Source organism: Chromobacterium vaccinii (assembly GCF_000971335.1).
Classification (GTDB): domain Bacteria; phylum Pseudomonadota; class Gammaproteobacteria; order Burkholderiales; family Chromobacteriaceae; genus Chromobacterium; species Chromobacterium vaccinii.
In genome coordinates, this window is record NZ_JZJL01000029.1 from 1 (window position 1) to 57671 (window position 57671).

Sequence of the window (57671 nt, forward strand, 5' to 3'; positions counted from 1 at the left end):
CTTCAAGGGCAATCTCAGCCGGCAGCTGTCGCAGCGCCAGTTGGACAGCGGCAGCCTCAAGTTCCAGCGCGGCGAGCTGGAGGCTAATTGGCAACGTCGCCAGGCCGACAGCGCGGGGAGTCTGGACAGCCAGTTGCGGCTATCGCTGGGCGCGCCCGCTCGGCAAAGCTTCAGCGTGCGCGGCCTGGACCTGGACAGCCTGACCGGCGGCCAGCCGGAGACCCTGGTGTTCGCGCTGGATGGGCAGAACGCGCCGGCCGCGGTGCGGGTGGGCGACGGCATCAGCCGCGACGCCGCGCTGCGCAGGCTGAACCAGGCGCTCGGTCCGCTGGGCGCGCGCTGCGAGCTGGACGATCATGGCCGGCTGGGCTTCAGCTGCAGCGAGCAGGATTGGGCGCGCCTGCGCGACAGCCTGACCGTGCGCGGCGGCGGCATGCGCTTTCCCGGCGGCATGCCGCAACCGTTGCCGGCCCAGGCCGAGCCGGCTGCGCTGGACGCGGGGCAGTGGCAGCTGGACGACCATGCCCAGGTGCGGCAGACCCTGCAAGGCGTGGTGCGCTCCATCGCCCAGCTGCAGCAAACCCGCGCGGCCATCGGCAGCGCGATTGCCGAAGCCAGGCAATCGATAGGGCAGCTGGCCCGCACCGATGAGCAAAGCTGGGCCAGTGGCTTCGTCAGCGATTTCAACGCCCGGCTCAATCAGACCGCCGACTTCAACCATTTGCAGCAACTGGTGCCGGCGCTGCTGGGCATCAGCCGCTATCGCGTGATTTCGCTGCTTTCGCTTCGTTGACGGACCACAGCGGGTCCGTCTTGACGGCTGTCCCTGCGGGGCAGCCTTTTTTCGTGCCGGCTACACACCCGCTTAACATGTCCATGGCATGATGCGCCCTTTTCTAAAGGATGCTGCAATGTCCAAACGCTGGTGGCCGCTGGCCCTGATCATGGCGTCCTCGCTGGCCCGCGCCGATTTCTCCATTTCCGGTTTCGAGCTGGTGCACACCGCGCCGCAGCATGCCGGCCTGGACACGCCGGATTTGCGCGACCCGGCCACGGCGTGGGGACAGTTGTTCGATTCGGCCAAGCGGGAGATCGCGCTGGAGCAGTTCTATGTGGCGGGACAGCCCGGCAGCCTGATGGACGGCGTCATCGAGCGGCTGGACGCCGCCGGGCGGCGCGGCGTGAAGATCCGCTTCCTGATGGAAAAGAAAGGCATGTTCGCCAGCGACCCGGCGACGATAGAGCGGCTCAAGCGCATTCCCAATCTGGAGTACCGCCAGCTCGACTACAACCAGCTGACCGGCAACGGCATCATCCACGCCAAATTCATCGTGGCGGACGGACAGTCCGCTTATGTCGGCAGCCAGAATTTCGACTGGCGCTCGCTGCAGCACATCCATGAGACCGGCCTCAAGGTTGACGACGCGGCGATGGCCGGCCGCATGCAGGCCATTTTCGAACAGGACTGGGCGGCGCAGGCGACGCTGGCTGCCGGCGGCAAGGTCAAGCCCTTGCGCGAGGTGGAGCAGGCGGCGGACCTGTCCCAGCCGGCGGTGCTGCTGGCCAGCCCCAACGCCTACAATCCGGACGGCGTCGGCGATTCCGAACAGGCGTTGCCGCGCTTGATGGCCGAGGCGAAGGACGAGGTGCGCATCCAGTTGCTGGATTACGCGCCGCTCAGCTTCGGCAAGCCGCGCAGCTACTACCCGGTATTCGACAATGCCATCCGCGGCGCGCTGGCGCGCGGCGTCAGGGTCAAGCTGATGGTGTCGGACTGGAATCTGGAAAAGCCGGGCGTGGACTATCTGAAAAGCCTGGCTGTGCTGCCAGGCATGGAGGTTCGCGTGGTGACCATTCCGCGGGATGGCGCGTGCATCCCCTTCGCCCGCGTCATTCACAGCAAGACCATGGAAATAGACGGCAGGATAGCCTGGGTCGGCACCAGCAACTGGAGCGGCGGCTATATGGACAAGTCGCGCAATCTGGAAGTGGCGCTGCGCAGCGAGTCCATGGCCAGGCGCATCGCCGAACTGCACGAACAGACCTGGTCCTCTCCCTACGCCGCGCCGCTGGACGTCTCACGTTCATACCAGGCGCCGGACAAAGCCTGCCGCCAGGCGGGCTGACGCCCAGGCCCGGGTCATGCCGGGCCTGAGCGAAATACGTCAACATCCCATTCTTATTACCAGTTCCACGCGCGCGGCGGCCTTTCTCTGACTGATTATGCATAAAGCATAATGCGGACCGGGCAGATCGTTCTGTCCGGCCGCCTGACAAGAGGAGAGCCAAACCATGTGTGGAATTGCCGGATGGGTGAGTTTCGAGCGCGATCTGCGGGAGCAGCGCGCGGTCGCGGAGACGATGACGCGGACAATGGCCCGGCGCGGGCCGGACGACGAGGGGCTATGGCTGGACCGCCATGCGGCGCTGGGTCACCGCCGCCTGTCCATCATCGATCTGGAGGGCGGCCGCCAGCCGATGACCGCCGATGAGGACGGCAAGACGCTGGCGTGCCTGGTCTACACCGGCGAGGTGTACAACTTCCAGGAGCTGCGCCGCGAGCTGCAGAGCCTGGGCCACGCTTTCCGCACCCGCAGCGATACTGAAGTGGTGCTGCGCGCCTATCTGCAATGGGGCGAGGCGATGCTGGAGCGGCTGAACGGCATGTACGCGTTCGCGCTGTGGGACGCGCGCGAGCAGCGGCTGCTGCTGGTTCGCGACCGGATGGGCGTCAAGCCGCTTTACTACTATCCGATGCCGGACGGCGTGCTGTTCGGTTCCGAGCCCAAGGCCATCCTGGCCCACCCGGACGCGAAGCGGCGGGTGACGGCCGAGGGCCTGCGCGAAATGCTGGATCTGGTGAAGACGCCGGAGGCCGCGGTGTTCGCCGGCATGCATGAGGTGCGGCCCGGCCAGATCGTGGCGATAGACCGGAACGGCCTGAGCAAGCGCCGCTACTGGCAGCTGGAGGCGCGCGAGCACGCCGACGACTTGTCGACCACCATCCACACCGTGCGCGCGTTGCTGGAAGACATCGTGGGGCGTCAGATCATCGCCGACGTGCCCTTGTGCACCTTGCTGTCCGGCGGGCTGGATTCGTCGGTGGTCACCGCGCTGGCCGCGAAAAGCATGCAGCGCCAGGGCAAGGGCACGGTGCGCTCGTTCTCGGTGGATTTCGTCAAGCACGGCGTCGAGTTCGAGGCCGACTACCTGCGCGGCTCGCCGGACGCGCCTTTCGTGCGCGATCTGGCTGCCCACGCCGGCACCGAGCACCAGGAAATCCTGCTGGAAAGCCGCGAGCTGGCCGATCCGCGCCTGCGCGCCGCGGTGCTGGGCGCGCAGGACCTGCCGCCGGCCTACTGGGGCGACATGCTGCCGTCGCTGTACAAGCTGTTCGAGGCGATCCGGGCGCAATCGACGGTGGCCCTGTCGGGCGAGTCGGCCGACGAGGTGTTCGGCGGCTATCGCTGGTTCCACGACGCCGCCGCGGTGGACGGCGACACTTTCCCGTGGCTGGCCGGACCCAGCGGCTCCTTCTTCGACGGGCAGTCGCTGATCGCGCCGGGATTGCTGCGCGAACTGGACATGCCGGGTTTTCGCCGCGACAGCTACGCGCAGGCGCTGGCCGAGGCGCCGCGGCTGGCGTCCGACAGTCCGCGCGAGCGGCGGATGCGCGAGATCAGCCACATGCACCTGACCCGCTTCGTCCAGGCGTTGCTGGACCGCAAGGACCGGATGAGCATGGCGGTAGGGCTGGAGGTGAGGGTGCCGTTCTGCGACCACCGGCTGGTCGAATACGTGTTCAACGCGCCGTGGAGCATGAAGAACTTCGACGGCCGCGAAAAGAGCCTGCTGCGCGCGGCCGGCAAGGATGTGCTGCCGGACTCCATCGTCCAGCGCGTCAAGAGCCCGTATCCGGCCACCCAGGACCCGGCCTACGAGCAGGCGCTGCGCCAGGGCCTGACCCGGGTGTTGGACGACGCCTCGTCGCCGGCGCTGCCGCTGCTGGACAAGGCCGCCGCGTGGAAGCTGCTGGACCGGCCGTTCGGCAAGACCAGCGCCTCGCCTGAGCGCGCCGGGCTGGAGATGGCGCTGGGCCTGAACGAGTGGCTGCTGCACCACCAGGTGGCGCTGGACTTGTAAACCGGCTCAGCGGGGCGGCCGCACCGGCCGCCCCTGGATGGGCGTGGACAGGATGATGGCGGTGCGGGTCTCGCCCAGGTCGTTCAGGCTCGCCACCAGTTGTTCCAGATGCGAGACGTCGCGCGCCAGCAGACGGAACATATAGGAGTCGACGCCGGTGACGTGATGGCATTCCATCACCTCCGGCATCGCCTCCAGCCGCGCGAGCAGCGTTTTCTTGTCCGGCTGCGGCACGGTGATGCCCACCAGCGCCGACAGCGCGTAGCCGGCGCGCAGCGGCGCCACCCAGGCGTGATAGCCGTGGATCACGCCGGCTTCCTCCAGCCGCCGCACCCGTTCCGACACCGCAGGCACCGACAGTCCGACGGTCTGCGCCAGTTCGGTCAGCGATTGCCGCGCATTGGCCTGCAGGGCGGCCAATATCGCCCAAGCTTTGGCGTCTACTTCCATTCGTAAACTCCCTTTGTCTCTTTGCCTTGGTTTTCAAGGCCAGCATAGCGTCCAGGCGAAGAAAATGCATGGGCATCGGTTTGGCATGGCGGCAGACTATGGCTATGGCCGAGGGAGGAGAAAACATGTTCTGGCAGGCGAGCTTGATAGGTTTGGCGATAGCGGCGCCGGTGGGGCCGATAGGTTTGTTGTGCATCAGCCGCACCCTGCGCGGCGGGCCGCGGCTGGGTTTGGCCACCGGGCTGGGCGCGGCCAGCGCCGACGCGTTGTTCGCCATCGCGGGCGTGGCGGGCAGCAGCATGACACTGCATCTCGCCGGCCAGCTGGCACGGCCGTTGGGCTGGGCCGGCTGCGCGCTGCTGGCCTGGATGGGGATGGCCACGCTGCGGCGTCCGGCGCTTGAGCCGGCTGATAGAGAGGAGAGCGGCGTCGGCTTGCGGCGCGCCTATGCCGGCACGCTGTTGCTGACCTTGAGCAATCCGATGACCATTCTGTCTTTCGCCGCGGTGGCGGCCGGCTTGTCCGGCGGCATGCCGGCCAGCGGCGCGCAACAGCTGGCCATCGTCGCCGGGGTATTCTGCGGCTCCGCGTCGTGGTGGCTGGCGCTGGCCTATGGCGGAGGGGCGCTGTTGTCCCGGCTGGGCGCGCGCGGCCGGCGATGGCTGGATGCAGGCTGCGGCTTGCTGCTATTGGGTTTCGCCGTGCTGCTGGCCTGGCGCGCGGCGGGGATTTGAGCGGACGGGCGGCAATGAAAAAGCCCGGCGTGGCCGGGCTTGGAGCGGGGGGAAGGGCGCTTACAGCTTGAAGCGGCCGACCAGTTGCTCCAGCTCGCCGGACAGTTCGCGTAGCCGGCTCACGGCATCGCTGACCTCGCGCACGGTCTGGTTGTTGCTCTGCGCCATGCTGCTGATGCGCTCGACGTTCTGCGCGATTTCCACGCTGGCGCTCGATTGCTCGCGGGTGGCGGAGGCGATGTCGACGATGCTGGTCACCAGTTGGCCGTTGAAGCTCTGCACCTCGCGCATCGACTGATTGGCTTCCTCGGCGATGCCGACGCTGAGATCCACCTGCTGGCTGCTGTGGCGCACGTCGCTGACCGCCTGCTGGGTTTCGCTGCTGATCGCCTGGACGATGCGGGTGATCTGGATGGTGGCTTCGGCGGTGCGGCCGGCCAGATTGCGCACTTCGTCCGCCACCACCGCGAAGCCGCGGCCCAGTTCGCCGGCGCGGGCGGCCTCGATCGCCGCGTTCAAGGCCAGCAGATTGGTCTGGTCGGCGATGTCCTTGATCACGCCGACGATGGTGGTCACTTCGCTGGAGCGCTCGCCCAGGCCGTTCATCCGCTCGGCCAACGCATGCATGCTGTCGGTCATGCGCTGGATTTCGCTGGTGACGCGGTTGACCTTGGCCACGCTCTGCTCGGTCAGGGAGCCGGTTTCGCGGGCGATGTCTCCGGCCTGCTGCGCGGTATTGGCGATGTGCTGGGCGCCGACGGTCACCTGCTCGACGCTGGCGGCGCTGGCCGTGGCGGCGTCGGACTGTTGCGCCGAGGCGTCGTGCACCTGGCTGGCCGACTGGCTCAGCGTCAGCGCGGACTCGGACACCTGGCGGCTCTGGTCCCGCACTTTGACGAACATGTCGCGCAGGCTGTCCAGCAGCCGGTTGAAGGCGTCGGCGGTGCGGCCGATCTCGTCGCGGTTGGCGATGTCTATGCGGATGGTCAGGTCGCCGCCGCCGCCGGCCAATTGTTCCATGGTCTCGGCCAGCCGGTTCAGCGGACGGGTCTGGGAGCGGATCGCGGCGGCCAGCAGCAGCAGGATCAAGGCCAGCGCCACCACGCCGATGGCGATGGCGCTGAGCATGGCCTTGCGGGCGTCGGCGGTGAGCGCGGCGGTGGGCATGCTGATGCCCAGCGACCAGAACTGGCCGGTCTCGCCTATCCGTATCGGGTGGAAGAAGTGGGTGAAGCCGCCGTCCTCATAGACGAAGTCCTCGCCTTTCTTGACGTCGGCCAGGTGGGGGAACAGCGCATCCTCCTTGGGCACCGGCTTGCCCAGCAGTTCAGCCTTGGGGCTGACCACATAAAGCCCGCCTTCGGACACGATGCGGATGAAGCCGTTCCCGCCGGGCTGGATCTGGCCGAAGCGCTTCTGCAGCTGGTCCAGCGCCACGTCGGTGGCGGACACGCCCAGCATTTTGCCGGCGGCATCCTTGATCACCACCGCCAGCGAGCTTTCCAGCACCATTTTGCCCTGCACCTCGTAAGGATAGGGTTCGGTGATGGTGTCGCGGCCGCGCTGCTTGGGCACGAAGTAGAAATCGCCCCAGCCGGTCTTCTCGTAGTCCGGCTTGTAGGTTTCCGGATGTTCCTTGTACTTGGGGAATTCCTTGATGCGGTCGGCCGACATCATCACGTCCATCTGAGCCTTGCCCTGGGCGTTGCGGGTGATGTAGGGCTGGTAGCGGCCGGTAGGGTCGTGGCGCGGCCAGTCGAAGCGGTAGGCGTTGTCGTCGCCGTCGAAGGCGTTGGGTTCCCATAGCATCCACAGGCCGATGGATTGCGGCGCATGGTCCAGCATTTCCTGGATGACGTTGTCGGTCTGCTTGCGGTCCGGCTTGCCGCCGCGCTTGACGCCGGCCACGGAGTCCGCCAGGTGGCGCGGCAGCAGGAAGCCTTGCGACAGCGTGTTCTCTGCGTCTTTGGCGTAGCTGTCGGCTTGCTCGGAGGAGAGCTGGTAGCCGGTGTCCAGCGCCGAGGTGTAGTTGAGCTGAGCGATCAGCGCGATCATGACCGCGAAAGCCAGGGAAATGGCGGCGGCGGCCACCAGAGTGATGCGGGTGCTCAGATGGCCCCATTTTGCGTGCGTGCGGCTCATGGCGATTTCCTGCGTGGATGGCGAGTGCTGCGCTAGCCAACTAAGTAAAATTTCTTAGTTGAATTGAATATAACGGTTGCGTAGCGGTACAGGCAATCCGCTTGTGCATTTCGCGCGGGGAGCGGGGCTGGGGAGGTGGTCGGATGCCATGGACCGGTGACATCAGGAGAAGGTGTCGGCGATGCGAACGACGGCGATCAAGCGCAGAAGCCGGTTGCCGTGGTTTGTCCGGGGCGGATGGTTTCGTTCAGGGGGGAGGGAGGCAGCCGCTCTCCGCCGCCCGCGGTTGGCGGAACGTCCTGCATCGCGCGCGGCGGCGCAGAAGGCGCTCAAATTTCCTGGGCGATTTCCAGCAGTTGCTGGCGCTCCTGCTTGCTGAGCCCGTTCTCGCTGATCAGTTGCACGCTTACGCCCAATTGTTCCGTCAGTCTTTCCTCCATCTGGAACATGTCGAAATAGGAGGTGTCCGGCGATGGCGCGATCAGCAAGACCAGGTCCGCATTGCCGGCGCAGACGTCTGGAACGTAGCGCAGGTGGTGAAGGTGGAAGGGCTTGAGCGCGTGATTGATCTGGCTCTTGTGTTCCCGGATGAACTGTAGATCGTGCATGTGCTTCTCCCCGAATGGCTGGCCGGGCCCGGATGGCGGCGTTTGGGGAAACGGGCAAGCATTAGTATGTTCCTTGGCGGGTAGTGTTTGGGTATTTTATTGAAAATAAAAGGATATTTTTTATTTTGGGCAGGGTTTTGTGGCGAGTGGCGCTGGGCGAACCATATCCTGTGTGGCCTTATGGTCACAATGCCGTTGCCGGGAGCTACGCCGGCGCACCGGCATTGTTGCGCGGCAGATGCATGGACAGCAGCTGTTCCAGTTGGGAGAAACTGAACGGTTTTTCCAGCTTGCCTGCCAGCAGCGCGCTGCGGGCGTCGTTGAACTCTTGCTGGAACGCCGTCATGCCGATGATGGGCGTATGCTGATTCGGGCCGAAGCGGCGGGCAGCCTCGGCAACTTCATAGCCGCTGGCCGCGCCGACTTGCAGGTCTATCAGCAGAACGTCGAAGCGGTGGCGCATGACCTGGGCCGCCGCGTCGTTGACCGTGGCGAAGCTGGCCACGCTGTAGCCGTTTTCCTGCAGCAGCGCGCCGTAGGATTCGCGTATCGGATCGTCGTCGTCCAGCAGCAGGACGCGGTTTTGGCCGCTGCCGGCGGCATCGCTGTTTTCCGGTATGGCAGCTTCTTGAACCGGCAGGTTCAGCGTGAAGGTGGTGCCGCGGCCTTCCTGGCTGTCTACCTCGATCTGGCCGCCGAACAGCGTGACCAGCTCGTGCACGATCGCCAACCCGAGGCCGCTGCTGCCGGGGCGGCGCGTTTTGCCGCGGGTGAAGGGGCGAAACAGCTGGACTTTGATGTCCTCGGGAATGCCCACCCCGGTATCCGCGACTTTGAGCGTCAGATTTCGGGGGTGATATTCCATTTCCAGGCGGATTTGCCCCTGGTCGGTGTAGCGGATGGCGTTGGACAGCAGGTTCCACATGATTTGGCGCAGCCGGTTGCCGTCCAGCCACAGCATGGGCATCGGCGGCACGGCCACGGTCAACGCCAGGCCTTTGGCCTCGGCATTGCCCTGATGCACGGCGATGATGCAGGCCACCAGTTCTTCTATGTCCGTGGCGGCGGGGTCGAGCGCGAGCTGATGGTTTTTCAGCGCGGAGATGTCCATGATGTCCCGCACTTGCGCCAGCAGGTAGGCATTGCTCTGCTTGAGGCGGGACAGGTAAGCGTAACCGGGATTGTCGGCAGGGATGCTGTATTCCAGCAGCTCGGTGCAGGTCTGGATGCTTTGCAGCGGCGAGCGGATTTCGTGGCTGATGGTGGCGAGGAAGGTGTCTCGGGCCAACTCGGTCCGAACCAGCGCGGCCCTGGCCGCCTGCTCCCGTTCCAGAACCTGTTGCTGCTGCATGGAGTGGCGTTTGATTTCCGCCAGCCGGTGCAGCACGAACCAGAAGATGCCGAGAAAGGCCAGCCAGCACATCAGGCCCAGCAGGTACATGGTCTGGTGCCGCTCCACCATGCGCATTTGCTGCACGATCAGGCTGTTTTCCGCGTAGCGGGCCTTGACGCCATAGTCGGCCAGCAGCGGGCGCATTTGTTCCATGTCGCTCGACAGCTCAAGCGCGTCCTGCTTCGTCCATTGGCGCGGCGGATGCCGGAAGATCTTGGTCAGCAGGTCTTTGATCTGGTCGAAGCCTTCTATTTTTTCCAGGTCCGCGTTGACCAGCGACGAGCGGGTGAACAGCTGGTATTTGCTTTCGGCGATGGCGTAGCTCTTGTCGGTCTCCTCGCGGGTGATCTGGCCGGAGTGGTACCGCCAGGCATCCATTTCCAGGCGATTGAAGGTCAGTTGCATCTGCGCCACCATCCAGTACAGATCGGAAGCCTTGTTGGTGATGGGGCGCTTGATGACCGCAGCGTACAAGGTGAAGGAAATGATCACGGTCGCGAGCAGCGACAGGGCGAGGAAGGCGCGTTCCAGCCCTCCTATGCTGCTGAGCACGAGACGGAAATAACGAGTCATTTGACCTCGATGCGGGTGACTTGCCAGGCGAGTTTGGCGATGAAGATTCCGCTCGTTTCGGAGGTCGACATGTCTTGAATGGGGTACATCACCCAGAATGGGCCGAAGTCGTTCAGCTGCAGGGGTTTGTTATTCCAGGTTCTGGCCAGAATGACGTCGTATTTGCTGAAGTCGCTGGCGGGAATGGTGACGTTGTAGTTGTCTTCGCCATAAAACTTGATCTGGCGGCCTTGCGCGCCGACCTTGGCCAGCAGCTCCCGCACCAGCGGCCCGCGGAAAGTGCCCTTGGGCGTCCAGTCGGTCGCCGTGCTGATTTCGCGCATCGGCAGCGCGTTGAATTCGGCTTCGCTGAAGACGTAATTGCGGGCGGGCTGATTGGTGAATTTGCCGATATTGCCGCTGATCGTGAGCGTGACGCCGGCGGCCCGAGCCATTGGGGCGAGAGAGAGCAGGCTGGCGGCGAGAAACAAGATCGGGGGAAAGAGCCGGCTGATTGCTGATTTGGCGCGCGCGCGCTGGCTGGTGGTCGTGTTGGAATTCATGTTCATCTGCTGCCTTGACGTCTGACTTGGGCGAAGTATGCGCGATGCTGCCGCGAGCAAGGCGGAGCGCATATTATGCATTTGATCTAAACGACCACAAGAGGAAAATGGCCTAGCTAGTTAGAAAGGACAGGTGGGGGCGGCGACAGGCCGGCGCGTCGGCCTGTCGCCGCGATGGACCGCTCAGAAACTCAGCGCGTCATGCTCCTCCCGGCCCAGCATGGCGGATGGTTCCCCGACGATCAGAGGATCGGACGCATGGGCCACGCGCGGGTCTTTGCCGGGGTAGTCCAGCCGCGACAGGAAGTGGCGGATGCAATTGAGGCGGGCGCGTTTCTTGTCATCCGACTTCACCACCGTCCAGGGCGCGTCGCCAGTGTGGGTATGGAAGAACATCGCCTGTTTGGCCGAGGTGTAGTCATCCCACTTGTCCAGCGATTGTATGTCGATCGGCGACAGCTTCCAGTGCTTCAGCGGATCGTCGCGCCGCGAGATGAAGCGGCGCAGCTGTTCTTCGCGGCTGACCGAGAACCAGAATTTGAACAGGCGTATGCCGCTGTTGACCAGCATCCGCTCCAGTTGCGGCGTCTGGCGCATGAATTCCAGGTAGTCGTGGGGCGAGCAGAAGCCCATCACCCGTTCGACGCCGGCGCGGTTGTACCAGGACCGGTCGAAGAACACGATCTCTCCGGCGCTGGGCAAGTGGGCGATGTAGCGCTGGAAATACCATTGGCCGCGCTCCAGGTCCGACGGCTTTTCCAGCGCCACCACCCGCGCGCCGCGCGGGTTCAGGTGTTCCATGTAGCGCTTGATGGTGCCGCCCTTGCCGGCGGCGTCGCGTCCTTCGAACAGGATCACGATCTTCTGCCCGGTTTCCTTGACCCAGTTTTGCACTTTCAAGAGCTCGATCTGCAACTCCTGCTTCAGCCGCTCGTATTCGGCGCGGCGCATCCGGGTGTGGTAGGGGTAGTCGGCGGGCAATTCGGCGCTGATGCTGTCTTCGTCGCTGCCGTGGGGCGCCTGCGCCACCTGCAGAGCCATCGGCTGCCGGCTGGTCTGTTCGATGATCTGGACCGATTCGTCGTGCACGCGCTGGAGATTGCGCTCGCGCGCCGATTGGCGGCGTGGTTTGGCCGTGGCGTCGGGTTCGGCGGGGGCGGTGATGGGGTCGGTGTCTTGCGTCACGGCTGTTTTCCCATGGTTTTTACATGGTTTTATCGTACGCCGGCCGGATTGACGTGTCGATGGCGTGAAGAGTGGGTTTTCCTTTCATCCATGGATATGCGGTTCGGACGGCCGGGGCATGGACGCCGGCTGGTTTGAATCTTCTCGGGAGAGCATCAGGCGCGGCAGGCCCGCCAATGCGGCGAATGCCGGAGATGCGGAGGAGAAGGATTATCGGGAGGGAGAGCGCTGGGGCGGCAGCCTGCCGGCTGCTGACGCCGTTTCTGGACGAGCAGAAGGGAAGGCTGGGCGCCAAACTGACCCGGCGCCGGCACCGGCGTCGCCTGCCAGCTGGCCAATCCTTACGATGAGGATCTGGTTTATCTCGGCGTCGGCCTGAACCATCCCAATGAAGTGTGTTTCTACCCGGACAGCGGCAAGGCGCTGGCGCACGGTGGGTTATCTGCGGGAGGGCGAGCCGGACATGCTTATAATCTTGGACTTTATCAAGCGCGTGGGACCGCCCCGGCCGGCGCTGCCTTGCGTCCGGTCCGGGGGCGGATGGATTCAGCGGGCGCGTTTCTGCTTGCGCATTTTCACCCAGCGCACCAGCGCGTGGCCGACGGCCAGCGGCGACAGCGGCACCAGCGCCAGCAGGCCATCGCCCTGGCGGTAGCCGGGGTTGACGCTGAGGAAGAAGCGGTCGGACGGCTTGGTGGAGTTCTGCCAGAGCTGATGGTCGTCCTTGCCTTCGCGGGTCAGGATGCCCAGATTGGCGATAAAGGGACGGTCCGGCGACACCGGCGTGATGTTGAAGCTGGCGAACAGTTCGCAGGCCTTGGCCGCCAGCGGGTGGCGGTTGTCCTGGCCGGGCGCGGGCCAGAAACGGTGGGAAAAACGGTGGAGCACCGCGTAGCTGGACGGGTGCAGCATCACGCCGAAGAAATACAGAGGGCGCAGCGGGTGTTGCAGCCAGTGGTACATCACTTGCCGCATCAGGAAGGTGATGTTGCTGTTCTTGCCGCGGAACTCCTTGTACAACCCGGACTGGGCGCGCAGCACGCTGCAGGTGCGCCCGCCTATCTGGCGGCGGAAGCGGTGCATGGTGCAGTAGCCCACCAGGCGGCCGGTTTCATCCCGGTGCAGGAGCAGGCTGCTGTGCTCGGAGGGCGGAGCCATCACCAGATTGGCGAAGGTGGGAAGGTCGGTGCCGGCGAAGATGGCGTCGTGGACCTGGAACAGTTCGCGCGCCAATGCTTCCCTTTCATGGTCGGGCAGCCTGGCGGGTTCCACACGGATGGATTGAGCGATGCGGGCCATTTCATACCCCTTTGTGCGTTGCAGCAGAGAAATGGCGGCATGGTAGAAATCAGCGGAAAGAGGCGCTACTGTACTTTATTACTATGAATTTGACATTTTATTTTAATAATAAAAATGTCTATTGGTTTCAGTTTCTTATAAAGCGACAGTATGAATTAAGGCAAGGTCAATTGCCTGTTTGTACAGGCGGCCGGCCAGACGGCTTGCTCCGCGCGCAGCATCCGGCTACGTCTTAAAAGCCGCTGACAAAACCTCGTGGAGAACCTGAGGCGAGGCGCGCCGACGCAGACAGCGCAAGCCGTACGAAAAGTCGACGCAATGCAGCATCAGGGGTTTTGTCGGCGGCTCTAAATGAGCGTCGACAGGCGCTAGTAGCCCTGGCTTCTCACCACCAGGCCATCGGCCTCCATGCCGGCGGCCAGCTTGCGCAGGTTAGCCGCGATCTGTTCCACCGCCTGCTGGCGCAGCGTGATCGCCGCGATGTGCGGCGTGATGGCGACCGAGGGGTGCTGCCACAGGGGATGCCCGTGCGGCAGGGGCTCCTGGGCGAACACGTCCAGCTGCGCGCAGCGGATGTGGCCGTTGTTGAGCAGGGCCAGCAGGGCGTCCTGGTCCAGCAGGTCGCCCCGGCCGGCGTTGATCAGCATGGAGCCCGGCGGCATCAGCGACAGCCGCTCTCCGTTGAGCAGGCCCTGGGTCTGGGGCGTGGACGGCAGCACGCAGGCCAGCACATCGCTGTTTTCCAGCAGCTTTTCCAGGCCGGCGTCGCCATGCAGGCTGCGCACATGGTGGATGTGCTTGGGGCTGCGGCTCCAGCCGCTGACTTGATAACCGTCCTTGCTCAGCGCCTTGGCCGCCGCCGAGCCTATCTCCCCCAGGCCCAGGATGCCGACGCGGATGTCGCCGGGCAGGCGCGGCGCCAGCATCCGCCATTGTCCCGCCGCCTGCTGCCGGCGGTAGATGTCCATATTGCGCTGGTAGCCCAGCACGCCGTAGCGGATGTATTCGGTCATCTGGGCCGCCATGCCGCTGTCCAGCAGGCGATAGAGCGGCAGATCGGCCGGCAGATCGGGCCGGGACAGCAGCTTGTCCACGCCGGCGCCCAGCGCGAACACCGCCCGCAGCTTGGGCAGGCGGGCGATCAGCCCATCGGGCAGGCCCCAGGCGATCAGGTGGCGGACTTGGCCGAGATCGGCTTGGTCCAGGCTGGCGAAGCTTTCCTCCGGCATGGCCGCCCGGAACAGGTCGAGGTAGGCGGCGACTTCCTTGGGATTGGGCGTGTGTACGAGGATCATGGCGATTGCGGCTTGTTGTGATTATGCCTGCAGTATACATCGGCGTTCGGCCGGCAAGGCCAGCGGCGGGCACTCGCCTGCCGGTGTTGTCGGGGCGTAAGGACAAACCGCAATCCGTTGCCGGCCCCGTGCCGCCTCCCTATACCGGAAGCATCATCCGGCTATCGGGGAAACGCGATGGAGACTGACGATATCGGCGGCTTGGCGGCGGCTAGTCTGGGGAAGATGGCCGATGCGGCCGGCATCCTGCCCGGGGGCTGGCTATTGGCCAGCGATGTGGAGGGGCCGCTGTTCTTGGGGGATTTCATCGCCGAGGCGTTGTCCGCCTGCCTGGCGCCGCCGGCGGGCGGGATCGATGCCGAGCCGTCGTATGGCCAGATCCTGTACGCCGAGGGCTATGCGGCTTTCAGCGCCGATACCGAGGTCTCGCGGCGGCCGGGAGGCGCCAGGCGCCGCGAGACGCGGCCCGAGGGCGGCTACACGCTGGCGCAGGAGGGCACCGACACTATCTTCGCCTTGCCCCTGCTGCTGGCGGCCGGCGCCGATTACGCTTACCTGGAGCGATTGGCGCTGGGGTCGCGGGAGACGCCGGGCGCGGCCGAGATGGCGCTGCGGCTGGACGAGATGGGCTGGCAGCGGGCGGGCATCACCACGGCGCCGCAGCAGCCTTACCGGGCGGTGGCCGAGCGGTGCGGCTGGCTGTCGCCTGGCCGGCTGCTGGGCTCGCCGTTTCCTTTGCGGGAGGCTGAGGCGCTGCTGCGCCGGCTTGGCCGCTGGGATGTCGAAATCGCTTGGGTGAGGGCTTATCTGCGCGAGGCCTACGAGCTGATAGACCGCGAGTCCGAGGTGTGGATGGACGGCTCGACGCGGAGGCGGCATTTTTCGGATGCCGGCAGGAAACGGCTGCGGCAGCGGTTTCGCCGCCTGTACCGCGAAGAGCTGGGCATTTCCTACACGCATGGCGAGAGGGCGGCCCGCCCCGCCTTCACCGCGCTGGGCCGGATCGTCGAGGCCTGCGCCATGGTGGGCGACCGCGCGAAGGCCGCGCTGGCGCTGACCCTGGCGCGCCGCGCCGGCGGTCCGGACCGCCTGGTGACGATGGGCGACGGCGCCAACGATGCGGCGATGCTGCGCCGCGCGCGCTGGTCGATAGGCGTCAACGGGCCGGACGCGGCGCGGGCGGCCCGCATTGGCCTGATCACCGACGACATGCGCCATGCGCTGGTGTTGCTCAGGCTGATCGGGGAGCAGGCAGGCGGCGTCGATGCCGTCGTCGGCCTGGCCAGGGAGGAGCTGGGCGGCGCTGCGGTGGTGCATCTGGGCGGAGAGGGACTGACGCCGCAGCTGGCGGAGCAGCATCGGCAAATGAAGCGGAGGCTGCGCGGTGAGTTCGTCACCTATTGAGGCGACAGGATGGCCCGACAGGGCGCGCGTGCTGTCCGGCGCCGGATTGGCAGTCTTGTCCATGTGCTGCGTGCAGTTCGGCGCGGCATTGTCGCAATCCGCGACGCAGACGCTGGGCGCGTTGCACGCGACAGCCTGGCGCCTGGTGTTCGCCGCCGCGCTGCTGTCGCTGTGGCGGCGTCCGGCCCTGCCGCGGCTGCCTGGCGGCGCATGGCGGGTGCTGCTCGGACTGGGCCTGGCGATGGCCGGCATGCTGGGAAGCTTTTTCGCGGCCATTCTCACGCTGCCCCAAGGGCTGGCGGTGGCGATCAATCTGCTGGGGCCGCTGCTGCTGGCATGGCGAACCGACAAGGGGCCCAGGCGCGGCTGGTGGCCGTCGCTGGCGCTGGCCGGCATCCTGGCGCTGGCGCGGCATGGCGAGCGCTGGACGGCGGATCCGGTCGGCTTGGCCTGGGCGCTGCTGGGCGCGGCGTGCTGGGCGGCTTACATCGCGCTGCTCAGGCGGGCCGGCGATCTTTGCCGCGGCAACGACGGCGTGGCCCTGGCTTTGCCGGTGGCCGCCTTGCTCGCCTTGCCGGTTTGCCTGGCCGGCGGCTTGCCTGATGCCGGCGCATTGCCGCGACTGGCGGGATTGTCTCTGCTGATGCCCGTGCTGCCGTATCTGTTGGAGCTGGCCGCGCTGCGCCGGATGAGCGCGGCCTCGTTCGGCGTGCTGATGAGCCTGGAGCCGGCCGTCGCAGTCTTGGCCGGAGCCGCGCTGCTGGGCCAGACGCCCGGACCGCTGCAACTGGCCGGGCTGGCCATGGTGACGGCCGCGAGCCTGGGCGCGCTGGCCGAATCCTAAGCGGCGGCGAAGCGCTCGCCCAGGCGGCGCATGGTCGCGATCAACTGTTCCTCGGTGTCATCGCCCCGCGCGATCCGTTCCGTCGCCAGCGTCCCGAGTTGCGTATGCTCGCCCACCTGCACCGCGTGGCGGGCGACGGCGAACATCGGGATATCGTTGCTGTCGTTGCCGAAACACACCATTTCATCCGCCGCGATGCCGTGGCGGGCCAGCGCGGCCGCCTTGTCCACGCCGGCGGCGGTGATGTCGACGATCTGCTGGTCCGAGTGGTGATGAATGCGGATATCGGACCGCCGCGCCAGCGCCTGTTGCAATCCGTCGCTGTCCTCGCAGTCGGTGACCAGCAGTTTCGCGGCCCGGCGGATTGCGCCGCGTTCCACGTGGCGGGCCAGCCGTCCCGGATCGACCAGGCTCATGAAGGGGTGGGCGGGGTCGCCGCTGTAGTGATAATGCCAGTCCAGATCCGCCAGCCAGGATGCGGCATGGCGTTCGGTCAGTTCAAACAGCTGTTCCAGCGTGTCGTCCGGAATCGGCGAGAGATCCACCAGCGTGCGCCGGCGCCAGGTCATCGCGCCGTTGGAGCCGACGAAGAGGCCGCCGTGGAAGCGCTCGTCCAGCAAGGGCAGCATGTCGCGGTAAGGGCGGGCGGAGGCGAAGGCTATCCGGTGTCCCTGGTGTTCGAGTTCGGCCAGCGCGTCCTGAATGGCCGGGCTGATGCTGAAACCGTTGAAGCAGAGGGTGCCGTCTATGTCGAAGATGAAGTGCATGGTTGCAAGCGGTTTTGTGAATAGTGCGCGCTGGCGCGCTGTTTGGTTTCTGGATTGCTGATTTTGTTTAAATTTTGACTAAATATTGCATTGAAATGGCCGATATGAAAAGTGGTTGGATATTCAGGGACAGAATCGTGATTGTGAATAATGGCTTGACCATCTCCTTCCGGCCGCAAGCGGCCGCCGTTTTCACCGGCCGGGTCCAGGGCGTCGCGGACGAGGGCGGCGGCAGGCCCGACCCGTTGCAGGATCTTAACGGCCGCGTCGTCGGCTCGCCGGAATCGCGCTACGGCTTGAGCACCCGGACGCTGCAACTGCTGAAGCAATACGATGTGCGCAGCATGTCCGGCCGCGACTTGTACGCGCTGACGGAGATTCTGGCCGCGAATGACGAGATGGACGGCGAGACTGCCGCGGTGATTCGTTCCGACATCGCGAACAAAGGCTGGAGGGGCTCCGGCGAGGTCAACGCGCTGGATATTTTCTCCAAGCGGCGCGATGACGAGGTGGCCGGCGTCAAGTCGGGAGAGGTGTCGCTGCGTTTTGCCGATTATGCGATCAAGGGATACGAGAGGGCGCAGCAAACGCTGGAGAAGCTGGCGGCGCTGCACGACGCCCTGCAGAGCGAGGACGACGTGCAGTCCGCCACCGAGAGCGGCATGTCGCAGGCGAAGGATCTGCTGAATCTGGAACGCTGGGCGCGATCGGCCGAGAAGGCCGAGGCCAACGGTCAAGCGCTGGTTTTAGACCAGGAAACCGCAGAATCGATAGGCCGGGTCATGCAACGTGCAGGCATGGAGCTGCCTTCGCCAGCTTCCGATTTGGAAGATGGCGCTTGGGCTCGCCAAGCGTTGCAGGCGTATCGGACGTGGCAGTTCCGGCATCCGGGCGACAAGCTCGGCATCGATCTGAAGCCGGCGGACGAGACGGACAAGCAGGTTTTCAAGGCGCCGGCCACGCCGTCGACGGAAGTGGCGGGCGAGCAGTTGCCGCAGCAAGCGCCTGTCAGCCCGGCGAAACAGGCGGCCGAAGCGCTGGCGGGGCTGCAGGCGCAGGCGCAGTACGGCATGAGCCTGTCGATGCTGCAGTTGATCAAGGGAACCGACATCGCAAGCTTGTCGGTGGAGCAGGTCAAGCAATATAGCCAATTGCTGCGGGCTGGCGGCGTGTTGTCCGAGGATGACGCGGAATCGTTGTTGCCGCTGACCCAACGCGGGATGGTGGATCCGATGGTCTACTACAAGCGCGATCTGAGCTGGTTGGCCGACATGAAGGCGAAGGGTCTTACCCCGCAATACTCGGCCATAGGCGGCATGGCCAACCTGTCCAGCGTGGAGGGACGGATGCGGAACGATCAGCAAGGGCAGGGCGTGCTGGAGCGTTTGCAGGCGTTGCACCAGGCGCTGCAGGGCGACGACAGGGTGAAGGCGGCCGCGACCGACAGCCTGGGTCAGGCCGGCGACCAGGCCGCATTCGAGAGATGGGCCCGTGTCGAGCAGCAAGGCGCGCGCAACGCGGAGGCGGCGGAACCGGAGTTCCACAGCCAGAAGGACGTGGACGGCATCTTCCGCATCCTGCATCGCCTGGGGGTGGAGCTGACGCCGATGCAGGGCGACAGCAGCGCCAGCCAGCGGCTGGGGCAGGCGTGGAAGGATTACCAGAACTGGCGGGGCAGCCACCCCGGCGAGGGGTCTGCCGTTGGGCGGGCTCCCGCGCGCGGCATCGACGCGTACGCCTGATTTCTTGGCTCGGTTAGGCCTGCGGCAAGGTGGCCAGCAGCAATTGTGGCCTGACGCGCTGGGGTTGGCCGTCTATCGGCGCGGCGACATCGGCCAGCAGGCGGGCGCCGCGGGACAGGTAAAAACCCAGCGAGTTGGGATCGGCGCTATCGCGATATCGGTCTGGCCGGCAGCGCGGGCGATGTCCAGCGCGTGCACCAGCAACGCCTTGCCCAGGCCGAGGCCCATGCATTCCGGCAGCACCGACAGCGATTCCAGGCGCCATGGCGCGGCGTGCGGGTTCAGCTGGACGAAGCCCACGACTCTGCCGCTCATTTCCGCGACGAAAGTGGGATGGCTCGCCAGGGTGTCGGCTGGTGTCGTCAAGTCGTCGCGCCAGGCTTCCAGTTGGCGCGCAGTGTAGGCCCAGTGGGCTTTGGATTTGAACGCCACTCGGTTCATCCGCGCCAGGTCGGCGGGAAAAGGCCTATTGTCAGTCGATTCTCATCTCGCGCGCCAGTTCGGCCAGGCAAGCCGTCTGCCATGCAAACTCAGGCTGGAACGACTCCGGCTCCATCGCCGCGCCGTAGCCGCCCTGGCCGTAGACGGCGGCGTAGGCCGCGTATTCGGCCGCTTGCCGCGCCTGGCCGGCCAGGGCCCGGGCAGCCGCGTAGCTGGCCGAGACCGCCGCATGGCCGCAGCCGTCCAGCGAGAGGGAGCCGGGATGGGCGCCGGCCAGCGCCGCCGCGCGGGCGGCAAGCGCGTTCAGGGCGTCGCGGCTCATCTCGCCCCTCAGGTAGCTTTCCAGGCCGTCCAGGCAGGCGCGCACGTCTTCGTTTTCCAGCAGATGGGCGACGCGCCGCGCGCAGGCGAGGCCGAAGCGCAGGCGCAGGGTTTCCCGCTCAGGCGAATCCATCTTGAGGTCGGCGGCGAGGCGGTCTAGTTTGTCGCGCATCGGAAAGCCGGAAGGGAGATTGGCGGGCTCAGGTCAGGCAGATGACATCGCTTTCCAGCGCGTCCTCTTCCCGCAGCACGGCTTCCAGCGCCTCGAAGCAGGACGGGTCCAGCGCGCTGCCCAGGTTTTCGCGCATGATGGCCAGCGTCTTCGGCACCGGATTCTCTGGATGGTAGGGGCGGGCGGCATGGATGGCGTCGAAGATGTCGGCGGTGGTGATGACGCGGGTTTCCAGCGCGATCTCGCTGGCCGCGATGCCGCGCGGATAGCCTTTGCCGTCCAGCCGCTCATGGTGGGCGCCGGCGACCTTGGCCAGCTCGGCGAACGATTCGATGCGGCCGAGTATGGTCTCGGTGTGGCCTGCGTGCAGTTTCACCGCCTCCCACTCTTCCGGCGTCAGCTTGCCGGGCTTGTCCAGTATGGTGTTGCTGACGCCCAGCTTGCCCACATCGTGCAGCAAGGCGCCGCGCTTGAGCCAGCGCCGCCGCTGCGGACTCAGGCCCAGCTCCTCGCCGATGCGGTCGGCGTAATGGCCGACGCGCAGGCTGTGGCCGGCGGTGAACGGGCTCTTGGAGTCCACTACCTGGCCGAAGCCCTCGGCGATCTCGTCCATGTAGTCGTCGTCCAGCGGCACCGTGCATTGGGCCGGCTCCAGCTCCAGCACTGCGCGTTCGATGTCGTCGGATTCCAGCCGCTGCCAGAACGCCGTGTCGCGGCCGGCGCCGCGGAAGGCGGCCACCAGCTCCGGATCGAACCAGCCGCCGCCGCGGCGCACCGCCTCGTCCAGCGCCGCGTGGCGGCCGTGGGTGACGTGGAACACGTCTATCACCTGGGCCAGCAGCGCGATGCGGGCGTTCAGCGGGATGGCGTCGCGCTGCAGGCCCAGCGGGCGGCCGGAGCCGTCCCAATGCTCGTCCAGGTACTGGATGCCGTTGGCCACGTTTTCGTTGAAGCGCAGCTGGCGGGCGATGTCTGCGCCGCGGTGGCAGCGGGTGTTGATCAGCTCGTCCGCCATTTCCTTGCCGCGGCGCAGCACGTTGACGATGGCGGCCGCGCGCTCGCGCCAGCCGGCGGCGTGGGTGCCGGTATTGCTGAACACGAAGCCCAGCATCTGCGGCAGGCTGACGCCCACCTGCTTGAAGTCCTGCTTGAAGCTGCGGTCGTCGGTCAGGTACAGCTCGCAGATGCGGGCGGCGTTGCTGCTGCAGCCCAGGTCTTTCAGCAGGATGGCGTAGTAGAGGTCCCACAGCTCCTGCGGGGCCAGGCCCAGCGCGCGGCCGATATGCATGCCTATCCAGCAGCTGCGGACGCAGTGGCCCTCGGGCTGGCCTTCGGTGATGTCCAGCGCGTAGCTGAGCGAGCTGATCAGTTGCGACAGCTTGAGGGTGGCGGCCATGGACGGTTCCCTTGTCGGCGGGCATTGTCTTGTTTATGCGCGGCGGATCGGATTTTCGCAATGATGGTTTACGTAGGGAATGTCGCCCGCGCGCGGCGCTGGACAGCCTGGCCAGGCCATTCGAGAATGCTTCTGCCATATCCTGCAGTGCGTCCCCTGTCATGCCATTCGTTTCCAGGAGCTTGCGTCGATGAATGCCTCCTTCACCCTCAATCCCCTGACTGCCGCCGATTTCGAAACCGTCGCCGCGCTGGGCGCCGCCATCTGGCGCAAGCACTTCATCGGCATGATCAGCCGAGAGCAGATCGACTACATGGTGTCCGGCCGCTACACGCCGGAAAAGCTCAGCCACTATCTGGACGCGCCGGATCGCTGGTTCCGCCTGCTGCGGGTGGAGGGGCGGCCGGTAGGCTATTGCAGCTACGCGATGGCCGAGCTTCCCGGCGAGATGAAGCTGGAGCAGTTGTATCTATTGGAAGAGATGCGGGGAAGAGGGCTGGGCGGCAAGATGATGGATGAAGCGGAGGCCGCCGCCCGCGCGATGGGCTGCGCCACGCTGATGCTGACCGTCAACCGCCACAACGCCGAGGCCATCGCCGTGTACGAAAAACGCGGTTTTCGCGTGCGGGGGGAGGTGGCGGCCGATATCGGCAATGGTTTTGTGATGGATGATTATGTGATGGCGAAAAACGTGTAAGGGGAAATTGATATTTTTTATTTTTTGGATCTGGTTGGTTTCCCTTCCTGTTCCATGATCTCCGAGAAGCGCCTCCAAGTCATTTGCTTTTTATTGATCGAATTCCCAGAGGGCAGCCATTCCATATTTCCTTTGCTGATCAGCAACGTTCCCAGTTTGGCACCATCAAGTTTTATCTCAAATTCTACGTCTTTGTGTAGGATGATTTTTTCGCTAAGGTTGAGGGTGACTTCATGAGCCATAATTTCCACTCCTCTCTTACTTGGGGCTGATCGGTTGCTTACTGCTGGTTATAGTAAAAGAGCAAGCATAAATGCTTGCTCTTTATAGGTATGCGGCGAGTTCTTTATTATGTCCCGCAAAACGTCCTATACCCCTCGACCAGCTCCGGTTCCGCCGGCAGCGCGTAGCGTTCCAGGCTCTCGCGCTCGGCGAAGGGGTGGCGCAGCGCTTCCAATAGTATCAGCGCAGGCTTCATGTCGCCGCGTTCGCTGGCGGCGTCCAATGCTTCTTCCACCAGATGGTTGCGCGGAATGTAGAGCGGGCTTTCGCGGCGCATCGCGGCGGCGATGTCGGGCGGGCGGCGCGTGCGCGGCACGTGGCGGGCGTGCCATTGCTTGAGCCACGGCGCCAGCGCGTCCGGCGATGGGAACAGGGACGTCAGCCGTTCGGGCTTGCCCTCCGCCTCGTCGGCCAGATAGCGCCAGGCCAGGGTGTGGTCGACGCCGTGGGCGGCCAGCAGCACCAGCCAGTCGTCGGCAAGCGCCTGATCGCCGTCGCGCTCGCCCTCCAGGCCCAGCTTGCTGCGCGCCTGCTCCAGCCAGCGGCGCTGGTACTGCTCCTCGAAGCCTTCGACGATTTCGGTCGCGGCCGGCACGGCGGCGGCCGGGTCTTCCGGCGAGATCAACGGCAGCAGGGTTTCGGCGAAGCGGGCCAAGTTCCATTGGGCGATGGCCGGTTGGTTGCCGTAGGAATAGCGGCCCTGGTGGTCTATCGAGCTGAACACGGTGCCGGGGTAGTGGGCGTCCATGAAGGCGCAGGGGCCATAGTCTATGGTTTCGCCGGACAACGCCATATTGTCGGTGTTCATCACGCCATGGATGAAGCCGGCGTGCATCCAGCGGGCGATCAGCGCCGCCTGGCGCTCCGCCACGGCGGCCAGCAGCGCCAGGTGGCGGCTGTCCTGTCCTGCCAGCTCCGGATAGTGGCGGGCGATGGTGTAGTCGGCCAGTTTGTTCAGCATGCCGGTTTCGCCGCGGATGGCGAAGTACTGGAAGGTGCCGACGCGCAGATGGCTGGCCGCGACGCGGGCCAGCACCGCGCCGGGCAGCGGCCGTTCGCGGTAGACCGGCTCGCCGGTGGCCGTTACCGCCAGCGCGCGGGTGGTGGGGATGCCCAGCGCCTGCATCGCCTCGCCGACGATCAACTCCCTCAGCATCGGCCCGACGGCGGCTTTGCCGTCGCCGCGGCGCGAGAACGGCGTCTGGCCGCTGCCCTTCAGTGCGATGTCGCGCCGTTGGCCGTTGCGGTCCGTCACTTCGCCCAAGAGCAGCGCGCGCCCGTCGCCCAGCGACGGCGACAGGCCGCCGAACTGGTGGCCGGCGTAGGCCTGGGCGATCGGTTGCGCGCCTTCGGGGATGTCCGCGCCGGAGAACAGCCGCGCCAGTTCGGCTTCGCTGGCTTGTTCGGTCTCCAGGCCCAGCTCGTCTGCCAGCTCTGCGTTCCAGTACAGCAGCTCCGGCGCCGGCGGCGTTTCCGGCCGCACCGGCGCCCAGGCGTTGGGCAGGTCGCGGGCGTAACTGTGGTCGAAAGGAATATGGATCATGGCAGGTGTGATCTTGGATGAGTCGGTTTGGATGCTAACTGAAAAGCTCTACAAGACATAACGCTGCTGGGCTATGCGATTAATCTTGATGGATCGTCAGTATGCCTCATCGCGAACGATTTTCGCGCTTTGGCACGGGTTTTTCAATTGTTGAATTGGCATGAGTATGGCATTGAATTTGTGAATTAAGTGTTAATTTATGTTGCAATGATAATGTGAATATTGTATACATAGAATATTTGCATATGAATTTGAATTTTCTTATCCATTTAAAGAGATTGCTTTCAGCCATCTCTCGTCCGATGTGGTGTGTCTTGCTTTTCTTATCATTTGGAGGGCAATGGGCTCACGCCGCGGCAAACGATTTTCTGCAGCTGTTACGACGCGCCTCTTACTCCCATCCCCAAGTAGCCATGGCGCAAAGCCAGCGCGAAGGCGCGGACGGCGAGCGTCAAGCTGCTCGCTGGCAGAGATACCCCATGCCCAGTTTTCAGAGTGTGACCCCGCAGGACCGTTCCCGTTCCGAGCCAGTCAATCGGTTTTCCCTTGAGCAGCCAATTTTCGCGGGCGGGCGGATTGATGCGGGCATTGATGAGGCAGAGGCGAAATACACCGCGAGTCAAGGCAATCTGGATCAAGTGGCTATTGAGCTGGGCGTGCGCTTGAGTTCTGTCTGGTATGAGTGGCATCGCCAGCGGGAGCGCAAGGCGGTGCTGATGGATAGCGTGCAAGCACATCAGCGTCTGCGCGACCAGATTAGTAGGCGGGTCAAGGAGGGGGTGAGCGCGCAGGCGGATTTGACGCTGGCCGTGGCGCGTCTGTCGCAGGCAGAGGGCGATCTGCAGCAGGCCAAATCAGCCGAACGCAATGTTTATGCGCAGCTTGTCCAGTTGGCCGGCGCGCAAGTCCATTATCTGAGCGCATTCCCGGTTCCTTCCGCCGATCAGCAAGTGGCGGAGAGCCCGTCTGTTGATTGGCGTGAGAAAGCGATCGCGCGCTCGCCCGGTTTGGCAAAGCTGGATGCGGAGGCCGCCGCCGCTGCCGCAGAGATCCGCGTAAAGCGCGGGCAGCTATCTCCTGTCGTGAGTGTCCGCTACGACTATGACGCTTCTGGGTTCAGAAAGGGATCCGGCGTATTCCTTCAAGTTTCCGCGCAGCCAGGGGCGGGCTTGTCCGGTCTTTCCGGCGTAAAGGCCTCGGAAGCCTACTACCAAGCCGCCAGGGATGCGCGGCGCAGCGCCGAGTTGGAGTTACGGCAAATGTTGGACACTGATTTTTCCGATTATGACTCTGCCTTGGGGAGGATCCAATCCTACGAACAATTGCAAACCTCTTCCCGTGAGGTGGCTGCTTCTTATGCCAGGCAGTTTGTCGCCGGGAGAAAAAGCTGGCTTGACGTGCTGAACGCAGTGCGCGAGTCGGTGGCGGCTGACCTTTCCATTATCGACGCGAAAACACAGCGATCACAGGCTTGGTGGCGCTTGCGTCTGCGGGCATTTGGTCTTGGCGAAGCAAGCAAGGAGCGGCAATGAACAATCTTGGCGCAGCGTTGTTATATCTCTGTCGTTTGCAGCGACACCGGATCAACCATCACAGCGTGACTTTTGCGGTAGAGACTTGTCTGCCGACGAGCGGGGCGAGGGAGGAGCTGTCGGAGCTATGGCGCAGGCTTGAACAGCCCGGCGCGCCTGCGATGCTTGATGCTTTGACTCCTGACCGTCTGCCTGCGTTGGTTTTCCATCCTCAATCAGGCTGGGGGGTGGCTGAGGCGCTCGATGCCCAAGGACGGTTGGTGGTGGCGAATGGTTTGGGAGAGCAAATAGCCATTGCCAAGGGGCAGCAGCGAAGCCTGCAAGGCTTTGTTCTGCCCAAGCAGGAAAGCCGGGCGGGCGCCCTGTCGTGGGACATGATCAAAGCCTCGGTGCTGAAACATCGCCAAACATTGGTCCATGCAATGCTGGCGACAGCATTGGTCAACCTGATTTCGCTGATCGTATCCATCTACAGCATGCAAGTATACGACCGGGTGATTCCGACCTCCGGCGTGGCGACCTTGACGGTGCTCACGGTTGGCGCGGTATTGGCGGCATTGTTCGAGTTTGTGCTCAAGTGGTTGCGCGGCCATGCCATTGATCAGGCCAGCGCAGTAGTGGATTGCGAGGTTTCCAATCAGTTGGTTGGCCGGTTGCTGGGCAGCCGCCTTGATGCGCGCCCAGCCCAGGTTGGCACTTTGGCGGCCCAGGTACGGGGCTTTGATTACATCCGCGGCTTGATGACGTCGACCACGTTGTTTTTCGCTATCGATCTGCCGTTTGGATTGTTGTTCATCGCGGTGATTGCCTTATTGGGGGGCGTGGCGGTGATCGCTCCAATCGTGGTGGTGGCGATCAGCATTCTGCTGGGCCTGTATGCCGCCAAACGTGTCAGGAGGCTGAGCGCGCAAAGCTTGCACAACAGCAACCGCAAAATGGGTGTGCTGGTTGAGGCGATAGAGGCAGGAGAGACACTCAAAGCGGGCGCCGGTGAATGGCGGCTGTTGGGCAAATGGCGCCACTTGGTCGAACAAGTCGCCCTGGATGACTTGGAGCTGAAAAATCATAACTCAAATGTCAGCTATATCGTCGCGCTGCTACAGAGTGTCGGCTATGTCGCGATGATCGCTATCGGGGCGGTACTGGCTATGGATGGCTATATCACCACGGGCGCTTTGCTGGCGTGCTCAATCTTGAATGGCCGCGCGGTAAGTCCGTTGCTGCAATTGCCTTCGTTGTTGCTGCAATGGTCGCAGGCGAAGTCTGCGCTGCAGACCTTGGACCAGATGCTGGCTTTGCCGGCGGATGCGCCGGAGGACGGCGAGCAGCTCACGCCTGAATTCTGCACGGGTGATATTTGGTCGGATGAACTGGGTTTCGGCTATGCCGAGTCCTCTGTCGCGAATGTGGCGTTGCGTGCGCCACTGTCCATCCATGCCGGTTGCAAAGTCGGAATCGTCGGCGAAGTCGGCTCCGGCAAATCAACTCTCCTGAAGCTGCTGGCAGGTTTGTATGAGCCGCAAAAAGGGCAGGTCCGCCTCGACGGTGTGGACATGCGCCATCTGAATCCGGGGTTTGTACGTGCCAATCTGGGTTACTTGGCTCAGGACTATCGTCTGGTGGGCGGCACCCTGCGTGAAAACCTGACCTTGGGTTTGGCTGATCCTGGCGATGAGGTTCTTCTCGATGCTTGTCGCGCCACGGGACTTATCCAATTGATCAACGCTAGTCCGAAGGGTTTGGCTTTGCTGATCAGCGAAGGAGGGCGCGGCGTATCCGGAGGGCAGCGTCAATTGATCGGTCTGACGCGTTTGTTGCTGGCCAATGCCAGGGTTTGGCTGTTGGACGAGCCCACCGCTTCGCTGGATGGAAATAGTGAAGGAAAAATACTAAGCATGCTGAAGCAGCAGGGGAGCGGCCGCACCATGATTGTGGTGACGCATAAACAAAGTCTGCTGCCTCTGTTTGACCGCTTGATTGTTGTCGCGAATGGCAATGTTGTTCTGGATGGTCCTCGAGATATTGTTCTGGCCAAGCTGCAGGGTAATGCCAGCGCACAGCAAACTGTAGAAGCGAATTGATTTTCATGAATCTCCTCAAGCAACAACGAACATTGAAATCGCCCTCCACTCATGGCGGACGTCTGATTTGGGCCAGTGCTGCAGCGGTGCTTGGCGCTGGCGTTTGGGCAGCGAATGCCCCTTTGGATCAGATTACTCGCGGGCCGGGCCAAATAATCGCAAGCTCTCACACTCAAATCGTGCAAGCAGTTGATGGCGGCACTATGCAGCACCTGTATGTGCGAGAGGGCGATAGGGTCAAGCGCGGCCAAATTTTGGCAGAAATGGACCGAGCTAGGGCCGAGTCGATGGTTAAGGAAAGCGAGGCTAGAGCCGCAGCGCTGCATGCCAATATCGCTCGTTTGAAAGCGGAGGTGTTCGGGGGCGAGCCGCAATTTCCGGTTGAGGTGAAAGGGTATCCAGAGTTTCAGCGCAACCAGAGCATTTTGTTCATCAAGCGGCAGGCGGCAATACGCGAGGAGTTGAGTTCGTTGCAATCCTCGTTAGCCATAGTCAAGAATGAATTAAATATGAATCTGCCATTGGTGAAGCAGGGCGATGTCAGTAGGGCAGATATTCTCCGCCTGCAGCGTCAGGTAGCTGAGCTAAGTGGGCAGATTACCAATCGGAAAAACAAGTATTTGCAAGATAGCCAGACGGAGCTGTCTAAGGGGGAGGAGGACTTGGCCTCTGTATCGCAGATCAAGGCGCAAAGGCTGGACGCGCTCAATAATACCCGCTTATCCGCACCAGTCGATGGCGTGATTAAGAGTGTTCGGATGACTACACCTGGAGCAGTATTGAAACCTGGCGAAGAGTTATTGTCGATTGTGCCGGCTGGAGATGAGCTTGTGGTAGAAGTCAAGATCAAGCCCTCTGATATTGCATATCTAAAAAAGGGTCTATCGGCCACAGTTAAGTTTGATGCGTGGGATTACAGTATTTATGGCGCATTCAAAGGGGTGGTGAGCTATATCAGTGCCGACACCCTGATGGAAGAGGGCAAGCATGGCGATCAATTGTTCTATCGGGTGAAGATTAGTTTACCTAGACAGAATTTTTTGAATGCTAAGGGGAGGTTGATTGAATTGCAACCGGGCATGACTGCTCAGGTTGATATAAAAACAGGGACGAGAACAGTCCTGCAATACCTGACAAAGCCTCTTACCAAGACTTTGTCGGATTCCATGGGTGAGCGCTAAGGCAGCTCGCCCCTAAATTTCGTGATGAATATTAATTATTTAGGGGTTGTTCTAGTATGGCTATAAAAAAATCGGCACCGGCTCGCAGTGCTTCTGGTGTTATAGAAACGAAAAATAATATTGTTGCGGAGCAGCCTGCTGAGAAGTTGACAGGCAAGCAGGAAACGCAGGTCAAGAAGAAAATTTTATTGGCGGAGGCAGATCCCATAGCCAAGACTGGCACGGACGTGAAAGGCGTCGCGGTGGATGAGCAAGCTGTCCAGATTGCTCAAGATGAGACCGTGTCTCAAGCCGACGCATCATCTGCTTCTTCGGTAGTCAGCAATGCTGGGCAGGCTGATCAGTCGGCTTCTGTGTCACATGAGGCAGTGGCAGGCAAAACCGGTTATTCGCCGTGGCTGCTTGGCACGGCGTTGGTGGGTGGCCTAGCTGCAGCGGCAGGTGGTGGCGGAGGCGGCGGTGGCGGCAGCAAGGGAGGCGATGGGGGAGGCCCAGCACCGCAGCCTGCAGCTCAGTTTAAAGGCACCGTTATCGACGGCTACATCAAGGGCGCCGATGTTTTTCTGGTGGATCGGAATGGTAAGGAAATCGCCACCGGGCAAAAAACCGACGACAGGGGCAATTTCAGCATCAACAACCCTGATGGTTTGGCGGTTAAGATCAAGGGTGGCGTAAATGTTGATACCGGTGCGGCCAATACTTTGGAGCTGTACGCCCCGGCGGGCCAGTCCGGCAAAGTGATGGTCACCCCGCTGACTACGCTGGTACACAAGCTGGTCACAGAGCACGGTATGTCGAGCCAGGATGCGAAGGCCCTGGTGCAAAAAGCCTTGGGTTTGAAGGGCGATGCTGATTTACTGACCCAGGACCCGATTGAGGCCAAGAACCTTGAGGCGCATAAGGCTGCGGTCAAGTTGGCGACGGTCATTGCCGGTGTCGGTGCAGGCTCTGTCGCTGCTGACAAGGTGTTGGCCGATGTGGTGGTGTCGATCAAGTCTAATTTGCCACAAGATCTGAACCAGACGTTGAAGGCTTTGGTTGAACGGCATGCGGGCAGCGAGAAGTCTGCGACTGTTGATTTACAGATGAAAGCGATTGATGCGGCTGCAGACTTCCAGAAGATCGCCGAGTCCCAAAAGGCGATCGCCGGCGATGCCATTCCTCCTGAAAAAGCGCATATCGACGTCACGGCCCTGGTGGGAGCCGAGGCGGCGAAATCTCCGTTGGTGTTGAAGGTTAAGGCGGCGAGTGATGCCGAGACCGTAGTAGTCAAATTCAATGGCCAGGTACTGGTTGCGGATGGCAAGGGCGCTTATAGCATTGATGCCAGCAAGCTGGCCGATGGCGATTACAAGGTGGAAGTAATCAGCGCCGACAAGGCCGGCAATGCTTCCATTGGCAGCCAGACGATCACTATCGATACAACTGCTCCGGTAGTGGAAATTCAGGCGCTGGGTGCACAGGCCGGTTTCAGCAAGGGCTTTACGGTTAATGCCGGCGCAGTGGTCACTGGCGTGGATTTGGCCAAGTTCGACAAGAGCAGCAAGGATGGCGTCGATACCTACATCGCCAAAGCGGGAGCGTTCAAGGGCGATGAGGTGCTGAAGCTGGATGCAAGCCTGACTGATGCGGCTGGCAATGAAGGCAAGGTGGCTGGCGTTGAGTTGAAAATCGACAGCACCGCGCCGGCGCAGCCGACTATCGCGTTGAAGATCGACAGTGGTGCTGCGGGAGACAAGATCACTAATGACGCCGCGCTGGTCATCAGCCCGGCGGATGGCGTGAGCCGCGTGGTCAAGGTGGATGGCGTCAAGGTGGATACTTACGACGCGAGCAAGCTCGCGGAAGGCAAGCATACGGTGGAAGTGGTCGACACCGACGCGGCCGGCAACAGCGTGTCGAGCGGCGCGTTCACGTTCGAACTGGCCAAGACTGCTCCGACCGTTGAGCTCAAGGCGATTGCGGGCGAGGGCGGTTTCAGCCATGGCTTCACGGTCAATGCGGGCGCGGTGGTCACTGGCGTGGATTTGGCCAAGTTCGACAAGACCAGCAAGGACGGCATCGATACCTACATCGCCAAGGCGGGTGCGTTCAAGGGTGATGAAATACTGAAATTAGGTGCAAGCCTGACCGATGCGGCTGGTAATGAAGGCAAAGAAGTTGGCGTCGAGCTGAAGATCGACAGCACCGCGCCGGTGCAGCCGACCATCGCGCTGAAGGTGGACAGCGGCGCGGTAGGCGACAAGGTCACGAACGACGCTACGCTGGACATCAGCCTGGTGGAGGATGGCGTAAGTCGCGTGGTTAAGCTGGATGGTGTTAAGGTGGATGGTTACGACGAGAGCAAGTTGTCGCAAGGCAAGCATACGGTGGAGGTGATCGACACCGATGCAGCCGGCAATAGCGCGTCGAGCGGCGCGTTCACGTTCGAGCTGGATAAGACTGTGCCAACCGTTGAGCTCAAGGCGATTGCGGGCGAGGGCGGTTTCAGCCATGGCTTCACGGTCAGTGCGGGCGCGGTGGTCACTGGCGTGGATTTGGCCAAGTTCGACAAGACCAGCAAGGGCGGCATCGACACCTACATCGCTAAGGATGGGGTATTTGATGGCGAAACATTGAGCTTGAATGCGTCATGGTCAGATAAGCTCGGCAACATTGGCCATGCGATTGGGTTAAGTTTGGTAATTGACAATATCGCGCCGGTCAATACGAAGGTTGTTGTTAATGAGCTGGTGAATGCGGAGGCTGCCAAATCACCGGTTGCATTGCAGATTGAAACTGCGAAGGATGTTGCGAAGGTTGCGGTTGAATTCAATGGAAAGGTAGTGGAGGCCGATGGTAAGGGGAGTTATTACCTTAGCGTCAATGAACTGAGTGATGGTGAATACAAGGTTTTTGTAACTAGCACGGACAAGGCTGGCAACGTTGCAACGACAGAGAAATCTATCGTTATCGATAAAACGCCGCCGCAAGTCGATATTGACTTAATTAGCCCTAATCACGATTTGGTCTTTATTCATAAAGGCTTTACTGTTACAGAGGGCGCGGTGGTAGCTGTTGTTGTGAATGGTGCCGTAATTGATCTGGGTAAGTTTGACAAAACTACCCAAAATGGTAGAGATAGTTATGTCGGAAAACCAGGTGTTTTTTGGGGTGATGAGAAGGTAACTGTTAATGCAAGTCTGATTGATGCTGCGGGGAATGTTGGCAAGAGTAGTGCTGTGGATTTTCTCATAGATACGAGAGCGCCAGAGGCACCGACTATCGCATTGAAAGTGGATAGTGGGGTTGTTGGTGACAATGTTACTAATAATGCCGCGCTGGAGTTTAGCCAGCTTGCGCCGGGTGTGATACGAGAGATTTCAGTGAATGGTCATAAGTTGCCCTATTATGATCCGGCCTGGTTGGATAAAAATGGCCATTATGTAATTGAAGTGAATGACAGTGATCCGATTGGTAATACGGTGTCGGGGAAGTATGAGTTTGATCTGTATTTGGCAAGTAAACTGGCTAAGCCAACTGTTGATTTGGCAGTTGATAGCGGTATCGTGGGCGACAAAATTACCAACGATGCAACACTGAATATTAGTCCTGCAATGGATGGTGTGAGCCGTGTGGTCAAGTTGGATGGCGTCAAAGTGGATGGTTACGACGCGAGCAAGCTGGCGGAAGGCAAGCATACGGTGGAAATAGTCGACACCGACGCGGGCGGCAACGGCGTGTCGAGCGGCGAATTTGCTTTCGAGCTGGTCAAGTCCGCGCCTCTGCTGGATATCCGGGCGCTGTACATCGACGGGCAGGTGGATTACAGCAAGGGCTTTTCGGTAACAGCGGGCGCGACTGTGACTGGCGTGGACTTGGCTAAGTTTGATAAGAGCAGCCACGACGGCCTCGATTTCTACATTGCCAAAAATAATGCATTTAATGGCGAGATTTTATTGGCTAACGCCAGTCTGATTGATGCCGCTGGAAACGAGAGCAAGGCGTTTCAGCGATTCATGGTGGATACCACTCCACCGGATGTGCGTGTGTTTCCCTTGGGCCTGCGCGGGGGCTTTAGCCATGGTTTTACCGTGACGATTGGTTCGAAAGTGACGGGGGTGGATCTGACAAAATTCGTCATGACGACAGATTACCGGAGTTGGGATAATTATGAAGCGAAAAAAGGCGAATTTGATGGCGAGCAGGTGACGATCACTGCGAGCCAAAAGGATAAGGTTGGCAATGTAGGTCAGGCGGAAATATCGATCAAATTTGATACCACCCCTCCGGTTGTGGAATTGCACGCTATTCCCCATAAGGGCGATTATAGCAGCGGCTTCACCGTGACCAAGGGCGCGGAGGTGCGTGGGCCACTGGATAAGTTTGACAAAGTGGTGGACAGTACTGGCAAGTTAGATGTCTACATCGCAAAGAACGGAGCGTTTGATGGCGAATCCCCGATTATTAGTGCCAGCCTGAAGGATGCGGCCGGAAACGTGGGCGAGGCGATTATCCAGCCTAAGATAGATACTACCGCGCCGCATCTGGGAGGAATTCGGTCTGTTGGCGGACGAGGAGACTTCGCTTATGGTTTCAGTGTGGACGCTGGGGCGGAAGTGACTGGGGTGGATTTGACGAAGTTTGTCAAGTCGTTTGATGCCGCGAAGCAGCTGGATGTTTATACCGCTCATGATGGCGCATTTAATGGGGAGCTGGTGACAATTAGCGCGCGCTTGGAAGATGCGGCTGGAAATATGTCGGATACCATTAGCGGGTCGTTTAGGATTGATACCCAGGCTCCCGATGCTCCAGGCTTCACGTTTGCTGTGGGCAACAGTATTAAATTTGTAGCGGAAGAGCATGCATCATTGTGGTACAGCGCAAATGGCATTCAGTGGGATGGAGTCCCGCCTTTGATCCCGCCCTTTGCGCATGTATTTGGCAGTTATCTAACGCATCAGGTTGACGAAGCTCAAAATGTATCGGCTGCAGTGAAAACCTTCTATTCCACGATGGCTCGAGCAGAGCAGTATGATATACAAAAGTCTGATCCAGCTTCTAAAGTGGTGTTGAGATTCGGTAAGGGCGCAGACCATATTCATCTGGAAGGCTTGGCGGTAACGGCGGATACCGATTTGTCGGGCAAGGTCAGTGCTGAGCAGGCTGGCGGGGATGTGAAGCTGACGTTTGCTCAGGACAGCGGTTTTGCCGGCTCTTTGGTGCTGCATAATGTGACCCTGACTCCCGAAGAGTTGCACAAGCCTAACGTGCTATTCGTGTAAATTGATTCTTTTCCGTTTTACGGACTGAGAATCAGACAACCCGGCAAGCAAGCTTGCCGGGTTTTTTTATATGCGCAGAACCGGGGGTGGCAGGCTGGGGACTTGCCGACTGATCATGGCGAATGCGAAGTGGCCTGCTGGGCCAGGAAATGGTCGGTAGGTTGGTTTCTAATGGGGCGAGGGGATTTCGGGGCGGTAAGATAAAAAATGGCGTGACGCGTGAAAACACGTCGCGCCATCTGGTTTGTGCCGACGGAGTCCGCGTCAGCGGCTGCGGCCGGTCTTGCCGCCGGGTTTGGCCGGCGAGCGGCCAGCCTGCGGCTTGCCTGAGGCCAGCCGGCCGCTTTGGCCATGCGCGCCGACGGCCGCGGCAGGCTTGGCGCGCTGCCCCTGCTGCGGCTGGCGGGCGCCGGGCGACTTGCCGCGGTTCATCGGCGCGCCCATCTTGTGGCGCACCGCGGCGGCCTTGTCGCCCGGCGGCGTCGGAGGTATCAGGCAGTGCTTGCTGTGGCCGATCAGATCGCTGCGGCCCATCTGGATCAGCGCGTCGTGGATGATCTGCCAGTTGTCCGGATGGTGGTAGCGCAGGAAGGCCTTGTGCAGCTTGCGGCGGTAGCCGTCGCGCACCACGTCCACCTTTTCCGAGCTGCGGCTCAGGCGCTTCAGTGGATTGCGGCGGGTGTGCCACATGGTGGTGGCCATCGCCATCGGCGTCGGGGTGAAGGTCTGCACCTGGTCCAGGCGGAAGTTGTTCTTCTTCAGCCACAGCGCCAGATTCATCATGTCTTCGTCGCTGGTGCCCGGGTGGGCGGCGATGAAGTAGGGGATCAGGTACTGTTCCTTGCCGGCCTGGCGGCTGAAGCGCTCGAACAGTTCCTTGAACTTGTCGTAGGCGCCCATGCCCGGCTTCATCATCTTGGACAGCGGGCCGTCCTCGGTGTGTTCCGGAGCGATCTTCAGATAGCCGCCGACGTGGTGTTGCACCAGCTCCTTGATGTACTCGGGCGAGCGCACGGCCAGGTCGTAGCGCAGGCCGGACTGGATGTTGATCTTTTTGACGCCCGGCAGCGCGCGCGCCTTGCGGTACAGCTGGATCAGATGGCTGTGGTCGGTGTTCAGGTTTTCGCAGATGTCCGGGAACACGCAGGACAGCTTTCTACAGGAACGCTCGATCTTCGGGTCCTTGCAGGAGAGGCGGTACATGTTCGCGGTCGGGCCGCCCAGATCGGAGATGTGGCCGGTGAAGCCTGGGGTCTTGTCGCGGATTTCCTCGATCTCGTGCAGGATGGACTCTTCCGAGCGGCTCTGGATGATGCGGCCTTCGTGTTCGGTGATCGAGCAGAAGGTGCAGCCGCCGAAACAGCCGCGCATGATGTTGACCGAGTACTTGATCATCTCCCAGGCCGGGATGTGGGCGTCGCCATAGGCCGGATGCGGATTGCGGGCGTAGGGCAGGCCGTAGACGAAGTCCATTTCCTCGGTGGTGAGCGGGATCGGAGGCGGCGTCAGCCACACGTCGCGCTCGCCGTGCATCTGCACCAGCGCGCGGGCGTTGCCGGGGTTGGATTCCAGGTGCAGGGTGCGGCTGGCGTGGGCGTATAGCACCGGGTCGTGGGCTACGGCTTCGTATGCCGGGATGCGGATCACGGTCTTGGCGCGCTCGGCGCGGCGCTTGGCCAGGCGCTCTTCGCGCGATTCGATGCGGATCACCTGCGGTTTGGAGGGATCGATGTCCTTGGTGGCTTCCGCCGCCTGCTCCGGGATTTCCTGATACGGGTTCAGGTGCGGGTCGACGCGGCCAGGGATGTCCACCACGCTGGAGTCCATCTCCTGCCACTCGTCGTCCGGACGCCAGCCGTGCGGCACGATGAAGGCGGTGCCGCGGATGTCGCGCATCTCCGACAGCTTCTCGCCCTTGGCGGCGCGGTGGGCGATCTCCACCAGAGCGCGCTCGGCGTTGCCGTACAGCAGGATGTCGGCCTTGGAGTTGACCAGCACCGACGGGCGCACCTTGTCGCTCCAGTAATCGAAGTGGGCGATGCGGCGCAGGCTGGCTTCGATGCTGCCTATCATCACGCCGACGCCGGGGTAGGCCTCGCGGCAGCGCTGGGCGTATACGGTGACCGCGCGGTCCGGCCGTTTGTTGGGCTCGGCGTTCGGCGTGTAGGCGTCGTCGGAGCGCGCGCGGCGGTCGGCGGTGTAGCGGTTGATCATCGAATCCATATTGCCGGCGGTGACGCCGAAGAACAGGTTCGGCTTGCCCAGTTCGCGGAACGCGTCGGCGCTGTGCCAGTCGGGCTGGGAGATGATGCCGACGCGAAAGCCTTGCGCCTCCAGCAGGCGGCCCACCAGCGCCATGCCGAAGCTGGGGTGGTCGATGTAGCAGTCCCCTGTGATCAGGATGATGTCGCAGGAGTCCCAACCCAGCTCGTCCATTTCGGCGCGGGTCATCGGCAGGAACGGGGCGGTGCCGAAACGGCTGGCCCAGTACTTGCGGTAGGAATCGATTGGTTTGGCTTGCGGAGTAGTCATGCGTTCACGTCGAATTCAGGCAGCCGGCCATTATGCCGCATTCTGGCAAAAAAATCAGCATAAACAACTGTTTATTCTCGCCAATCGCCCGCATGGCGGTAGGGGCTTTTCGAGCGGCGATTTTCCACCCGAATCAAGGCGCTGGCCGGACTGCGCCGGAGCGGGGCTGCCGGCGCGGCGGCTTTGGGTGTACCCTTGCCGGTTTGCGCGGCGCGGCAAGCTCGCGCCTCTCGAAATATTGGATGATTGCCGGGATGGGAGACGAAATCATGGCGGAACGCATTGTCGGAGTGAAGGATGGGGATACGGGGCTGGTGAGCAGGCTGGAGGCGGGCGCGGTGCTGCATGTGCCGGATTTCGGCTTCGCGCTCAGCGCCGCCGAGCAGGCGCTGCTGAATCCGGCCATCGCCGACCCCAAGCGCAAGAACATCAGCCTGGAGCCGGGCAATGGCGCGTTGCATGGAGTGCTGGGCGGGGATGACGCGCAGCGCGCGGTGCGCTCGCTGGTATCCCGCTACCAGCGCGCGGCGGCCGATCTCCTGGCGCGCGTGCTGCCGGAATACCAGGGCAAGACCCGCGCCGCGCCAACCAGCCTGCGCCTGGTGCGGGTGGAAGACCGCAAGACCTCGTGGCGCAAGGACGACAGCCGCCTGCACGTGGACGCCTTCCCGTCCCGCCCCACCTACGGCGAGCGCATCCTGCGCGTGTTCTGCAACATCAACCCGGCGGGCGAGCCGCGGGTGTGGCGCGTCGGCGAGCCGTTCGAGGATATGGCCAAAAAAATGCTGCCGCGCGTGCCGGCCCAATGGCCGGGATCGGCCGCCTTGCTGGCGGCGCTGAAGATCACCAAGCGCAAGCGCAGCGGCTACGACCACATCATGCTGCACCTGCACGACGCGATGAAGGCCGATCTGGCATACCAGCGCGATTGTCCGCAGGAAACGGTGCCGTTCGCGCCGGGCGGTGCCTGGATCTGCTTCTCCGACCACGCGTCCCACGCGGTGATGTCCGGCCAGTTCATGCTGGAGCAGACGCTGTGGCTGCCGCTGGACAAGATGGACGATCCGGCCAAGTCGCCGCTGCGGCAGCTGGAGCGGCTGACCGGCAGGATTCTGGCATGAGTTTCCCCGCGCCAAACTCGAAATGGGTAACGCGGATTGCCGTTTTGTAGCAAAATGACCTTGTTTTCGCGATCCGGCGCCGCGTTCGCGGCGCCGGGGCCCGCCATTTCCACGGAAAAAACAGAAACGGTCGCCTGAGCATGCACTCTCCGCAGATATTTTCCCCGATCCAGCTTCTGCCCGACTGGCGTTCCGCCGGCAAGGCGCCCGAGGCCGCCATCCATGGCGAGACCGTGTCCTTGCGTCCGCTGGACGCGCCCCGCCACGGCGCGGCGCTGTTCCGGCTGTTCGCCGGCGACGACGAGCATTGGGAGCATCTTCCCTATGGCCCGTTCGCCGATGAGGATGGATTCATGACCTGGCTGGCGCTGACCGTGGCGCAGTCGGACACCGCGCTCTACATCGTGTGCGCCAAAGACTCGGAGCAGCCGCTGGGCTTCCTGGGCTATCGGCAGATGGTCCAGGCCCATGGGGCGATCGAGATCGGCCACGTCAATTTCTCGCAGGCGCTGCGCCGCACCCGTTTGGCCACCGAGGCCGTGTTCCTGCTGCTGAAGGCCGCGTTCGAGCTGGGCTACCGCCGCTGCGAATGGCGCTGCGATTCGCGCAACGCCGCTTCCGCCGCCGCGGCCCGCCGCCTGGGTTTCCAGTTCGAAGGCACCCTGCGCCAGGCCATGGTGGTCAAGCGCCGCAACCGCGACACCCACGTGTTTTCCATGCTGGATGGCGAATGGGAAGCCTTGCGGCCGGCTTATGCCGCTTATCTGGCAAGCGGCAATTTCGACGGGACGGGCAAGCAGCGCCGCCCGCTGGCCGAGTTTCTGGGCGAGGTCCGTGAGCCGGCCTGACCCGCTCGAGAGCCGTGACCCGTGGCTGGCGCGCTGGCTGCCGTTGCTGCGGGAGGCGGGCAGGCTGGGGCCGGTTTTGGAGATAGGCTGCGGCGAGGGCGAGGATTCGGCCGAGCTGCTCGGCGCGGGACTGGAGTTGATCGCCTTCGATCTGTCGGCCGACTCGGTTGCCGCCGCAGCCCGCCGCGCGCCCGGCGGCAAGTTCCATTGCCAGGATGTTCGGCAGCCGTTTCCGCTGGATGGCGTGCGGCCGGGCGCGGTGGTGGCGAGTCTGGCCCTGCATTATTTCTCCTGGGACGAGACGGTCGAGATCGCGGAGCGCATCCGCCAGTGTCTGCCGCTCGGCGGCAAGCTGCTGTGCCGGCTGAACGCGACCGATGACCATCATTACGGCGCCAGCGGCCATCCCGAAATCGCGCCGGATTATTATCTGGTGGACGGCGCGCCCAAGCGGTTTTTCAATGAGCGGGCGGTGCGCGAGCTGTTCGCCGACGGTTGGCGCATCCTGTCGCTGGAGCATCGCGTCAGCGGCAAATACGCGTTGCCGAAAGCCTTGTGGGAAGCGGCGCTTGAGCGGTCGGACTGAGTCCGCCGGCTCCGTCCGGACGGTGGGCGGCGCGAGGAATCGGCCGCTTGGCGAAAATGGCGGAAAAATCGGTTACAATGCCCGATTCGCCATACTCACCCACAGCCAGAACATGAGCACGGAAAACAACGCGCCGGTTGTCAACAACTTCATTCGCAGCATCATCGACGAGGATCTGGCCACCGGCCGCCGCAGCTCGGTGGTGACCCGCTTCCCGCCCGAGCCGAACGGCTTCGCCCACATCGGCCACGCCAAGGCGATCTGCATCAACTTCGGCCTGGCCGAAGACTACAACGGCCAGTGCAATCTGCGCATGGACGACACCAATCCGGAGAAAGAATCGGACGAGTTCGTCGAGGCGTTCAAGCAAGACATCTCCTGGCTGGGCTTCAAGTGGAACGGCGAGGTGCGCTACGCATCCGACTACTTCGACCGCCTGTATGGCTACGCCGTCGAGCTGATCCAGGCCGGCAAGGCCTATGTGGACGACCTGTCCGCAGAGGAAATGCGCGAGTATCGCGGCAATCTGACCGAGCCGGGCAAGAACAGTCCCTACCGCGACCGCAGTCCGGAAGAGAACCTGGATCTGTTCACCCGGATGCGCGCCGGCGAGTTCGCCGACGGCAGCAAGACGCTGCGCCTGAAGATAGACATGGCCTCCGGCAACATCAATCTGCGCGATCCGGCCATATACCGCATTCGCCGCGTGCATCACCACCGCACCGGCGACAAGTGGTGCATCTATCCGATGTACGACTACACCCACTGCATTTCCGACGCCATCGAGGGCATCACCCACTCGCTGTGCTCGCTGGAGTTTGAAGACCACCGCCCGCTGTACGACTGGGTGCTGGACAACATCAGCATCGGCCATCATCCGCAGCAGATCGAATTCTCCCGCCTGGAGCTGCTGTACGCGCTGACCTCCAAGCGCAAGCTGCAGGCGCTGGTCAACGACGGCGCCGTCACTGGCTGGGACGATCCGCGCATGCCCACCATCGCCGGCATGCGCCGCCGCGGCTACAGTCCGGCCGGCATCAAGCTGTTCGCCCAGCGCATCGGCGTGTCGAAGAGCGAGAACATCATCGACATGGCCATCCTGGAAGGCGCGGTGCGCGAGACGCTGGAAAACGACTCGCCGCGCGTGATGGCCGTGGTCAATCCGCTGAAAGTGACGCTGACCAACTACGACGCCGCCGTCACCGCCAGCCGCAGCGCGCCGTTTCATCCGCATCATCCGGAATTCGGCGAGCGCGACGTGCCGATCGCCCGCGAGATCTGGATCGAGCGCGACGACTTCGCCGAAACGCCGCCGCCGAAGTGGCAGCGCCTGACCGCCGGCGGCGAAGTGCGCCTGCGCTACTCCTACGTGATCAAGTGCGACGAAGTGGTGAAGGACGCCAACGGCGAGATCGTCGAGTTGAAGTGCTCGATCGACCACGACACGCTGGGCAAGAACCCGGAAGGCCGCAAGGTCAAGGGCGTGATCCACTGGGTGTCGGCCGAACACGCGATCCAGGCCGACGTGCGCTGGTATGACCGTCTGTTCACCGAGCAGCGTCCGGACGCGGTGCGCGGCGGCGACGGCGAATACGTCGATTTCCGCCAGTTTCTGAGCCAGGAATCGCTGAAGCTGGTGCCGGCCTATGTGGAGGCATCCGTGCTGCAAGCGGCGCCGGAGTCGCGTTTCCAGTTCGAGCGCCTGGGTTACTTCGTCACCGACCGCTACGAACACCGGAAGGGCGACAAGGCGGTGTTCAACCGCACCGTCGGTCTGAAGGACAGCTGGAAGTAAATCATCGCAGCACTGCCGGATGGCGAGCCCCAGGGTTCGCCATTTTTGCATGCGCAAGCGGTTCTCGCGCGCGAAGCCCGGCTCATAAGGAGATAAAATGCGCACCGAGCTCAAATCCATCGCCGTATCCTTGCTGGCCGCCGGCCTGCTGTCCGCCTGCGCGACGCCGCCGGGCAAGGGCAACTACGACAGCGGCAAGGTCTACAAGATCACCATCCTGCACACCAACGACCACCACGGCCGCTTCTGGCCGAACAGCGACGGCGAATACGGCCTCGCCGCGCAGAAAACGGTGGTGGACAAGGTGCGCGCCGAAGTGAAGGCCGAGGGCGGCTACATGCTGCTGCTGTCCGGCGGCGACATCAACACCGGCGTGCCGGAGTCAGATCTGCAGAACGCCGAGCCCGATTTCCGCGGCATGGACCGCATCGGCTACGACGCGATGGCGGTGGGCAACCACGAGTTCGACAAGCCGGTGCCGGTGCTGATGCAGCAGCGCAAGTGGATCAATTTCCCGATGCTGTCAGCCAACATCTATCAGGACGGCAAGCGGATGTTCGATCCCTACGCCATGTTCAACCTGGGCGGCGTCAAGGTGGCGGTGATGGGCCTGACCACCGACGACACCGCCAAGATGGTGAATCCGGCGCAGATCAAGGGCATCGAGTTCAAGAGTCCGATCGCCGAAGCCGCCACCCTGGTGCCGGAGTTGCGCCAGAAGGCCGACATCGTCATCGCCGCCACCCACATGGGCCATTACGCCGACGGCAATCATGGCGTCAACGCGCCAGGCGACGTGGAAATGGCGCGCGCGGTGAAGGGGCTGGACCTGATCGTCGGCGGCCATAGCCAGAACCCGGTGTGCATGAAGGCCGAGAACGTCCGCGACGACGCTTACGTGCCGGGCGCGCCCTGCGCGCCCGATCGCCAGAACGGCGCCTGGATCGTGCAGGCGCACGAGTGGGGCAAATACGTCGGCCGCGCCGATTTCGAATTCCGCAACGGCAAGCTCAAGCTGGCCAAGTACCAGCTGATTCCGGTCAATCTGAAAAAGACGGTGAAGACCGCCGACGGCAAGACCGAGAAGGTGCCGTACACCGAGCTGATCCCTGAAGACAACAAGCTGCGCAGCTTCCTCAAGGCCTACCAGGACAAGGGCCAGGCCGAATTGGGCGTCAAGGTGGGCGAACTGTCGGCCAAGCTGGAGGGCGACCGTTCCGTGGTGCGCGGCAAGCCCACCAATCTGGGCGTGTTCGTCGGCGAAGCGATGATGGCCAGAACCCAGGCCGACTTCGCGGTGATCAATTCCGGCGGCATCCGCGACTCGCTGCCGGCCGGCGTGGTCAGCTACAAGGACGTGCTCAAGGTGTTCCCGTTCGGCAGCACGCTGGCCTATGTCGACATGAGCGGGGCCGAGGCATTGGATTACCTGAAGGCCGCGGCGCGGATGACGCCGGGCGCCGGCGCCTTCGCCCAGTTCGCCGGCGTCAGGCTGCGCATCGTCGGCGGCGAGCTGCAGCAGGCCGAGGTGGCCGGAAAGCCCATAGCTCCGGCCAAACGCTACCGCGTGGCGATCAACAGCTTCATGGCCTCCGGCGGCGACGGCTATCCGAAGATGATGGAGCATCCGGGTTATGTGAACACCGGCTTCGTCGATGCCGAAGTGCTCAAGGATTACGTGGCCAAGCATTCGCCGATCCGGGCCGAGCGTTACGCGCCGGCCGGGGCTGTGGCGCGGGAATAAGATTTGGCCGCCACGGCTTGGGGAAGAACGGGCCGCTCCTGTGGAGGGAGCGGCCCGTTTCGCATTGGCGGCGGGCGCGTTCAGCGGATGATTTCGAAGAACGGGTCGCAGCAGCTGCCGGCCGGCGTGCAGCCGTAGCCGCCGGTCTGATCCGGCGCGAAGTCGCTTTTTTTCCATTGCTTGTAATGGGCGGCCGTGTAGTAGACGCGGCTGTTGACGTAGTCGTAGACGACGCGGCCGTCCGATGCGGCGTAGGCGTACTGATTGTCGCCGGCGTACTCGGCCTGGGTCAGCTCAACATAGCCGGTCAGCGGGATCTGCGCGCCGCCCACCGTGCGGAAGCGGTTGGCGTAGCAATGCCAGCGCAGGCTGTTGCTGATGCCGGCGGTGCGGTTCAGCAGATCCATCGTGGCTTGCCGTCCAAGATTGTCCAGGTTGGGGCATTGATTCAGATTGAGCCCGGCGATGTTGACTGCCGGCAGGTGGTTGCGTTCGTTGCCGTGCGGCGAGCGGGCGTATTCGGCCCAGTAGGCGGCGTTCATGAGGAACGGGCCGTCCACTTGCGGGGGGTAGAACTGGCCGGCGGCGGCGGTGGCCAGCTGGTATTGCAGCAGCGAGGAAGCCATCTGCCGCAGGCCGTTGGTCAGCACCGCGCGGTCTTGCTTGACCTGCGGCACCACCAGGCCGGAGCCGGTATTCCGGACTACGGCCCGGACGTCCGCCGGCAGCGCGTTGTAATTGCTGCATTGCTGCGGCGTCCAGCGGGCGCCGAGCGGCATGCGGGCGGACCAGAGCTGGCCGATCGCGTCTTGGGGGCTGGTCCACTTGTCGGCGGCGGCAGCATGGCCGGAGAGGCCGATGACCAGCGCCGAGGTCAGGATGGTGGCGTGAAGTGCGCGCGAAAAAAGCGCGGCGTGTCGTTTGGCCATGGGGCCTCCTGAGGGAAGGGGTATCGGGGTGGCGTGTCGGTCGCCGCGGCCATCCTGCCGCCGTTGAATGTGAAAAAGTACTGATCGTTAGGGCGGGGCGCGGTTTTGCGTTTTTTTCCGGCGCGTCGGCGCAGCGGGTTTGCCGCCGGTCAAGGAAGCGTTTTTTGTCGCGGTCATCGGTCTTGAGGCGGCTTTCGTCCAAGTGGTATGGTGGTGGCGTTATCGGCGCGGCCCGGACGACGGCGCGCCTGTTCCGTCAGTTTCTCATCCAGGTTGCGATCATGACCAAGCCAAGAGCTGTATATCTGCAATCCGGCGGACCCACCGCCGTTCTGAACGCTTCCGCCCAAGGGGCGATTGAAACCGCGCGTCGCCTGGGGCTTTCCCTGTACGCCGCCTATGATGGCCTGGCCGGCTTGCTGGATGATCGCCTGTGCGACACCGATGGTGTGTCCGACACCGCCATCGCCCAGCTCGCCTTCATGCCGGGCGGCAGCTTCGGCGTCAGCCGCCGCATGATAGGCACGTTCGAGGAAGCGCCGGAAGACTGGCTGCGCCTTCGCGACGTGCTGGCCAAGCACGATATCCGCTATCTGTTGATCAACGGCGGCAACGGCTCGCTGGGCTGCGCCGAGCGGCTGGCGGATTTTGAAAAGCGCACCGGCTACAAGCTGGGCGTGATCGGCATACCCAAGACCATAGACAACGACCTGATGGGCACCGACAACAGTCCCGGCTATGGCTCGTCCGCCAAGTTCCTGGCCAGCGCGATGCGCGAGGTGGGGCTGGACATGACCAGCATGGGCTGGGGCAGGGTATTCATCATGGAAACCATGGGCCGCCACACCGGCTGGCTGGCCGCCGCCTGCGCCGCGTCCTCGCGCAGCCCGCAGGAAGCGCCGCACCTGTTGTTGCTGCCCGAGGTGCCGTTCGACCAGGAGCGCTTCCTGGCCGCGCTGGATGCCAGCCTGGCCAAGCATGGCCAGTGCGCGATTGCGGTGGCCGAGGGCATCACCGGCGCGGACGGCCGCTTCGTCGCCGAAGCCAAGAAATCCGAAACCTATGGCCACGAGCAGCTGGGCGGCGCCGGCCACTGGCTGGCCCAGCTGATCTTGCGCGAGCGCGGCATTTCCGCCCACGTGGCCCAGGTGGACTATTTGCAGCGAGCCGGCGGCCATCTGGCTTCCGCCACCGATGTCCGCCAGGCCTACGTGATGGGCGAAAAGGCGGTGGAATGGCTGCTGGCCGGCAAAACCGGGCTGATGGCCGGCATCAAGCGCCTGAACGATCATCCCTACTGCTGGGATGTGGCCGAAGTGCCGCTGTCGGCGGTGGGCGACAAGGAAAAGCGGCTGCCGCCTGAATTCATCGGCGCCGACGGTTTCAGCGTCACCCAGGCTTTTCTGGATTATGTGAAGCCGCTGATGGAGGGCGAGCGCATCCCGCCGTTCAAGGACGGCCTGCCGGATTACCGCCCGATCGCCTGGCCGCGGGTCTGATTCGCGATTGATGGCGAGAAACGGCCGCCGCGTCGCAGGGCGCGGCGGCCGTTTGCGCGTTTCAGCGCGTAATGTCGCGGCGCGAATGACAGAAGCCGGCGCCGCTCTGTTACAATCTCTTCCCTTTGAATCATCAACCATAGGTTTTTTCGATCATGCTGAGCCTGTACAACACACTGACCCGCCAGAAGGAAGCGTTCAAACCCATCGAACCCGGCAAAGTGAGCATGTACGTCTGTGGCATGACCGTTTACGACCTCTGTCACATCGGCCACGCGCGCATGCTGGCCGCCTTCGACGTGATCTACCGCTGGCTGAAGGCCTCCGGCTACGATGTGAACTATGTGCGCAACATCACCGACATCGAAGACAAGATCATCAAGCGCGCGCTGGAGCGCGGCATCACGCCGGAGCAGCTGGTGGCGGAAACCATCGCCGACATGCGCCAGGACGCCGCCGCGCTGGGCCTGCTGCCGCCTACGCACGAGCCGCGGGCCACCCATCATGTGGGCGGCATGATTAAGATGATCGAAACGCTGATCGCCAACGGCAAGGCTTATCCGGCCGCCAACGGCGACGTCTACTACGCGGTGCGCGAATTCGAAGGCTACGGCAAGCTGTCCGGCCGCACCCTGGACAAGCTGCGCGCCGGCGAGCGCGTGGAAGTGGACCCGAACAAGCGCGATCCGCTGGACTTCGTGTTGTGGAAAGCCGCCAAGCCGGGCGAGCCGTCCTGGGACAGCCCGTGGGGCAAGGGCCGTCCGGGCTGGCACATCGAGTGCTCGGTGATGAGCTGCCACCATCTGGGCGAACAGTTCGACATCCACGGCGGCGGCGAGGACCTGCAGTTCCCGCACCACGAGAACGAGATCGCCCAATCCGAAGGCGCGCATGGCCACCAGTACGTCAACTACTGGCTGCACAACGGCTTCATCAATGTCGACGGCGAGAAGATGTCCAAGAGCCTGGGTAACTTCTTCACCATCCGCGACGTGCTGCAGCACTTCGACGGCGAGGTGATCCGCTTCTTCATCGTGCGCAGCCATTACCGCAGCCCGGTCAACTACACCGACGGCATCCTCAACGACGCCAAGCACGGCCTGACCCGCCTGTACACCGCGCTGCGCGGCATCGAGTTGCCGGTGTCAGCGGGCCTGGACTGGAACAACGCCTACGCCGCCCGCTTCAAGGCGGCGATGGACGATGATTTCAACTCGTCCGAGGCGGTGGCGGTGCTGTTCGAGCTGGCCGGCGAAGTGAACAAGAGCCGCGACCCGCAGCTGGCTCGCCTGCTGAAAGATCTGGGCGGCGTGCTGGGCCTGCTGGAGCGCGATCCGGAAGCCTTCTTGCAAGGCGGAGTGGGCGATGGCGAGCTGTCGGCGGAACAGGTGGAAGCGCTGATTCAGGCGCGCAAGGACGCGCGCGCCGCCAAGAACTGGGCCGAGTCCGACCGCATCCGCGACGAGCTGATCGCCAAGGGCATCGCGCTGGAAGACGGCGCCGGCGGCACCACCTGGCGCCGCGCCTGATCTGGGTTTGGCCGCTGGCGCTTGTCAACGGCGGCCAAACGGCGGATAATGCGATGTTTCGCAAGCAGTACAGGCAAAACCCCTGTACCCGTTATGAAAGGTAGAGAGATGAAAACCGATATTCACCCGAACTACAAAGAGCTGTCCGTTACCTGCTCCTGCGGCAGCCAGTTCGTGACCAAGTCCACCATGGGCAAAGACGCTTTCTCGATCGAAGTGTGCTCCAACTGCCACCCGTTCTACACCGGCAAGCAGAAGATCGTGGACACCGCTGGTCGCGTGGACAAGTTCAACCAGAAATTCGGCGGCTTCTTCAAGCGCTAAGCGCGTTGCCGTATCTGGACTTCGAAAAAGGCAGCCTGCGGCTGCCTTTTTTCATGCCTGCGCCGCATGCGTGGGATAATCATCAGATCCTTAGGAACAACAAGGTGGCAACGGGATGCTGACTTATTCCGCTCAGGCCAGCACGCTGGCCAAGCCGACTGAAAAACCCTGGGTGCTGCTGCTGCTGTGTTTCATCTGGCTGTGGCCCGGCATCCTCGGGCACGATCCCTGGAAGCCGGACGAACCCTTCGTGCTGGCCATCGCCCAAGGCATGCTGGACAGCGGCAACTGGCTGCTGCCCATGCTCAATGGCGCGCCCTATCTAGACAATCCTCCATTGTATTACTGGCTGGTCGCCGGCTGCATCAAGCTGTTCTCGCCCTGGCTGCTGCCCGCGCACGACGCCGCTCGGCTGGCGACGCCGCTGCTGATGTCGCTGTCGCTGCTGCTGGCCGGCATGGCGGGCCGCGACCTGATAGGCCGCCGCCATGGCCGCAGCGTGGTGATGATCCTGATAGGCTGCATCGGCCTGGTGGAGTCCGGCCACCAGCTTACCCCCATCGTCGCCAGTTTCGCCGGCCTTACCGCCGCCTTCTACGCGCTGTCGCTGACCCTGCGTTCGCCAGGCCTCGCCGGCGCGCTGCTGGGCGCGGCCAGCGTGATGACCTTCCTGGGCGGCAGCCTGGCGGACTTGCTGCTGATCTGGCTGGTGGCGGTGATGCTGCCGGCCTTCAGCGGCTGGCGGCGCAAGAATTACGCGATCACGCTGCTGCTGGGATTGCTGCTGGCCCTGCCCGCCATCCTGGTGTGGCCGATGCTGCTGCAGCGTCTGTACCCGGCGGTGTACGCCGAATGGTGGGGCAATTACGCGCTGGGCGGCTCCAGCGGCTTCCGCCATGTCAGGCTGTTTCACGACTTCGGCTATTACAGCCTGAACGTCTTGTGGTTCGCCTTCCCCGCGTGGCCGCTGGCGATGTGGACGCTGTACCGCAATCGCCAGCTGCAGTCCCCCAAGCTGCAGCTGCCGTTGCTGTTCACGCTGATGATCGCGGTGCTGCTGACGCTGTCCGATCGCGCCAGCATCACCGACGCGATGCCGCTGTTGCTGCCGCTGGCCGTGCTGGCCGCGGTGGAGCTGGACAATCTGCGCCGCGGCGCCGCCGCCTTCCTCAACTGGTTCGCGCTGATGACCTTCGGCCTGTTCGGCCTGCTGGTGTGGCTGGGCTGGGCGGCGATGAACTATGGCTGGCCGGAGGGCCTGGCCGGGCGCGCCCAGTACTTCAGCCCCTTCTACCATCCGCACGTGTCCTGGCTGCAGGCGGCCGGCGGCCTGATCGCCACCCTGGTATGGCTGTGGGCGCTGACCCGGCCGCACCTGCGGGGCCGCCAGGCGATCACCAACTGGGCGGCCGGCCTGACGCTGCTGTGGGGACTGGGGATGACCTTGTGGCTGCCTTGGTTCGACGCGGCCAAGAGTTACCGGCCGGTGGTGAACAGCATGCTGCGCAAGCTGCCGGCCACCGCCACCTGCATCGCGACGGAAAACCGCAACAGCCTGGCCATGATCAGCTGGCGCTATTACGCCGGCATCGACCTGTTGTCCTTTCCTGCCGGGGAGACGCCGCCGTGCGACTACTGGCTGGTGGTGCGCAGCAGCGAGGAGGGCGTGGCCGAGCCCGGCTGGCAGGTGTTGTGGACCGGCAATCGCCCGCGCGAGCAGAACATGACCTTCGCGCTGCTGCAGCGCCTGCCGCCGCCGAAATAGCGCAAATAAGAGCTGCCATTGAAATGAAAGCCGCGCCGGATGCATGCCGGGGCGGCTTTTTTCATGGAGGCTGGGCGCTATTCGAATTTCGGCCGATCAGGCGGGGGATGGCCGGCGTAGCGCTGCATGCCTTCCACCAGCGCGTCGAACGCGGTCTTGCAGGCGCGATTGTGGCGCAGGTCCTCATGCATGGTGATCCAGGTGTCCAGGCGCAGCGCGTAATGCTCGGGCAGGATGCGCCGCAGTCCGTCGCGCCGCGCCAGCGGCAGCTGGCAGAAGCCGAGGCCGGCGCCGGCCCGCAACAGCGCCAGTTGCGCCAGGTCGCTGTCGCTGCGCAGGGCGAATCCTTCCCGCGCCATGCCGGGCATCCGTTTGGCCGCCTCTCTTTGAAAGGCAGTGGGCTGGTCGAAACCGATCAGGCTGTGCCTGTCCAGATCATCCACGGCGGCCGGTTCGCCATGCTCGGCCAGATAGCCCGGCGCGGCGAACAGGCCGACCTCGATGACGCCGACCGGGCGGGCGATCAGCTGCGCCTGCTGCGGAGGCGTCATGCGCACGGCGATGTCCGCCTCCCGCTGCAGCAGATCCTGCGCGCGGTTGCTCAGTACCAGTTCTATCGCCAGCGCGGGATGGCGGCGACGCAGCTCGGCCAGTATCGGCGGCAGCACCTCCACGCCCACCACCTCGCTGGAGGTGATCCTCACCACGCCGCGCGGCGCATCCCCCTGGCTGGAGGCCAGGCGCTCCAGCGCCGCCGCGTGGCTGGCCATCGCCTCCGCGTGCGGGCGCAGCGCCCGGGCCGCGTCCGTCGGTAGCAGTCCGCCTTGGGAACGGGTGAATAGCGGAATGCCCAGCGCGCCCTCCAGCGCGTCGATATGGCGGCCGAGCGTGGGCTGGGCTTGGCCCAGCGCGCGCGCCGCCGCGGAGAGCGATCCTTCCCGCAGCACGGCGAGGAAGGAGCGGTACAGCTGCCAGTCTATCGTGGTATCCATGCGTAAATGTATGGAATGTATGCTGTTTTAGTCAATTCCGTATTGATTCGCGCCGCCATAAGATGGCTCCACCAAGACAAACCAAGGAGCAAGATCATGACGACTCGACAAACGGCGCTGGTGGTGGGAGCGGCAGGCGGCATCGGCGGGGAGCTGGCCCGCCAGCTGCGCGACGCGGGGTGGGAAGTGCGCGGCCTGGTGCGCAGCCTGGAACAGCCGGCCTTGACGCGCGACGGAATCGTTTGGATCCGGGGCGACGCGATGCGGCCGGACGATGTGGCGCAAGCGGCCGAAGGCTGCGCGGTGATCGTCCATGCGGTGAATCCTCCCGGCTACAAGCGCTGGGCCGAGCTGGTGCTGCCGATGCTGGACAGCACCATCGCCGCGGCGAAGCGGGAGGGTGCCACCATCGTGCTGCCCGGAACGGTGTACAACTATGGTCCGGACGCTTTTCCCATCCTCAAGGAAAACTCGCCGCAGCGCCCGCTGACGCGCAAGGGCGCGATCCGGGTGGAGATGGAGGCCCGTCTGCGCGCCCACGCGGCCGGCGGCGGAAGGGCGCTGATCGTGCGCGCCGGAGATTTCTTCGGTCCCAAGGCCGGCAACAACTGGTTCTCGCAAGGCCTGATCCAGCCTGGCAAGATCACCCGCCGCATCCAGAATCCGGCCATGCCCGGCATCGGCCACCAGTGGTCATACCTGCCGGATGTGGCGAGCAATATCGTAGAGCTCTTGGCGCGGCGCGAATCGCTGGAGCCGTTTGCCACTTTCCATCTGGGCGGCTATTGGGACGCGGACGGCACCCAGGTGGCGCAGGCTATCCGCCGCGCGCTGCAAAAGCACGGCGTCAACGCCAAGGTGGACGCCTTCCCCTGGTGGCTGATCCGGCTGATCGCGCCGTTCAACGCCACGCTGCGGGAAGTGATGGAAATGCGCTACCTGTGGCGCAAGCCGGTGCGTATGGACAACGGCAAGCTGCTGGGGGTATTGGGGAGGGAGCGGGTGACGCCGCTGGATGAGGCGGTGGAGGCGACGCTGAAGGGCTTGGGTTGCCTGCCGGGGTGATTGCGCGACGAGGCGGCGCCTGCGATGGCGGGCGCCGCTTCCGTTTGAGTTTGGAGAAGCAAGAGGCATGTCTGGGAGGGGTTTGTCTGGCAGTGAATGACCTGATAGCAAGCGAATATCGTGATTATTTTTAATCATTACTGATAAAACTACCCCCTCTTTTACTTATTATATTGCCTATGTTGACGGGTTTTAATCCAGATTCATTGCATGATTTACTTAGTAGTCTGTGTAGGGTTTTGTATTGTGCATATTGAAAATATTATATAGGTTTATTTAATCACACAGTAATGTTTACGTATATTAATGCACGAACGAGTGTGTGTGGGATGTTTATACTGACTTTAAATGAGTGTCTTTTTATTTGCTCCAAGCATTGCTGAGGGATCGCAAGGATTTTTGTACAAAATAAACCTGTTCTTTATGCCAGTTTTTGCGAATCATTGACAGATTTTGAGGGTGGGATCGCAAACTGTGCTGATGGTTAAATTGCCTTCTACGTGTAGTTGTGGCAAATTGACCATGCATAATGTATGAAATTAGTCTGTTTTAATTTGTATAATTCAAGCAAGCGGAGTTAACCATGCACCCTCCTTACTCGTTCAAAAATTTTTTAGAGCTAGAAACCTTTATTGACCAATTGGAGAGTATAGGTCAAATGGCAGGGGCCAAAGATCTGCATCACAATTTTCTATATGTCAATGAGAGTTATGCGGACTTTCATGGGATATCGCGTGACGACATTGTAGGAAGAAAATCTGAAAATATGCCTAATGGTATTTCTGTGCTATCAAAATTACTTTTTGAGCAAGACCAAATTGTATTGCACAAAAAGAAGAGGATTATTATGGGCAGTATTCACCCGCATCGCAGTGGTGACCCAAGAGCCTATAAATTTCGCAAATTCCCTGCTCTGATAAATGATAAAGACCAGATAATTCTATTTGCTGGTGAAGATTTGACCTGCGATACTACATTCTGGAGTGAAATATTGTGTGGTATTGAGCCTATGGTTAAATTTGAAAAGTTGGTTGCAGCTTCATTTAACCAACTTCAAGAGCAAAAAGAGATAAAGATTCCGCTTAACGAGAGCGAATTATCTGTTCTATGTCTTTTGTTACGTGGCGTTCCAGTTAAGCGAATTGCAGGGCTTTTTGATCTTACCACTCGCGCTATTGAAAATAGGGTGGAGTCACTAAAAGACAAATTTGGTGCTTTAAATCAGCAGAACTTGATTGATGTGGCAAGAAGGATGGGGTATCAGTCTCTTCTTTCGCGTGCGATTTTCAAAGAGCACATGACTTATAATCTGCTGGTTGAATAACATGAAGCTCAGCAAAGCCATACTCATTGTTCTTCTTTCTACTGGCATCTTTGGCTTTAACTATGTTGCCGCAAAGGTCAGCTCTGTCCGTATTGATCCCGTCGAAACGGCTATGCTTCGTGTAGCTTTTGCAGCTCTACCTGCATGCCTATTCTTACGGCTCAAGAAAGATGAATTCCTTTATGTCTTGCTCTATGGGGTTGCGTTTGCTTTAGGGTTATTCTTATTCTTCAAAGGGCTTAAGACAGGTATCGATGCGGGTATTTCCTCCGTGATCATGCAGGCGGGTTCATTATTTACGGCAGCAGGGGGGATTTTGATATTAAAAGAGAGGTGGAACAAGTTTAATGTTATTGGCTGTTTGATTGCAATGTTTGGCATCTATTCCATTTCTAAGATTAAAGAAGGTGGGATCAATGTTGCCGGCATTGCTTTTGTTCTGGGCTCGGCATTCAGTTGGACCTTTGCTAACTTGTCAGTCCGGATGTCCAGAACTGAACGCCCGCTAGCATTTGTGTCCTGGGGAAGTTTGGTTTCTGCTGTGTTGTTATTTGTAATTAATCTTTCTGGTGAGAGATCTATCTTATCCACGATTGGTCAGATCGATCAGCAGGCTTGGCTAGCAATCGCGTTTCAAGGGTATGTGACGACATTGATTGGTTATGGCCTTTGGACGTTGTTGTTAAGCCAAAATCAGTTAGTTTTGAGCGCGCCTAGCTATTTACTCGTGCCGGGGTTTGCGTTATTCTTCTCTCATATTGTACTGGGAGAGGCAATCACAGCAGAGAGAGTTTTGTTCTCCCTTGTCGTTGTCGCGGGCATCATTATTAATGCAAGCGCTCAAAATCTGAGTACGTTGGGAGAAAAGAAAAAACCTGTAATGATAACATAGCTTTATTGTGCTGATAAGGTGGTTTTCCCCCCTTTTTAATACAAAGGGGGGAGCTACAATAGCTATATTAAAACTTTGATTTGTTGGAGTTTGAATATGGCTGATGCAAAACAATTACTGTTGGAAAATTTCCAGTCAGAATTTTGTCAGATCGTAGCAAATCACATCCAAGATCATCTAAATCCATCAGAGTGGGAGCAGCTGCTGGCACTCGCACAAAGTGGAATTCCACATTCTCCAGAGCTTTCCTTTACAGCCTTTGATTCCATTGAAAGGCGAGTTCGTCATTTGACCTTTATAGAAAACATCTCGCCCTTGGAGATGTTGTCTGCGCCTCATTTCTATCAACGTTTACAGATCATTGGCACGCTGCATGGCCAGCCTGTTTGCTATTTCTCTGGAAGTGGTATTTATCAATGGAGTTTGACCCCTGATGGCGACTCTTTAAGCTTCTGGCTTACTTACCCTGTCTATCCACCTGGCTGGCCGAATGATGATAATTTGGACTTGCCTTTTCAGCTTCAAGGTTCTGAATTTGACTTAAAGTGGTTGATGTAAGCTATATGGGGGCGTGTGTAAAGAAATGGTAGGCCGTTTCGGAAGAAGAAGCGATGTTGTAGGAAGGAAGAGGGAGCAGTGGTAGAAGTAAATGGGGCGCTGTAAAGAAAGCAGCCACAAGCATGTGGCTGTTTTTATAGGCGTTATATAGTTGTACGGGCATTATATTAGGTATCTATCCCTTTGGGCCACTTTTGCGGCCTTTTTACCCTCACTTATAATGGAGGGCGTGCTACTAACATACACCTATCGGACTTGTCTAGCAACGATATAAAGGCGGTAGCGATACCGTTTGATATCACATGATTTTTTCTGTTGCTGCTAGGTGTTGGGACAAAACTTAAAGACTCTGGAGTTGATCTCGGAACTTTACGCCAAGCTGGAACATATCTTGCTGATGAGTCTTCTCTAGCTTATCGGTCGGCAGTCCTTGGCCTTTCAGGATGGTTTTTTGGTTTTCAAAAACAAGATTACGTATCCTGACTTGTTCTTTATAGTCGTAGGCAAGCTGTTCTTGGCGGCCTTTCAGCGTGTCGCGCGCGAGGAAATCAATTGAGCTGGTCGTTTTGGCATAGCGTTCGTAGCGGCCTACGAACGTTGCACGTTGATGGGCATGTCCGCCAATCTCACGGCGGGTATTCGTCATTGCTGATGCGACCCGACCGCCGGCGCCATCCCCTTTGACCAGATCGGAATAATCACTATCCGTCACTACGGGATAATTTGAGCTATCGATTTTATTGGGGTCAGTTGAGTCTCCTGGCGCGCACTTTACTAATTTCTGTTCGAATGGGCTAAGTTTCTTTGGCGTTAGGCCGGTGGCAGGGTTGTATATTACGCTCTTGCTCTTATACCTTGCATCTGCGATGCGTTGTTGTCGCTGCCATGCCGTTGTCGGGCCGATCATATAGAATGAGGCATGAGAGTCGTGAAGATGTTGATCAAAGAAATCATGAACATCCTTCGGAACGGGTTGCTTGCCCTCTTCCGATTGCAGCCGCAATAGCTCAGCAGCTTCATTAAATTCGCTTTCTACTATGCGCGCTCTGGATAGGTCACCTTGCCAATCTTTTTCACTGGCGCGCATGTCCTCTAAGTCCTGCTTGTCGGAGCGCGAGCTGCGCTGTGTATTCCCTTTGCTAAGCTGTTGAATGCAATCTTGCTGCATAAATTTCGGGCTGGTAGCAATACGCCAATGCCAATATTTTTTCAAATGGGCATATAGCGCTTCTTCTACAATACGGCCGCCTGGATTCGCCCATGCCATGTAAGCGTTGAAACGTTTGATTACCAGTGGATCTATTTCAAAATCTTTATGAACAGGCAAGTTCGTTAATGATGAAAGTGCCAATAACGGAACACCTGCGGCTCTTGCATCGTTATACATATTAAGTAGAGGAACTTGGCTAAGTAGCTTACTTCTGCTGCCTACCGCTTTTCCTTGATCACCTGGGCCATAGCCACCTCCAACATCGGAGTGAGAGCCTGGATACACAACTTCAACCGCATTCAGGGGCATGCTGCCATCTTCATGCCGAATGCTGGTTAGAGGGAAAGAGTACCGCACTTCATGAGCGGCCACGTAATGTCGGCATTGTTTCGTGAAACTGGTCACTTTTAACATATCCGGCGTTGCCCAGCTGTTCTGCCCATCTACGACACCATTCGCTGAGCGGCCGGGCGACCTGCCTAAGCCTGGCGTTGAGTGTGCCATCCCGACGGATGCAACAGTGTCAAATATCCCTAAAAAATAAAGACGAATTGGAACACAGCCGGCAAATAGCCAAGTATCGCCCTGGCGTTTACAAGATAATTCTAGCCAGCGGCAAAATACTCTTGCTAGTGCTGCGCCACGTGAGAATCCAAAGACAGCAATGTTAACGATCTCTATTTTTGGGGTATTCTTATTGTTTCCTATTGAGGCGGCTAACTTTTTTTGTACGGCATCAAGCGAAGAAAGATCAGGAAATCGAGGGTTTGGATTTCTATCTTTTGCGACCTTTAGTTCTTTTTTGTAATCACTATCGTAAAATATTGGCTTGTCGGTAAGGCTCAGGCTAATTGAGTTGCATAGTCGATAATAGGCATAGCTTAATCTCGCTTGCCCACCGGCTGCCATCGATAGTCCAAGATCATCCGGTTCATCTTCGCCAATTAATTTGAAAATGGTCCCGACGCCTTGCATGTAATAGGAATAATGATGTGTTGCTCGTTCAGTCTTGGAAGTTTCAAATAAGCTGACAATATTAGAGTGATCGCAAAGACTTCTTTGTTTGCCTTTAGATGTCGGTTCTGATAAGTCTCGATCTCTATTGTTATTTGTGCCATCAAAGAAAAAGCTTACCCAAAGATTATGTTTGCATTCAGGTTTAATTTTTCCATTGCTATCTGTTAGATCGGATTTATTCTTGAAGCGCGTAGCTATTTGTGCTTTGCTTTCTTTTGCAATGGGCGCGGATGCATTGATGATGCTCATTCGGATGCCCCTGTTTTTTTTCGTTTAACGGGCCACTGGTTTTCAATTGGTCTTGTGCCGATAGCGAGTAAATCACCAAACTCTTCTCTTGATGGATGTTCTGCGTATGAGAAGTTGGCGCCATCAGCATAAGCTCTAACTTCATCATTGGGCAAAAATGCTAGTTGTAGCTCAGCTACGGTAGTGGAGTTGTATTGGTGAACTTGAACAATTTTCCGTTTTGATACTTGGATAATTGCACCATTTTTATCACGCTTATTGCAATCTATTGTGGCATGTACGCATGCGTTACGCTCCCAATCAACAGTCACTGTAGTGCCTGGTTTGTATGTTCTAGGTAAAGTAACCCATCCGGCAGATCCGCCACCTTCGTTTGTTCTGGCCAAGCCAGCCCATTTTCCATTTACCCAAACTGAATTTATATCATGTTCCGTAAAATTGAAGGCGCTGACAGGAACGCCTATTGGCTCTTCTTTGCAGCCTGATAGAAGTATTATCGAAATGAAGAGAATGATATATTGTTTCAATTTGCATCCTTTAACTTATTATTTTGCTTTTCGGACTGTAAAGCATCTATCTTTGATTTAGGCCATATCCTCTCAAGCGGCCTTGGGCCATCTTCTATCAGTGGGCCAAATTCTTTATGGGATGGATGCTCCTTATGGAGGAGAGACATATTTCCAACGTAAATTCGTGCATCATCATTTGGCAATAAAACAACCTGTACCTCTGCCATCGTCTCCCCATCATATGGGGGGACGACTACTGTCTTTCTTTTAGTTGTTAGAATGAATCCACCGCTGGCATCTCTTTTTTCACACTCTGGAGTGTCATGGATACAAACGCTCCTCTCCCATTCAAGTTTTACAGAAGTTCCTGGCGTGTACTTTCTTGGCAAGGTAATTGATCCTGCAATTCCACCCCCTCCATTTACACTTGGGCCGCCTACCCAATGCCCATCAGCCCACGCCATGCTAATGTCGTGGTTTGTATAGTTGTATGCACCTACTGGGACTGCAAGCATTTCGTCTTTGCATCCGGTGAGTATGACTATAAAGGATAGGAAAAATAGAATACGCATTTTTTACCCGAGAATTCTATTCTGATAGCGCAGAGACTAGGAGTTGTCCCTTGCGGGTTCGATTCCAATACTCTTGCCACTCCGCTTCTTGATGGAAGCTATCGCCTTGCACAAAGGCAAAAGAGGCAAAAAGCGCTTGGCTCGGTTCATCATGAATGCCATAGCTACTCATCGCTTCAGCCAGCTGGCCAAGACGCAGATGAAGCGATGCCGGCGTTTCGTCCTGGGGCAGCTCCACTTCATAGTGCGCGAGGATCGGCGGGAGCATGTCCGGCCGGGAGCGGTCCATCATTCTATCGAATTGCGCTTGCGTAAACTCCAGCGGTTCCCACGGTTCCGGAATCTCGGGCGTGTCGCGGAGTGTTGCCGCTTCCCATTCGCCAGTGCGGCCGATCCAGCCCCAGCGCGCAACCTGGGAGGCGAGCAGCGTCAATTGCGCGTCCGACATCAGCGGCAGCACGTTGGCAAGCGTGTGGGTGTCGGCAAACCGCAGCAGCAGCTTTTGCCCGTCGTCGGTGCGGAAGTCGCTGAGCCAGTGCCAGAACGCGCTATCCGGGACGGCGCGGCGGAACTCCACCAC

At 61.1% G+C, this 57671-nt stretch carries 46 protein-coding genes (1 of these 46 running past the window's edge); 25 read left to right on the top strand and 21 right to left on the bottom strand.

What is annotated here, in order from left to right; translation table 11 throughout:
• The 3 genes from VL52_RS25030 to asnB form a co-directional block, all read left to right on the top strand.
• A partial coding sequence (locus VL52_RS25030) for a hypothetical protein (protein ID WP_046157700.1) occupies positions 1 to 793 on the top strand: 793 nt, incomplete at its 5' end.
• 118 nt (positions 794 to 911) lie between these two features.
• The gene (locus VL52_RS14570) at positions 912 to 2126 is read left to right on the top strand and encodes a phospholipase D-like domain-containing protein (RefSeq protein ID WP_046157701.1); all 1215 of its coding nucleotides are present in this window, start codon (positions 912 to 914) and stop codon (positions 2124 to 2126) included.
• 166 nt (positions 2127 to 2292) lie between these two features.
• The gene (asnB, locus tag VL52_RS14575) at positions 2293 to 4143 is read left to right on the top strand and encodes an asparagine synthase (glutamine-hydrolyzing) (RefSeq protein ID WP_046157702.1); all 1851 of its coding nucleotides are present in this window, start codon (positions 2293 to 2295) and stop codon (positions 4141 to 4143) included.
• A gap of 6 nt (positions 4144 to 4149) precedes the next feature.
• Here asnB and VL52_RS14580 read toward each other — a convergent pair whose 3' ends face one another.
• Positions 4150 to 4593: an Lrp/AsnC family transcriptional regulator gene (locus tag VL52_RS14580; RefSeq protein ID WP_046157703.1), complete on the bottom strand. Its 444-nt coding sequence runs from the start codon at positions 4591 to 4593 to the stop codon at positions 4150 to 4152.
• 125 nt (positions 4594 to 4718) lie between these two features.
• Between VL52_RS14580 and VL52_RS14585 the strand changes: the two genes are divergently transcribed.
• Positions 4719 to 5327, top strand: coding sequence for a LysE family translocator (locus tag VL52_RS14585; protein ID WP_052729311.1), 609 nt, complete (start codon positions 4719 to 4721; stop codon positions 5325 to 5327).
• 60 nt (positions 5328 to 5387) lie between these two features.
• On the opposite strand, the gene VL52_RS14590 is transcribed toward VL52_RS14585, so the two are convergent.
• The 7 genes from VL52_RS14590 to VL52_RS14620 all read right to left on the bottom strand — a co-directional run bounded on the left by VL52_RS14590 (position 5388) and on the right by VL52_RS14620 (position 14364).
• On the bottom strand, positions 5388 to 7469 hold the full coding sequence (locus VL52_RS14590; RefSeq protein WP_046157704.1) for a methyl-accepting chemotaxis protein: 2082 nt from the start codon (positions 7467 to 7469) through the stop codon (positions 5388 to 5390).
• Positions 7470 to 7798: 329 nt separating this feature from the next.
• The gene (locus VL52_RS14595) at positions 7799 to 8077 is read right to left on the bottom strand and encodes a hypothetical protein (protein ID WP_046157705.1); all 279 of its coding nucleotides are present in this window, start codon (positions 8075 to 8077) and stop codon (positions 7799 to 7801) included.
• A gap of 205 nt (positions 8078 to 8282) precedes the next feature.
• Positions 8283 to 10043, bottom strand: coding sequence for a hybrid sensor histidine kinase/response regulator (locus tag VL52_RS14600; RefSeq protein ID WP_046157706.1), 1761 nt, complete (start codon positions 10041 to 10043; stop codon positions 8283 to 8285).
• A complete protein-coding gene (locus tag VL52_RS14605) occupies positions 10040 to 10591 on the bottom strand; it encodes a putative pterin-binding protein (RefSeq protein ID WP_160298948.1) in 552 nt (183 codons plus the stop codon). Before VL52_RS14605 ends, VL52_RS14600 begins: the two co-directional genes overlap by 4 nt.
• 177 nt (positions 10592 to 10768) lie before the next feature.
• The gene (gene ppk2 / locus VL52_RS14610) at positions 10769 to 11626 is read right to left on the bottom strand and encodes a polyphosphate kinase 2 (RefSeq protein WP_313900555.1); all 858 of its coding nucleotides are present in this window, start codon (positions 11624 to 11626) and stop codon (positions 10769 to 10771) included.
• Between the two features lie 690 nt (positions 11627 to 12316).
• Positions 12317 to 13069 (bottom strand): hypothetical protein, encoded by a 753-nt coding sequence (locus tag VL52_RS14615; RefSeq protein ID WP_144408865.1) that lies wholly within the window; start codon positions 13067 to 13069, stop codon positions 12317 to 12319.
• A 368-nt stretch (positions 13070 to 13437) separates the two neighbouring features.
• Positions 13438 to 14364 (bottom strand): 2-hydroxyacid dehydrogenase, encoded by a 927-nt coding sequence (locus VL52_RS14620; RefSeq protein ID WP_046157709.1) that lies wholly within the window; start codon positions 14362 to 14364, stop codon positions 13438 to 13440.
• A 177-nt stretch (positions 14365 to 14541) separates the two neighbouring features.
• Between VL52_RS14620 and VL52_RS14625 the strand changes: the two genes are divergently transcribed.
• Both VL52_RS14625 and VL52_RS14630 read left to right on the top strand, forming a co-directional pair.
• The gene (locus VL52_RS14625; protein WP_046157710.1) at positions 14542 to 15768 is read left to right on the top strand and encodes a cation-translocating P-type ATPase; all 1227 of its coding nucleotides are present in this window, start codon (positions 14542 to 14544) and stop codon (positions 15766 to 15768) included.
• Positions 15769 to 15814: 46 nt separating this feature from the next.
• The gene (locus VL52_RS14630; RefSeq protein ID WP_144410268.1) at positions 15815 to 16612 is read left to right on the top strand and encodes an EamA family transporter; all 798 of its coding nucleotides are present in this window, start codon (positions 15815 to 15817) and stop codon (positions 16610 to 16612) included.
• On the opposite strand, the gene VL52_RS14635 is transcribed toward VL52_RS14630, so the two are convergent.
• A complete protein-coding gene (locus tag VL52_RS14635; RefSeq protein WP_046157711.1) occupies positions 16609 to 17379 on the bottom strand; it encodes an HAD-IIB family hydrolase in 771 nt (256 codons plus the stop codon). The two genes, VL52_RS14630 and VL52_RS14635, sit on opposite strands and share 4 nt — an antisense overlap.
• A 137-nt stretch (positions 17380 to 17516) precedes the next feature.
• On the opposite strand from VL52_RS14635, the gene VL52_RS14640 reads away from it, so the two are divergent.
• Positions 17517 to 19121, top strand: a complete 1605-nt coding sequence (locus VL52_RS14640) for a hypothetical protein (protein ID WP_144410269.1) — start codon at positions 17517 to 17519, stop codon at positions 19119 to 19121.
• Between the two features lie 72 nt (positions 19122 to 19193).
• Here VL52_RS14640 and VL52_RS14645 read toward each other — a convergent pair whose 3' ends face one another.
• The 3 genes from VL52_RS14645 to VL52_RS14655 are packed head-to-tail and all read right to left on the bottom strand — an operon-like array spanning position 19194 to position 21451.
• On the bottom strand, positions 19194 to 19553 hold the full coding sequence (locus VL52_RS14645) for a GNAT family N-acetyltransferase (protein WP_052729313.1): 360 nt from the start codon (positions 19551 to 19553) through the stop codon (positions 19194 to 19196).
• Between the two features lie 40 nt (positions 19554 to 19593).
• The gene (locus tag VL52_RS14650; RefSeq protein ID WP_046157713.1) at positions 19594 to 20055 is read right to left on the bottom strand and encodes a hypothetical protein; all 462 of its coding nucleotides are present in this window, start codon (positions 20053 to 20055) and stop codon (positions 19594 to 19596) included.
• Positions 20056 to 20083: 28 nt separating this feature from the next.
• A complete protein-coding gene (locus tag VL52_RS14655) occupies positions 20084 to 21451 on the bottom strand; it encodes an HD-GYP domain-containing protein (RefSeq protein ID WP_046157714.1) in 1368 nt (455 codons plus the stop codon).
• Between the two features lie 190 nt (positions 21452 to 21641).
• Here VL52_RS14655 and VL52_RS14660 point away from each other — a divergent pair, with 190 nt between their 5' ends.
• Positions 21642 to 22148 carry a GNAT family N-acetyltransferase gene (locus tag VL52_RS14660; protein ID WP_046157715.1) on the top strand — a complete coding sequence of 169 codons (507 nt, stop codon included), beginning with the start codon at positions 21642 to 21644 and terminating at the stop codon, positions 22146 to 22148.
• A 17-nt stretch (positions 22149 to 22165) separates the two neighbouring features.
• Here the strand turns inward: VL52_RS14660 and VL52_RS14665 are convergent, their stop codons facing one another.
• Complete coding sequence (locus VL52_RS14665; protein ID WP_046157716.1) at positions 22166 to 22390, bottom strand: hypothetical protein; 225 nt, start codon at positions 22388 to 22390, stop codon at positions 22166 to 22168.
• Positions 22391 to 22497: 107 nt separating this feature from the next.
• Positions 22498 to 23973, bottom strand: coding sequence for a protein adenylyltransferase SelO (locus VL52_RS14670; protein WP_046157717.1), 1476 nt, complete (start codon positions 23971 to 23973; stop codon positions 22498 to 22500).
• Between the two features lie 245 nt (positions 23974 to 24218).
• Here VL52_RS14670 and VL52_RS14675 point away from each other — a divergent pair, with 245 nt between their 5' ends.
• Genes VL52_RS14675 through VL52_RS14690 form a run of 4 tightly spaced genes read left to right on the top strand, consistent with a single transcriptional unit; the run spans position 24219 to position 34031 of the window.
• On the top strand, positions 24219 to 25505 hold the full coding sequence (locus tag VL52_RS14675; RefSeq protein ID WP_046157718.1) for a TolC family protein: 1287 nt from the start codon (positions 24219 to 24221) through the stop codon (positions 25503 to 25505).
• A complete protein-coding gene (locus tag VL52_RS14680) occupies positions 25502 to 27586 on the top strand; it encodes an ATP-binding cassette domain-containing protein (protein ID WP_052729314.1) in 2085 nt (694 codons plus the stop codon). The genes VL52_RS14675 and VL52_RS14680 overlap by 4 nt, the downstream gene beginning before the upstream one ends.
• 5 nt (positions 27587 to 27591) lie before the next feature.
• On the top strand, positions 27592 to 28767 hold the full coding sequence (locus VL52_RS14685; RefSeq protein WP_046157738.1) for a beta-barrel domain-containing protein: 1176 nt from the start codon (positions 27592 to 27594) through the stop codon (positions 28765 to 28767).
• A 56-nt stretch (positions 28768 to 28823) separates the two neighbouring features.
• Positions 28824 to 34031 carry an Ig-like domain-containing protein gene (locus VL52_RS14690; protein ID WP_046157719.1) on the top strand — a complete coding sequence of 1736 codons (5208 nt, stop codon included), beginning with the start codon at positions 28824 to 28826 and terminating at the stop codon, positions 34029 to 34031.
• 264 nt (positions 34032 to 34295) lie between these two features.
• Here VL52_RS14690 and VL52_RS14695 read toward each other — a convergent pair whose 3' ends face one another.
• Positions 34296 to 36563 (bottom strand): YgiQ family radical SAM protein, encoded by a 2268-nt coding sequence (locus VL52_RS14695; RefSeq protein WP_046157720.1) that lies wholly within the window; start codon positions 36561 to 36563, stop codon positions 34296 to 34298.
• A 269-nt stretch (positions 36564 to 36832) separates the two neighbouring features.
• Here VL52_RS14695 and kdoO point away from each other — a divergent pair, with 269 nt between their 5' ends.
• From kdoO to ushA, 5 genes are all read left to right on the top strand, one after another.
• The gene (gene kdoO, locus VL52_RS14700) at positions 36833 to 37684 is read left to right on the top strand and encodes a Kdo hydroxylase KdoO (protein ID WP_052717607.1); all 852 of its coding nucleotides are present in this window, start codon (positions 36833 to 36835) and stop codon (positions 37682 to 37684) included.
• Positions 37685 to 37824: 140 nt separating this feature from the next.
• Positions 37825 to 38532 (top strand): GNAT family N-acetyltransferase, encoded by a 708-nt coding sequence (locus VL52_RS14705; protein ID WP_052729315.1) that lies wholly within the window; start codon positions 37825 to 37827, stop codon positions 38530 to 38532.
• The gene (locus VL52_RS14710; RefSeq protein WP_046157722.1) at positions 38519 to 39118 is read left to right on the top strand and encodes a class I SAM-dependent methyltransferase; all 600 of its coding nucleotides are present in this window, start codon (positions 38519 to 38521) and stop codon (positions 39116 to 39118) included. Before VL52_RS14705 ends, VL52_RS14710 begins: the two co-directional genes overlap by 14 nt.
• A 112-nt stretch (positions 39119 to 39230) precedes the next feature.
• Positions 39231 to 40913, top strand: coding sequence for a glutamine--tRNA ligase/YqeY domain fusion protein (locus tag VL52_RS14715; RefSeq protein ID WP_046157723.1), 1683 nt, complete (start codon positions 39231 to 39233; stop codon positions 40911 to 40913).
• A 97-nt stretch (positions 40914 to 41010) separates the two neighbouring features.
• Positions 41011 to 42657, top strand: coding sequence for a bifunctional UDP-sugar hydrolase/5'-nucleotidase UshA (ushA, locus tag VL52_RS14720; protein ID WP_046157724.1), 1647 nt, complete (start codon positions 41011 to 41013; stop codon positions 42655 to 42657).
• An 80-nt stretch (positions 42658 to 42737) separates the two neighbouring features.
• On the opposite strand, the gene VL52_RS14725 is transcribed toward ushA, so the two are convergent.
• Positions 42738 to 43586, bottom strand: a complete 849-nt coding sequence (locus tag VL52_RS14725) for a hypothetical protein (RefSeq protein ID WP_046157725.1) — start codon at positions 43584 to 43586, stop codon at positions 42738 to 42740.
• A gap of 281 nt (positions 43587 to 43867) precedes the next feature.
• On the opposite strand from VL52_RS14725, the gene VL52_RS14730 reads away from it, so the two are divergent.
• The 4 genes from VL52_RS14730 to VL52_RS14745 all read left to right on the top strand — a co-directional run bounded on the left by VL52_RS14730 (position 43868) and on the right by VL52_RS14745 (position 48703).
• A complete protein-coding gene (locus tag VL52_RS14730) occupies positions 43868 to 45085 on the top strand; it encodes a 6-phosphofructokinase (protein WP_046157726.1) in 1218 nt (405 codons plus the stop codon).
• Positions 45086 to 45240: 155 nt separating this feature from the next.
• On the top strand, positions 45241 to 46614 hold the full coding sequence (gene cysS / locus VL52_RS14735; protein ID WP_046157727.1) for a cysteine--tRNA ligase: 1374 nt from the start codon (positions 45241 to 45243) through the stop codon (positions 46612 to 46614).
• 108 nt (positions 46615 to 46722) lie between these two features.
• Positions 46723 to 46938, top strand: a complete 216-nt coding sequence (gene rpmE, locus VL52_RS14740; protein ID WP_021478681.1) for a 50S ribosomal protein L31 — start codon at positions 46723 to 46725, stop codon at positions 46936 to 46938.
• Between the two features lie 115 nt (positions 46939 to 47053).
• Positions 47054 to 48703 carry an ArnT family glycosyltransferase gene (locus tag VL52_RS14745; RefSeq protein WP_046157728.1) on the top strand — a complete coding sequence of 550 codons (1650 nt, stop codon included), beginning with the start codon at positions 47054 to 47056 and terminating at the stop codon, positions 48701 to 48703.
• 77 nt (positions 48704 to 48780) lie between these two features.
• Here the strand turns inward: VL52_RS14745 and VL52_RS14750 are convergent, their stop codons facing one another.
• Positions 48781 to 49695 carry a LysR family transcriptional regulator gene (locus VL52_RS14750; RefSeq protein ID WP_046157729.1) on the bottom strand — a complete coding sequence of 305 codons (915 nt, stop codon included), beginning with the start codon at positions 49693 to 49695 and terminating at the stop codon, positions 48781 to 48783.
• A gap of 96 nt (positions 49696 to 49791) precedes the next feature.
• On the opposite strand from VL52_RS14750, the gene VL52_RS14755 reads away from it, so the two are divergent.
• From VL52_RS14755 to VL52_RS24615, 4 genes are all read left to right on the top strand, one after another.
• A complete protein-coding gene (locus VL52_RS14755; protein ID WP_046157730.1) occupies positions 49792 to 50760 on the top strand; it encodes an NAD(P)H-binding protein in 969 nt (322 codons plus the stop codon).
• A 583-nt stretch (positions 50761 to 51343) separates the two neighbouring features.
• Positions 51344 to 52084 (top strand): PAS domain-containing protein, encoded by a 741-nt coding sequence (locus VL52_RS24075; RefSeq protein WP_082107266.1) that lies wholly within the window; start codon positions 51344 to 51346, stop codon positions 52082 to 52084.
• Between the two features lies 1 nt (position 52085).
• Positions 52086 to 52976 (top strand): DMT family transporter, encoded by an 891-nt coding sequence (locus VL52_RS14760; protein ID WP_046157731.1) that lies wholly within the window; start codon positions 52086 to 52088, stop codon positions 52974 to 52976.
• A 96-nt stretch (positions 52977 to 53072) separates the two neighbouring features.
• Positions 53073 to 53534: a hypothetical protein gene (locus tag VL52_RS24615; RefSeq protein ID WP_144410270.1), complete on the top strand. Its 462-nt coding sequence runs from the start codon at positions 53073 to 53075 to the stop codon at positions 53532 to 53534.
• 340 nt (positions 53535 to 53874) lie between these two features.
• On the opposite strand, the gene VL52_RS24080 is transcribed toward VL52_RS24615, so the two are convergent.
• The 4 genes in view from VL52_RS24080 to VL52_RS14765 are tightly spaced (at most 16 nt apart) and all read right to left on the bottom strand, a layout consistent with a single transcriptional unit that may run on beyond the window.
• A complete protein-coding gene (locus VL52_RS24080) occupies positions 53875 to 56010 on the bottom strand; it encodes a phospholipase effector Tle1 domain-containing protein (protein ID WP_082113766.1) in 2136 nt (711 codons plus the stop codon).
• Positions 56007 to 56537, bottom strand: coding sequence for a DUF3304 domain-containing protein (locus tag VL52_RS24085; RefSeq protein WP_082113767.1), 531 nt, complete (start codon positions 56535 to 56537; stop codon positions 56007 to 56009). Before VL52_RS24085 ends, VL52_RS24080 begins: the two co-directional genes overlap by 4 nt.
• On the bottom strand, positions 56534 to 57091 hold the full coding sequence (locus VL52_RS24090; protein WP_082113768.1) for a DUF3304 domain-containing protein: 558 nt from the start codon (positions 57089 to 57091) through the stop codon (positions 56534 to 56536). Before VL52_RS24090 ends, VL52_RS24085 begins: the two co-directional genes overlap by 4 nt.
• 16 nt (positions 57092 to 57107) lie before the next feature.
• Positions 57108 to 57671: the 3' portion of a DUF4123 domain-containing protein gene (locus VL52_RS14765; protein WP_046157732.1), read on the bottom strand. Its footprint extends 285 nt past the window's final position; 564 of the gene's 849 nt are visible here — the last part of the coding sequence; its start codon lies off the right edge, out of view; the stop codon is at positions 57108 to 57110.

Excerpts from the sequence above, each read along its gene's own strand:
- VL52_RS14570 (WP_046157701.1), top strand. The coding sequence starts at position 912 with ATGTCCAAACGCTGGTGGCCGCTGGCCCTGATCATGGCGTCCTCGCTG.
- asnB (WP_046157702.1), top strand. The coding sequence starts at position 2,293 with ATGTGTGGAATTGCCGGATGGGTGAGTTTCGAGCGCGATCTGCGGGAG.
- VL52_RS14580 (WP_046157703.1), bottom strand. The coding sequence starts at position 4,593 with ATGGAAGTAGACGCCAAAGCTTGGGCGATATTGGCCGCCCTGCAGGCC.
- VL52_RS14585 (WP_052729311.1), top strand. The coding sequence starts at position 4,719 with ATGTTCTGGCAGGCGAGCTTGATAGGTTTGGCGATAGCGGCGCCGGTG.
- VL52_RS14590 (WP_046157704.1), bottom strand. The coding sequence starts at position 7,469 with ATGAGCCGCACGCACGCAAAATGGGGCCATCTGAGCACCCGCATCACT.
- VL52_RS14595 (WP_046157705.1), bottom strand. The coding sequence starts at position 8,077 with ATGCACGATCTACAGTTCATCCGGGAACACAAGAGCCAGATCAATCAC.
- VL52_RS14600 (WP_046157706.1), bottom strand. The coding sequence starts at position 10,043 with ATGACTCGTTATTTCCGTCTCGTGCTCAGCAGCATAGGAGGGCTGGAA.
- VL52_RS14605 (WP_160298948.1), bottom strand. The coding sequence starts at position 10,591 with ATGAACATGAATTCCAACACGACCACCAGCCAGCGCGCGCGCGCCAAA.
- ppk2 (WP_313900555.1), bottom strand. The coding sequence starts at position 11,626 with ATGGCTCTGCAGGTGGCGCAGGCGCCCCACGGCAGCGACGAAGACAGC.
- VL52_RS14615 (WP_144408865.1), bottom strand. The coding sequence starts at position 13,069 with ATGGCCCGCATCGCTCAATCCATCCGTGTGGAACCCGCCAGGCTGCCC.
- VL52_RS14620 (WP_046157709.1), bottom strand. The coding sequence starts at position 14,364 with ATGATCCTCGTACACACGCCCAATCCCAAGGAAGTCGCCGCCTACCTC.
- VL52_RS14625 (WP_046157710.1), top strand. The coding sequence starts at position 14,542 with ATGGAGACTGACGATATCGGCGGCTTGGCGGCGGCTAGTCTGGGGAAG.
- VL52_RS14635 (WP_046157711.1), bottom strand. The coding sequence starts at position 17,379 with ATGCACTTCATCTTCGACATAGACGGCACCCTCTGCTTCAACGGTTTC.
- VL52_RS14650 (WP_046157713.1), bottom strand. The coding sequence starts at position 20,055 with ATGCGCGACAAACTAGACCGCCTCGCCGCCGACCTCAAGATGGATTCG.
- VL52_RS14655 (WP_046157714.1), bottom strand. The coding sequence starts at position 21,451 with ATGGCCGCCACCCTCAAGCTGTCGCAACTGATCAGCTCGCTCAGCTAC.
- VL52_RS14660 (WP_046157715.1), top strand. The coding sequence starts at position 21,642 with ATGAATGCCTCCTTCACCCTCAATCCCCTGACTGCCGCCGATTTCGAA.
- VL52_RS14665 (WP_046157716.1), bottom strand. The coding sequence starts at position 22,390 with ATGGCTCATGAAGTCACCCTCAACCTTAGCGAAAAAATCATCCTACAC.
- VL52_RS14670 (WP_046157717.1), bottom strand. The coding sequence starts at position 23,973 with ATGATCCATATTCCTTTCGACCACAGTTACGCCCGCGACCTGCCCAAC.
- VL52_RS14675 (WP_046157718.1), top strand. The coding sequence starts at position 24,219 with ATGAATTTGAATTTTCTTATCCATTTAAAGAGATTGCTTTCAGCCATC.
- VL52_RS14680 (WP_052729314.1), top strand. The coding sequence starts at position 25,502 with ATGAACAATCTTGGCGCAGCGTTGTTATATCTCTGTCGTTTGCAGCGA.
- VL52_RS14685 (WP_046157738.1), top strand. The coding sequence starts at position 27,592 with ATGAATCTCCTCAAGCAACAACGAACATTGAAATCGCCCTCCACTCAT.
- VL52_RS14690 (WP_046157719.1), top strand. The coding sequence starts at position 28,824 with ATGGCTATAAAAAAATCGGCACCGGCTCGCAGTGCTTCTGGTGTTATA.
- VL52_RS14695 (WP_046157720.1), bottom strand. The coding sequence starts at position 36,563 with ATGACTACTCCGCAAGCCAAACCAATCGATTCCTACCGCAAGTACTGG.
- kdoO (WP_052717607.1), top strand. The coding sequence starts at position 36,833 with ATGGCGGAACGCATTGTCGGAGTGAAGGATGGGGATACGGGGCTGGTG.
- VL52_RS14705 (WP_052729315.1), top strand. The coding sequence starts at position 37,825 with ATGCACTCTCCGCAGATATTTTCCCCGATCCAGCTTCTGCCCGACTGG.
- VL52_RS14715 (WP_046157723.1), top strand. The coding sequence starts at position 39,231 with ATGAGCACGGAAAACAACGCGCCGGTTGTCAACAACTTCATTCGCAGC.
- ushA (WP_046157724.1), top strand. The coding sequence starts at position 41,011 with ATGCGCACCGAGCTCAAATCCATCGCCGTATCCTTGCTGGCCGCCGGC.
- VL52_RS14725 (WP_046157725.1), bottom strand. The coding sequence starts at position 43,586 with ATGGCCAAACGACACGCCGCGCTTTTTTCGCGCGCACTTCACGCCACC.
- VL52_RS14730 (WP_046157726.1), top strand. The coding sequence starts at position 43,868 with ATGACCAAGCCAAGAGCTGTATATCTGCAATCCGGCGGACCCACCGCC.
- cysS (WP_046157727.1), top strand. The coding sequence starts at position 45,241 with ATGCTGAGCCTGTACAACACACTGACCCGCCAGAAGGAAGCGTTCAAA.
- rpmE (WP_021478681.1), top strand. The coding sequence starts at position 46,723 with ATGAAAACCGATATTCACCCGAACTACAAAGAGCTGTCCGTTACCTGC.
- VL52_RS14745 (WP_046157728.1), top strand. The coding sequence starts at position 47,054 with ATGCTGACTTATTCCGCTCAGGCCAGCACGCTGGCCAAGCCGACTGAA.
- VL52_RS14750 (WP_046157729.1), bottom strand. The coding sequence starts at position 49,695 with ATGGATACCACGATAGACTGGCAGCTGTACCGCTCCTTCCTCGCCGTG.
- VL52_RS14755 (WP_046157730.1), top strand. The coding sequence starts at position 49,792 with ATGACGACTCGACAAACGGCGCTGGTGGTGGGAGCGGCAGGCGGCATC.
- VL52_RS24075 (WP_082107266.1), top strand. The coding sequence starts at position 51,344 with ATGCACCCTCCTTACTCGTTCAAAAATTTTTTAGAGCTAGAAACCTTT.
- VL52_RS14760 (WP_046157731.1), top strand. The coding sequence starts at position 52,086 with ATGAAGCTCAGCAAAGCCATACTCATTGTTCTTCTTTCTACTGGCATC.
- VL52_RS24615 (WP_144410270.1), top strand. The coding sequence starts at position 53,073 with ATGGCTGATGCAAAACAATTACTGTTGGAAAATTTCCAGTCAGAATTT.
- VL52_RS24080 (WP_082113766.1), bottom strand. The coding sequence starts at position 56,010 with ATGAGCATCATCAATGCATCCGCGCCCATTGCAAAAGAAAGCAAAGCA.
- VL52_RS24090 (WP_082113768.1), bottom strand. The coding sequence starts at position 57,091 with ATGCGTATTCTATTTTTCCTATCCTTTATAGTCATACTCACCGGATGC.